Origin of the sequence: Gordonia aurantiaca, assembly GCF_039939235.1 — a bacterium.
Taxonomy (GTDB): Bacteria; Actinomycetota; Actinomycetes; order Mycobacteriales; family Mycobacteriaceae; genus Gordonia.
Genome location: NZ_JBDUUF010000017.1, coordinates 1 through 48,871 on the forward strand (window position 1 = coordinate 1; position 48,871 = coordinate 48,871).

The window sequence follows — 48,871 nt, forward strand, 5'->3', positions numbered from 1 at the left end:
AAGCGGCGTAACCGTTCGCTCCCTGAGGTGCGCGGAGCGATAGCGACGAGCCTCGAAGGGGTGGTGAGCTGACCTCGCGACCCTTCGTGGCTCCTCGGCTTGGGGCCTCGTCGCACCTCAGGGATCGGGTGGTGGTGACGGCTTCGGTGTCTGAGCGGAGGTGCGAGGAGCGATAGCGGCGTAACCGTTCGCTCGCTGAGGTGTGAGGGGCGGTGGCGGTGTAACCCGTTGGCTCCCTGAGGTGTGAGGAGCGATAGTGGTGAAACCCGTTGGCTCCCTGAGGTGTGAGGGGCGGTGGCGGTGTAACCCGTTGGCTCCCTGAGGTGCGAGGAGCGATAGCGGCGTAACCCGTTGGCTCCCTGAGGTGCGAGGAGCGATAGCGACGAGCCACGAAGGGCCGGCGACCAGAAACCACTGGCCAACCACCATCATTCGGTCGTACCGTGGCACAAACCACACCCCACCGAGAGGTACACCGCCATGACCACCGCGCCCACGCTGACGACGCCGCGTCTGCGATTGCGCGCGCCCGCCGAGGTCGACATCGACCCGATCGTCAACGCATGCCAGGACCCGGACATCCAGCGGTTCACCCTGGTCCCGGTGCCGTACCGGCGAACCGACGCCGAATTCTTCGTCCATCGGCTCGCGGTTCAGGACGACGCGCGGTGCTGGACGATCGAGACCCTCGGCGATGACGGGGACGCCGGCGCGTTCGTCGGGATCATCGGGCTCCACCGGCCCGCTGAGGGCGGTGGCGGTGGCAGCGTCGATGGCGGTGGCAGCGGCGATGGCGACGACGTTGCGGGAGTGGGCTATTGGTGTGTCCCGGAACATCGAGGGCGCGGGTACCTGGGTGAGGCGCTGCGCGCCGTCGTCGAGGATGCGTTCACGCCCGCCGCGGACGGCGGTGCCGGGCTCCGTCTGGTGTTCTGGTCGGCGCTCGTCGGCAACATCGCCTCGGCGCGTCTGGCGTGCTCGGCCGGATTCCGTTACACCGGAACGAAATTCGAGGACTTCCGGGATCGCGATCGGGGTGTCGCCAAGGTCCACACCGCCGAGCTGTGCGCCGATGACGATCGCACACCGCAGCACTGGCCGGTCCTCGACCGTGAATCAGGCCCGGCGAAACCGGATCTCGCCTGAGCAAACTCAGCTCGACGCCGCGCGGAGCCTCTCCAGGAGTTCCGGCGCGGCGTCGCGCAGGAACTCGTCCTGGGTCTCGCCGCCGATCTGCACGAGCGCGACGTCGGTGAAACCGGCTTCCCAGAACGGTTTCATGGCCTCGACGATCTGGTCGAGGTCGGGTCCGCACGGGATGTTGCCGGCGACGTCGTCGGGCGTGACGTACTGTGTCGCCGCGGCGAATCCGGCCGTCGTGCGCAGGTCGGCGTTGACGTCCCAGCCGCCGGCGAACCAGCGGAACTGCTCGTGAGCGCGGGTCACCGCGGCGTCGTGGTCGGGACCCCAGCTGATCGGGATCTGCCCGATGGCGCGGGTCTGCGTGCCGTCGATGGTGCCGGTCGCCGGGTGCGCGTTCCAGGTCTCGAGCAGGTCGGGATTCGGTTCGACCGCGATGAGGTGATCGGCGAGCGGTCCGAAGGTCTCGATCCCGGAGTCTCCGGCCACCGCGACCCCGATCGGGACCGGCCGGTCGGGGAGATCCCAGATCCGCGCGGCGTCGACCTGGAAGAACTCGCCGCGGAAGTCGACGAGCTCTCCCGTGTGGAGCCTGCGGATGATCTCGATCGCCTCGGCCAACATGTCCTGACGGTCCGCGACCGATGGCCAGCCCTGGCCGACGACATGCTCGTTGAGGTTCTCGCCGGACCCGAGGCCGAGGGTGAACCGGCCGTCGGCGAGGAGCTGCAGCGTCGCGGCCTTCTGCGCGACGACCGCCGGGTGGTAGCGGATGGTCGGGCAGGTGACGTACGTCATCAGCTCGACGCGCTCGGTCGCGTGGGCGACGGCGCCGAGCACCGACCACGCGTACGGCGCATGGCCCTGCGACGACAGCCAGGGGAAGTAGTGGTCGCTGGACACCTCGAAGTCGAAGCCGGCCTCCTCGGCGCCGATCGCGAACCGGACCAGATCCTTGGGTCCGGCCTGCTCAGTCATCAGGGTGTAGCCGAATCGGGTGGGCATGTGGACTCCTCCGGGCGGTGTGTGCCCTGTGGGTGTGCGGATCGCGTTCGGTGGGGGTGTAGCCACCCAGCGTCCCGGGTAAACCGCCACCCGACCGTCCGACCCCGACCGCCCGAGCCCGACAGCCCGACCCCGACCGCCCGACCCCGACAGGGAGACATCGCCCATGCCGAAGCCCGACCGCTCGGTCGACACCGTCCTCCTCGACGTCGACGGCACCCTCGTCGACTCCACCTACCTGCACGCTCTGGCCTGGATGAAGGCGTTCAGCGGCCGTGACCTGGCGCCTCAGTGGTGGCGGGTGCACCGTGCGATCGGGATGGGTGGTGACCGGCTGGTCGGCGAGATCTGCGGGCGCGACGTCGAGGACTCACTCGGAGACACCCTGCGTGACGACTGGGAGGCCCACTACCGCGAACTCGTCGGCGACCTGCGACCGCTCCCGGGGGCGCGGGAGTTCGTCCTCGGCCTCGTCGACGCCGGGTACCGCGTCGCGCTGGCGTCGTCGGGCAAGGCCGAATTCACCGACGCCGCACTGAAAGTCCTCGACCTCGACCGCGATGTGCTCGCGTCGGTCACGTCCTCCGACGACGCGGACGCGTCGAAGCCCGCGCCCGACATCCTTCAGGTCGCGCTGCGCGAGTCGGGCGGGACGCGGGCCGTCGTCGTCGGCGACACCGTGTGGGATGTCGCATCCGCACACCGCCTGCCGGCCGACTGCGTCGCGGTGCTCTCGGGCGGTTTCGCCGAGGCAGAGTTGCGCGACGCCGGGGCGGTGCTGGTCGCCGACCACGTCGGTGAACTGGCAGAACGTGGTTGGCGTCCGTAGGACGCGCGATGCTGCGCGTCGCGCCGGCGTGTGTGTCGACGTGTCCGCCGGGCGCGGGTCCCGACCACCGGTATTAGTCTGAATCATTGTGTCGCCAACGTCGCTGTCGGTGGTCTCCGACTCCGTGATCGCGCGTGCCCCTTCCAAGGTGAACCTCCACCTCGGTGTGGGGCCGCGCCGCGAGGACGGCTACCACGACCTCGTTACCGTCTTCCAGGCCCTGTCACTGCACGACGACGTCCGCGTCGCCCGGGCCAGCGATCTGAGTGTCGCGGTGCGCGGTGAGGGTGCGCCGTCGGTCCCGGCCGACTCGTCGAACCTGGCGGCGCGCGCGGCCCTGGCGCTCGCCGAGTGGGCGGATCGGCCGGCGAAGGTGGCCATCGACATCGCCAAGACCATCCCCGTCGCCGGTGGCATGGCCGGTGGCAGCGCCGACGCCGCTGGCGCCCTCGTCGCCCTGGCGCAGCTGTGGAAACTCGACATCTCCCGCGACGAGCTCGCGGCGATCGCCGCCGACCTCGGTAGTGACGTGCCCTTCGCGCTGCACGGCAACACGGCGCTCGGCACCGGACGCGGCGAACGGCTGATGCAGGTCCTGTCCCGCGGCGAGTACCACTGGGTGCTCGCCCTCGCGCGTGAGGGGCTGTCCACGCCGGCGGTGTACAAGGAGCTGGATCGGTTGCGCGAGAGCCGGTCCGATGATCTCGACACCGACGACCTGCTGCGCCGGCCCGATGCGCTCATGCAGGCGCTGGCGTCCGGGGATCCGCGCGCGGTGGCACCGCTGCTGCACAACGATCTCCAGCCCGCGGCGCTGAGTCTGCAACCGGCGCTGCGCCGTACGCTGCGCGCCGGGGTCGACGCGGGTGCGCTCAACGGCATCGTGTCCGGCTCCGGTCCGACGTGTGCGTTCCTGTGCGCCGACGAAGAGTCGGCGGTCAGCGTCGCCGCGGAGCTCTCCGGCGCGGGCGTCGCACGGTCGGTGCGCACCGCCAGCGGGCCGGCCCCGGGAACGCGGGTGCTGGGCGACGCCTGATCACCACAGCGTCCGGTCATTACAGTTGATCGGGTGTTTCGCAGAGCTCTGACGCTGCTGGTGGTCGTCGCCGTGACGCTGTTGGGCGTCGCGCTGCCGTCGGCGCTGTCGGTGACGCCGCCGGCGCGGGCTGCGGCTCCCGAGAACGGATTCGTGTTCACCACCGAGGACGTGCCCGCGGCGCAGTTGCCGTCGGCGGCTGCGGCGGGGACCCGGCTTACCTACGCGACACGCGATCAGCGGGGCCGTCCCGCGATGGCGAGTGGCGTCTACTGGGTACCCCGCGGAACGCCGCCGGCCGGCGGGTGGCCGGTGGTCTCCTGGGCACATGGGACGGTCGGCATCGCCGACGAGTGCGCGCCGACCAGGCACCGGCTCGGCGACGGCGTCGAGGCCCCGGTGCGTGCGGCGCTGGCGGCCGGATATGCGGTCACCGCCACCGACTACGCGGGACTGGGGTCGGCGGGGGAGACGGACTACCTCGGCGGCGCGGCCGCGGCGCACTCGGTGATCGACATGATCCGGGCGGCCAGGTCCGTCGACGATTCGCTCGGGTCCCGGTGGGTGTCCGTCGGTCACTCGCAGGGCGGTCATGCGGCGCTGCACGCCGCGCATCGGGCGCCGGGCTATGCGCCGGAGCTTCCGGTCGCCGGGGTGGTGGCGATCGCGCCGGCGTCGTCGCTGGAAGAACTGTTCCGGATCTTCGGTCCCCGCCTGCCCGGGCTGGGCGCCCTCAACGTGCTGAGCGCTCCGTTCCTCTACATGCTGTCCGGTCTCGACCACGCCCACCCCGACCTGCGGGTGGCCGACTTCCTCACCGACAGCGGCAAACGCTTCCTGGACCGCTCTCGCGCCCGCTGCAACGACGAGGTGACCGAGGCGCTCCGGTCGGTGTCGCCGGGATCGCTGGTCGCGGCGAAGTTCACCGCCGACCACCGGTTCCGCGACGCCCTGCGCGATTACGCCGAGGTCCCCACGTCGGGCTACCCCGCGAAGGTGACCATCGCGCACGGTGTGCTCGACCCGGTGCTGCCGTACCCGCTGAGTCGTGCACTGCGGTCGGCGATGCGTCGGACCGGTGTCGACGTCGACCTCAAGACCTACGCGCGGGCCAACCACAGCAGCGTCGTCGACGAGTCGCTGCCGGACGTGATGAACGCGGTGCGGGAGGCGTTCGGGCGGTAGCCGCTCACTCCAGCGTCTCGCCCAGCTCCATCCACCGCTCCTCGAGCTCGGCGAGTTCCGCCTCCATCTCGCGGATCTTCTCGGTCTCGGCGGCGAGGCCCTGGTAGTCGGACTGGTCGTGGTCGGCGAGCGCGTTGCGGGCGTCGTCGATCTTGCCGTGCAGCTTGTCGATCCGCCGCTCCAGCGACGCCAGCTCCTTCTTCGCGGCGCGGAGCTCGGCGCCGGACAGCGCGGGACCGCCGGACGCCGGTTCGGCAGAATCCGACGGGCCCGCACCCGAACCCGGAGCCGCCGCACCCGACTTCGACGATGACTGCTGCTTCTCCTGTGCCGCACGGAGTTTCAGGAACTCGTCGACGCCGCCGGGGAGGTGGCGCAGCGTGCCGTCGAGCACCGCGTACTGCTGGTCGGTGACGCGTTCGAGGAAATAGCGGTCGTGGGAGACCACGATCAGGGTGCCCGGCCACGAGTCGAGGAGGTCCTCGAGTGCGGCGAGCATGTCGGTGTCGAGGTCGTTCGTCGGCTCGTCGAGGATCAGCACGTTCGGCTGGTCGAGCAGGATCAGCAGCAGCTGCAGGCGCCGCTTCTGGCCTCCGGACAGGTCGCGGACCGGGGTGGACAGCTGCGCGGTGTCGAAGCCGAGCCGCTCGAGCAGTTGCGACGGGGTGAGTTCCTGTGCTTTGGAACCCGATCCGAACGAGTAGGTGGTCTTCAGGTTGGAGATGACCACGCGCACCGGGTCGTCGAGGTACTTCTCGAGGTCGTCGAGGCGCTGGGTCAGGGTGGCGACCTTCACGGTCTTCCCGCGCTTGACCGTTCCGCCGGTCGGCTCGACCGTGCCGGCGATGAGACCGAGAAGCGTGGACTTGCCGGCGCCGTTGACGCCGAGGATGCCGGTGCGCTCGCCGGGACCGAGCCGCCACTCGACGCCGGAGAGCACCTCGCGGTCGCCGTAGGAGACCGACACGTCGAGCAGGTCCACGACGTCCTTGCCGAGGCGTGAGATGGCCAGCGACTGCAGCGCGACCTTGTCGCGGACGGGCGGGACGTCGGCGATGAGGGCGTTGGCGGCCTCGACCCGGAACTTCGGCTTGGACGTGCGGGCGGGTGCGCCACGACGCAGCCATGCCAGCTCTTTGCGGGCGAGGTTCTGGCGGCGCGCCTCGCTGGCCGCGGCCTGCCGGTCGCGTTCGACGCGCTGCAGGATGTAGGCGGCGTATCCGCCCTCGAAGGGTTCCACGATCCGGTCGTGGACCTCCCAGGTCGTCGTGCACACCTCGTCGAGGAACCATCGGTCGTGGGTGACCACCAGCAGGCCGCCCTGGTTGGCGGGCCAGCGCCGCTTGAGGTGTTCGGCGAGCCAGGTGATGGCCTCGACGTCGAGGTGGTTCGTCGGCTCGTCGAGGGCGAGGACGTCGTGCTCGCCGGCCAACAGGCGCGCGAGCGACACGCGCCGGCGCTGACCGCCGGACAGCGAGGCGGTCGTGGCGTTCCAGTCCACGTCGCGGAGCAGCCCGCCGATCACATCCCGCACCTTCGGGTCGCCGGCCCACTCGTGTTCGGGACGGTCGCCGACGACGGCGTGCCCGACCGTCTCGTCGTCGTCGAAGCGGTCGGCCTGGTCCAGGACTCCGATGCGGACCCCGCCGCGCACGGTGACACGGCCCGAATCGGGCTGTTTGCGGCCGGCGAGCATCGCCAGCAGGCTCGACTTGCCGTCGCCGTTGCGGCCGACGATGCCGATGCGGTCGCCCTCGTTGACACCGAGGGACACCGAGTCGAACACCTTGGTCGTCGGGTATTCGAGTCCTAGGGTTTCCGCGCCGAGAAGATGAGCCACGCCGACCAGGTTAGTGACCGGTCGGGACCGGGCCGCCGGCAGATCGTCGTGGCCGACCTACCGGCGGATCACGCCGTTGACCATCATGGCGATCGCGAGGGAACCCGCCTGGTTGACGTGGTAGGGGAGTGCGACCTTCTTGGAGAGTGCGCTCTCGTACCAGGGGTTGACCACGTTGCACGCGTCATGGCCGGCCGACCCGCGGTTGGCGTCGACGAACGTGCCCTCGACCTTGCGCGTCGCGCGTGCCAGGGCCGCGTTGGCGCGGTGGAAGACGTTGCGCATGAACCGGGCGTCGGGGTCGCTGAGCGGCACCAGTGGCCAGCAACCGGTGTTGCCGATGAACCCGCCGAGTCCGACGACGATGATCTGCGCCTTGGGCGCCTTTTCGCGGATGGCGCGGAAGGCCGGGGTGACCCGGTCCTCCATGCGCTGGATGCGGCGTTGGACCTCGTTCTCGAGGCGTGCGCTGTGGCGGCAGCGGCGGTCGGTGAACGGCCGGCTGATCTTGCACTGGTTGAGAACGGCCATCCACTGCATGTCGTTGCCGCCGATGCTGACCGTGATGAGCTGCGCGTCCCGCGGGACGGCGTTCAGCTGGACGGGCTTGGTCCCGCCCGGGGTGTGCTGGGGCTGCCGGTAGAGGTGCACCGACTGCGCACCAGAGCACGAGGTGTCGATGAACTGGCGCGGCATCGTCATCATCGCCACATACCTGGGGTAGTTCAGCGTCGACCGTTTGCAGCCGTTGAAGTACGCGGGGTTGAGGCTGTAGAAGGCGCCGGAGGCCCGTGAGTCACCCATCGCGACATACGGCCCGCCGGTGTAGCGCACGGGCGCCGCCTGTGCCGACGACCCCGTCGCAGCCACCAGGACCGTCACGAACACACTGATCAGAACCGTCGCCAGAACGCGCAACCCGCGCCGATGTCCCCGCACCAATTGTTTCCCGCTCTTTCCCACGTTCACGACCGAGATCATTCGCTCAGCGAATGTTAAGGCAAGCAGCTCAGACGCGTCGGACCATGTCCTCCGATGACTGCTTCCCGACACGAATTCGCATTCCGGGCCGAAGCCGTTACGGGCGGAACCGGACCTACAGACCCAGATCCTTCGCGATGATCGTCTTCATGACCTCGCTGGTGCCGCCGTAGATGCGGGTCACGCGGGTGTCGGCGTAGAGGCGTGCGATCGGGTACTCCAGCACGTAGCCGTACCCGCCGTGCAGCTGCAGGCACTTGTCGATGACGCGGCCGGCGGTCTCGGTGGCGAACAGTTTCGCGCGTGCCGCGTCCGGGACGGTCAGCTCGCCTTCGTTGTGCAACTCGAGTGCGCGGTCGACGATGGCGCGGATCGCCTCGACCTCGGCCGAGCACTCCGCGAGCACGAACTTGGTGTTCTGGAACGACGCGACCGGCTTGCCGAAGACGTCGCGCTCCTTCGTGTAGTCGATCGCGTGCTCGACCGCCGCCGCGGCGGTGGCCGACGCCCCGATGGCGATGGTCAGACGCTCCTGCGCGAGGTTGTGGGTCAGGTAGGTGAAGCCGGCGCCCTCCTCGCCGAGCCGGTCCTCCACGGGGACCCTCACCGAGTCGAAGGACAACTCGGCGGTGTCGGAGGCCTTGAGCCCGATCTTCTCGAGCTTCCGGCCGACCGAGAACCCCTCGGAGGAGGTGTCGACGACCAGGATCGACAGGCCTGCACGTCGATTCGCCGGCTCGAACGGCGAGGTGCGCGCGACCACCAGGATCCGGTCGGCGAGTGCGCCGCCGGTGATGAAGGTCTTGGCGCCGTCGAGGACGTAGTGCGAGCCGTCCTCGGAGAGCTTCGCGGTGGTGGAGATGTTCGCGAGGTCGGACCCGGTGCCGGGCTCGGTCATCGCGATCGCGAACATCAGGTCGCCGGAACAGAAGCCGGGCAGCCAACGCTCCTTCTGCTCCTGCGTCGCGTACTCCATCAGATAGGGGAGGATCAGGTTGGCATGCACCGAGTAGCTGCCGAAGGTGACGCCTGCGGCGGAGGTCTCCTCGGCGATCACCATCGAATAGGTGAAGTCCTTGACCCCGCCGCCACCGAACTCCTCCGGCGCCTCGATGCCGAGGACGCCGAGCTCGCCGAGGCGGTTGTAGAACTCGCGCGGCGGATGCCCCTGCTTCTCCCAGTCGTGGTAGACGGGCACGACCTCCTTGGCGATGAAGTCGCGGATGGTCTTGCGGAAGGCCTCGTGGTCCTCGGTGAAGATGCGTCGCTGCATGGAGAGTCCTGAAGGTGTCGTCGTCGAAAGTGGGTGGAAGGGATCAGTTCTCGCGGTACTCGCGCAGCAGGCCCTTGGAGATGATCTGCTTCTGGATCTCGCTGGTGCCCTCGCCGATGAGCAGGAACGGGGCGTCGCGCATGAGGCGCTCGATCTCGAACTCCTTGGAATAGCCGTAGCCGCCGTGGATGCGAAAGGCGGCCTGTGTCACCTCGGCGCAGTACTCGCTGCACAGGTACTTGGCCATGCCGGCGGCGACGTCGTTGCGCTCACCGGAGTCCTTCAGGCGCGCGGCGTTGACCATCATCAGGTGCGCCGCCTCTACCTTGGTGGCCATCTCGGCGAGGGAGAACGCGATGGCCTGGTGCTCGGCGATCGGCTTGCCGAAGGTCGAGCGCTGCTGGGCGTAGCGGATCGCGAGTTCGAAAGCGCGCTGGGCGATCCCGCAGGCACGCGCCGACACGTTCACGCGCCCGACCTCGACGCCGTCCATCATGTGCGCGAAACCCCTGCCCGGGACTCCGCCGAGGATGTCTCCGGCCGGTGCGCGATAGCCGTCGAAGATGAGTTCGGTGGTGTCGATGCCCTTGTAGCCCATCTTGTCCAGCTTGCGGGGGATCGTGACGCCCGGCAGCACCTCGCCGAAACCGGCCGGCTTCTCGATCAGGAACGTGGTGAGGTTCTTGTGCGGCTTGTCCGCGCCCTCCTCGGTGCGGACGAGCACCGCGACGAGGGTCGACGATCCGCCGTTGGTCAGCCACATCTTCTGGCCGTTGATGACGTAGCCGTCGTCCCCCTCCCGCTTGGCGGTGGTCTTGATCGCCGCGACGTCGGAACCGAGCTCCGGCTCGGACATCGAGAACGCGCCCCGTACCTCACCGGTCGCCATCCGCGGCAGGAACCGCTGCCTCTGCTCCTCGGTTCCGTGCCGGCGCAGCATGTACGCGACGATGAAGTGGGTGTTGATGACACCCGAGACGCTCATCCATCCGCGGGCGAGTTCCTCCACGCACAGCGCGTAGGTGAGCAGCGACTCCCCGAGGCCGCCGTACTCCTCTGGGATCATCAGCCCGAACAGCCCCATCTCCCGCATGCCGTCGACGATCTCCTGCGGATATTCGTCGGCGTGCTCGAGCTCCTGTGCGTACGGGATGATCTGCTTGTCGACGAAGGCCCTCACGTTCTGCACGATCTCCGTCTGGATCTCGGTGAGGCCCAGGGTCTGCGCGAGGCGGGTCATGTGTGAGCTCTCTCCCTGGATGAACGGTGCGGGGCACCGGTCGGCGTGTGTGATGCGATCAGACCAAGAATGCCGGGGAGGGGTCGCCGGTAGAAGCGCGTTTGCGCTAAGGGTGCGATAGCGCGAGCCAATGATCCGTCCCGAAAGGCCGGCCACATCGCTCCGAACACCGGTGCCACCCCTGGAACACCGCGTCGGATCCGTTCCCCGCCTAACCCTCGGATAGCCCCCGCGAATACCGCCTGCTCGCGATGCGGCACTCCTGGGCACATAGGCAACGACAGTCGGTCGGTTCGGCCGACGACTGTTGCCCCGTCCGGCGACCGCCACTTGAATCGGGGCAGATGTGATCCAGGACACTTCAACGGCGCATATTCCCCCGCTCCCGATTCCATCCCGTGGAAGAGGTACCCCATGACGGTCTCGACCGATCCCGGATCGGGTCCCGGCGACAAGCCGGCCACCGCTCCCGCCCTCAGCCGCCACGTCGCCACCCGCGATGACGCCCCGGCCACCACCGACTTCGAACAGCCCGCCCTCCGCACCCGCCGGCGCGGCGGCGTCGGACCGCTCGGCGAATCCCGGCTCACCGCTTGGGGACTCACGTCGCTGCTGGTCACCCTCTACGTCATCAACTACGCCGACAAGGCCGTGCTCGGCATCATCGCCAAACCGCTGCGCGCCGAACTCGGCCTCAGTGCCGCGCAGATCGGGCTCGTCGGCAGCCTGTTCTTCCTCACCTTCACCATCGGCGGGTTCTTCGCCGGCCTCCTCAACCGCTGGATGACGCTGCGCTGGTCGCTCGTCCTCCTCGGCCTGTGCTGGGCGGTGGCGATGCTGCCGATGATCGCGGTGGCGGCCTTCGCGGTGTTGCTCGTCAGCCGCCTCGTCCTGGGCCTCGCCGAGGGGCCGTCGTCGGCGCTGCTGCACACCGCCGCCTACGCCTGGCATCCGCCTGCCCGACGCGCACTGCCGGGCGCGCTGCTGGCCGGGGCCGCGTCGGTCGCCAAGATCGCGATCGCACCGCTGCTCACGCTCGTCACCGTCCATTTCGGGTGGCGCTGGGCGCTGTTCAGCCTCGCCGCCGCGGGCCTGGTGTGGGCCGCCGCGTGGCTGGCCAGTTGGCGGCCGGGCCCCTACATCGCCGCCGGCGGGACGAAGGCGGCCAAGAGTTCGGGCACCCCGGGCGAAAACGGTTCCCCGGCCCAGACGCCCGCCGACGCCGAACCCGCGACCCCCTGGATGAAGATCCTGCTCTCGCCGACATTCGTCACCGGCGCGCTGCTGGTCATGAGCGTCTATGCACTCGTCAGCGTCGTGCTCACCTGGCTTCCGTCGTACTTCGAGGAAGGCCTCGGGTACAGCCAGCTGCAGTCCGGTTCGATGTTCGCCTTCCCCTCGATCGTCGGCCTCGCGCTGATGCTGCTGAGCTCGGTGACCAGCGACCGGATGATCTCCAAGGGAGCCTCGCCGCGGGTGCTGCGGATCGTCGTACCCGCGGTCGGCGTCCTGGTCTCGGGAGTCATGCTGTTCCTGCTCCCGGCGATCAGTGTCCCGATCGCGTGCGTGGTGATCCTGTCGGTCGGCTACGGCTTCGCGACCATGGTGTTCCCGCTGCTCAATGCCGCCGTCGCGGAGATCTGCCCACCTCGGCAGACCGCCGGAACCCTCGGCGTGTTCCTCGCGATCATGGCCTTCGGCGGGCTCGTCGCGCCCTACGCGACCGGTGTCATCGTCGACCACGCCGCGGCGCCCGCCGAGGGATATGCGATCGCGTTCCAGGTGCTGGGTCTCGTCGCCTCGGTGTGTGCCGTGCTCACGCTGATCTTCGCCAATCCGGTGCGCGACCGCGCACGTCTGCGCCCGCACGCGGTGCCGACGGCCTGAGCCGGAAGGCGTTCATAGGCAACACCTCATCGACCGTGAGCGGGAATCGACTTGTCCGCCAGATCCCCTCATGGTCGGCTCGAAGGGACGCCACCGCCGAACGCGGCGTCATCCACTGCCCGACATCCAAGGAGACCCCATGCGCGATGCAGTGATCGTCGACGCCGTCCGCGCCCCGATCGGACGCCGCCGCGGAGCCCTGTCCGGAATCCACCCGGCCGACCTGTCCGCTCACGTGCTCGAGGCCCTCGTCGAGCGGACCGGCATCGATCCCGCCATCGTCGACGACGTCGTGTGGGGATGTGTCAGCCAGTCGTCGGAGCAGGCCGGCAACATCGCGCGCACCGCGATCCTCGCCGCGGGCTGGCCGGAATCGGTGCCGGGAACCACCGTGACCCGCGCCTGTGGGTCGAGTCAGCAGGCGGTGAGCATGGCAGCCGCCGCGGTCATCTCGGGTCAGCAGGACTTCGTCATCGCCGGCGGTGTGGAGTCGATGAGCCGGGTCCCGATGGGCAGTGCGGCGCCGAACGGCGAGCACCAGCCGGCCACCGTCCTGGACCGGTACGGCATCGATCGCTTCAGTCAGGGGCTCGGTGCGGAGGAGATCGCCAAGAAGTGGGGCTTCGACCGCACCCGCCTCGACGAATACTCCCTGCGTTCCCATGAACTCGCGGCCGCCGCGACCGACCGCGGCGCGTTCGACGGGCAGCTCGCCCCGATCTCCGGCGTCCTCGAAGGCGACGAGGGCATCCGGCGCGGCGGCACCCTCGAGTCCCTCGCGAAGCTCAAGCCGGCGTTCGCCGAGGACGGCGTCATCCACGCCGGCAACTCCTCGCAGATCTCCGACGGTTCGGGCGCGCTGTTGATCACGTCCTCCGACCTCGCGAGATCTCATGGGCTGACGCCGATCGCGCGCATCCACACCGCCGTCGTCGCCGCCGACGACCCGGTGATCATGCTGACCGGACCGATTCCGTCGACCGCCAAGGCGCTCCGGCGCGCCGGTCTGTCGATCGACGACATCGGCGCGTTCGAGATCAACGAGGCGTTCGCCCCGGTGCCGCTGGCCTGGCAGGCCGAGACCGGCGCCGACCTCGACCGCCTCAACCCGCTCGGCGGCGCGATCGCCGTCGGCCACCCGCTCGGCGGCTCCGGCGCGATCCTGATGACCCGCCTCGTCCATCACATGCGCGACAACGGCATCCGCTACGGCCTGCAGTCGATGTGCGAGGCCGGCGGCATGGCCAACACCACGATCCTCGAACTCCTCTGACCCGCACCATCTCTCGACCACCACCGACAGGGACGACAGCACGATGGAACTCAAGGGACAATCCGTCGCGATCACGGGTGGTGCCTCCGGCCTCGGGCTGGCCACCGCCAGGCGTGTCGTCGACTCCGGCGGGCTCGTCACGCTGATCGACCTGCCGTCCTCGGACGGGGCCGCCGTCGCCGAGGAACTGGGTCCGGCGGCGACTTTCGCGGCCGCCGACATCACCGACGCCGAACAGTTCGCGGCCGCACTGGATGTCGCCGACGACCGCGGCGGTCTGCGCGGCCTCGTCCACTGCGCGGGCGCGGGACGGCGGATGCGTGTCCTGGACAAGGACGGCAAGGCCGGGTCGGTCGAGGACTTCGAGTTCGTCATCAACCTGAACCTCGTCGGCTCGTTCCTGGCACTGTCGCTCGGCGCCGAGCGGATGGCCCGCCAGGAACCCGTCGACGGGGAGCGGGGCGCGATCGTCATGACCGCCTCGGTCGCCGCATTCGAGGGCCAGATCGGACAGATCAACTACTCGGCCTCCAAGGCCGGCATCGTCGGCATGACCATCGTCGCCGCGCGTGACCTGGCCGGCAAGCTCATCCGCGTCAACACCATCGCCCCGGGCACCATGGACACACCGCTGCTGGCCCGCCTCCGTGAGGACGTCCGCGCCTCGCTCGCCGCCAGTATCCCCAACCCCCCGCGCCTGGGCCGGCCGGAGGAGTTCGGCCGGCTCGCGGCGAACATCCTGGAGAACACCTACCTCAACGGCGAGACCATCCGCCTCGACGGCGCGATCCGCATGGCGCCGCGATGACCTCGACGTCGACCGTCCTCGACTACCCGGACACCACCATGGCGGTGCTCCCCGCGAGCATGGCTGCGCTCTACGACGACCGGGCAGCGGTGGTCGACGGGAACACGACGCTGACCTTCGCCGAACTCGACCGGCGTTCGGCGGCGGTCGCGTCGGCCCTGCGGTCCGCCGGGGTCGCCGACCGCGACGTCGTGCTGCTCTATCTCGCCAACAGTGTCGAATTCGTTGTGGCGTACTACGGTTCGTTGCGCGCGGGTGCCACGGTCACCCTGGTGAACCCGCTGCAACCGGTACCCGGCCTGCGGCGTCAGGTCATCGAGACCGGTGCCGTGGTCGGCTTCACCCAGGCCGAACAGTCCACACGACTGCTGTCGGCGGCAGCCGGCACGTCGCTGGCCACCGTCATCGTGGTCGACGCTGTGTCGCCGGAGGCCACGACATCATCCGGAACCGCTGCGGCGGAGGACGTCCGGGTCGTCCCGCTCGACGGCTTCGTGACCGGCCACCACACGGCGCCGGGCGTGTCCACCTCGACAGACGACGTCGCGCACCTCGCATTCACCGGTGGGACCACCGGCGTCTCCAAGGGTGTGCGGGTGTTGCACCGCAACGTCCTAGGCAACGTCACCCAGATGATCGCGTGGCGTGCCGGACATGCGGTGGAGTTCGGCGACGACGGGCGGCTGCGACTCACCCCTCGGCCCGGCGGGAGCCGGGGAGTGGTGCCCGGCGACGCCGTGACGATCGTCGTGTCGCCGATGTTCCACGCGCACGCGCTGATCAACCTGTCGTTCCTGTTGCTGTGCGGCGCGACCACGGTCCTGGCCGGACGGTTCGAACCGGGAGGCATGCTCGCGCTGATCGAGGAGCATCGCGCGACGTACCTGACCGGGTCCCCGGCGATGTGGCACGCGCTCGCCGTCCACCCCGACATCGGTACCCGCGACCTCGGTTCGGTGCGGGTGGTGTCCTCGGGGGCCGCCCCGATCGACCTCGTCACGCTCGAACGGCTCGAGAAGGCGTTTCCCGCCGCCGCGGTCGTCGAGGGCTACGGACTCACCGAGGCGACGTGCCTGGTGTCATCCGCGCCGCTCACCGCCGACGGCGAATACCGGCTCGGCAGTGTCGGTCTGCCGACCTACGACACCGAGGTCCAGATCCGCGCACCGCACGATCCGGGGGTCGTCCTCGGGTCGGGGGAGCGTGGCGAACTGTGGGTGCGGGGGCCACAGGTCACCGACGGCTACCTGAATCAGCCCGAGCTGACCGACGCCCAGTTCGTCGACGGATGGCTCGACACCGGCGACATCGCCTACCGCGATGCCGACGGCTACCTGTACATCTGCGACCGCGCCAAGGACATGCTGATCTACAAGGGCTACAACGTGTATCCGCGTGAGCTCGAGGAGATCCTGGTGAGCCACCCCGACGTCGCGGCGGCGGCTGTCGTCGGACGGGACGCCGGCGCCGCCGGCCAGGAGCCGGTGGCGTTCTGCGTGGCCCGGGACGGCCACCATATCGACGAGCAGGCGGTGACGGTGTTCGTCGCCGCACAGGTGCTGCCCTACAAGAAGATCCGCGACGTCATCGTCGTCGACGAACTGCCCACGACGCCCGCGGGAAAGGTCCAGAAGGCCGCGCTGCGCGGACGCCTCTAGCGCTGGGTGTGGCGCGCGGCCTGCTTGTACAGGTTGCCGCCGATGATGAGGCGCTGGATCTCGCTGGTGCCCTCGTACAGGCGCAGGAGGCGGACGTCGCGATAGATCCGCTCGACCGGGACCTCGCGCATGTAGCCGCTGCCGCCGTGGATCTGGATCGCGAGATCGGCGACCTTGCCGACCATCTCGGTGCAGAACAGTTTCGCCGCCGACGGAGCGATCCTGCGGTCGGTGTTCTCGACCCAGGCGCGGGCGGCGTCGCGTACCATCGCGCGGCCGGCCATGACCCCGGTCTGCTGATCGGCGAGCATCGCCTGCACCAGCTGGAACTCGCCGATCGGGCGACCACCCTGGGTGGCGGTGGCCGCCCACGCGACCGACTCGTCGAGGGCGCGCTGCGCGGTGCCCACCGAGAGCGCCGCGATGTGCACCCGGCCCCGCGCGAGCGAGAGCATCGCGGCCTTGTAGCCGACGTCCTCGCTGCCGCCGACGAGGGCCGAGTCGGACACGCGCACACCGTCGAAGTGCACGTCGGCGGTCCAGGCGCCCTCCTGGCCCATCTTGCGGTCCTTGGCGCCCACGGACAGGCCGGGGGAGTCGGCCGGGACCAGGAACACCGCGATCCCGGTGCCGTTCTCGTCGGCCGGGCGGGTGCGGGCGAACATGACGAACAGGTCGGCCACCGGGGCGTTGGTGATGAACCGCTTCTCCCCGGTGATCACCCAGTCCGCGCCATCGCGGACGGCCTTCGTGCGCAGCCCGGCGGGATTGGATCCGGCGCCCGGCTCGGTCAGCGCGAATGACGCGACGACCTCGCCGGAGGCGATCTTCTCCAGCCACCGCGACTTCTGTTCGTCGGTGCCGAAGTTCACCAGCACCTGACCGGCGATGCCGTTGTTGGTGCCGAACATCGACCGCAGCGCGAGCGAGGTGTATCCGAGCTCCATCGCCAGCTCGACGTCCTGGGCCAGGTTCAGGCCGAGCCCGCCCCACTCCTGCGGGATCGCGTAGCCGAAGAGGCCCATGTCCTTGGCTGTTTGCCGGATGTCGGCGGGGATCGCATCGGTGTCGAGGATCTCCTGCTCGCGCGGAACCACGACCTCTCGGACGAATTCGCGCGTCGCCGACAGGATGTCGGCGAAGTCCTCGTCGCTCACCTGCGTGTCGGCGGTTGGCTGGGTCACTCCGGTCATGGTGTCCCACTCTCCCGGTCGAGACGGCAGGCGGTCCAATACGAAAGCGGCATCGCTCCGATAGCCGTTGCGTATGAATCGGGAGGTCCGCGGAGGGGACCGGGCGGGCTAGATTACTGGCATCACCCCGGGTGCGCCCTGTGGTGTCGTAACACCGGGCGGCGATCACCGTGAGCACCGACCCCGGCGAGCACCGACCGAGTGCGACCCCGCAAGCGTGAAAGCCATCGAAAGGACACGAACGATGTCATCCACCACCGCGCAGCCGTTGCTCTCCGGGCGCACCGCCGTCGTCACCGGCGGCGCCCAGGGCATCGGGTTCGAGATCGCCCGTGCCTTCGTCGAGGCCGGCGCCCGCGTGGTCCTCGGTGACCTCCACCTCGACGCCGCGCAGGCCGCGGCCGACGAGCTCGGCGGCCGGGACGTCGCCCGCGCCGTCAGGTGCGACGTCGTCGTCGCCGACGAGGTCGACGCGCTGCTCGCCGAGGCCGTGGACGGGTTCGGGTCGCTGGACGTGATGGTCAACAACGCGGGCATCACCCGCGACGCCACCATGCGGAAGATGACCGAGGAGGACTTCGACCTGGTCATCGCCGTCCATCTGAAGGGCACCTGGAACGGCACCCGCAAGGCCGCCGCGATCATGCGTGAGGCCAAGCGCGGGGCGATCGTCAACATCTCGTCGCTCTCGGGCAAGGTCGGCATGGTCGGGCAGACCAACTACTCGGCAGCCAAGGCCGGCATCGTCGGCATGACCAAGGCCGCCGCCAAGGAGATGGCGCACCACGGCGTGCGCGTCAACGCGATCCAGCCCGGTCTCATCCGCTCGGCCATGACCGAGGCGATGCCGCAGAAGGCATGGGATCAGAAGATGTCCGAGATCCCGATGCAGCGCGCGGGCGAACCCCACGAGGTCGCGAGCGTCGCGCTGTTCCTGGCGTCGGACATGTCGTCGTACATGACCGGCACGGTTCTCGAGGTCACCGGCGGCCGCTTCATGTGAGGGGCGCTTGCGCCCGATCTCTTCCCACCGATCCCTTCCCACCCGACCTGCACCTCCCGAAAGGCCCACTCATGCGAGACGTCGTCATCTGCGAGCCGGTCCGTACCCCGATCGGCCGCTACGGCGGGATGTTCAAGGACCTCACCGCGGTCGACCTCGGGGTCACCGCCCTCCGGGGCCTCATCGACCGCACCGGCGTCGATCCCGAGAAGATCGAGGATGTCATCCTCGGCCACTGCAACGGCAACAGCGAGGCCCCGGCCATCGGTCGCGTGGTCGCGCTCGACGCCGGACTGCCGATCACGGTGGGCGGCATGCACATCGACCGACGCTGCGGATCGGGACTGCAGGCAGTCATCCAGGCCGCCTACCAGGTGTCCTCCGGCGACAACGACCTCGTCGTCGCCGGCGGCACCGAGTCGATGAGCAACGCGTCGTTCTACTCCGTCGACATGCGGTGGGGCGCAGCGCGAACCGGCGTGACCATGCACGACAGCCTCGTCCGCGCCCGTTCGACCGCCGGCGGCAGGAACTACCCGGTGCCCGGCGGCATGATCGAGACCGCCGAGAATCTTCGCAAGGAGTACGAGATCCCGCGCGAGGAGCAGGACGAGCTCGCGCTCGAATCCCATCTGCGCGCGGTGCGTGCCCAGAAGGAGGGGATCCTCGCCGAGGAGATCGTGCCCGTCACGGTTCCGGGCCGCGGCGGTGACCGGGTCATCGACACCGACGAGCACCCGCGCCCGGACATCTCGCTCGAATCGCTGGCGAAGCTCAAGCCGATCATGGGCAAGACCGACCCGGAGGCCACCGTCACCGCAGGGAATGCCAGTGGCCAGAACGACGCCGCGTCGATGGCGCTGGTCACCACCACCGAGGTCGCCGAGAAGCTGGGGCTGCGGCCGCTGGTCCGGCTGGTCTCCTGGGGCCTCGCGGGCGTCCCGCCGCGCACCATGGGCATCGGCCCGGTGCCCGCCACCGAGAAGGCCCTGGCCAAGGCCGGGCTCACGCTCTCCGACATCGACCTCATCGAACTCAACGAGGCGTTCGCCGCGCAGGCGCTCGCGGTCACCCGCGAATGGGGATTCGGCCGGTTCGGCAAGGGCGGCGACTTCGACCGCACCAACGTGAACGGTTCCGGCATCTCGTTGGGTCACCCGGTCGGTGCGACCGGCGGCCGCATGCTGGCCTCGCTGGCCCGCGAACTCCACCGCCGTGAGGCGCGCTACGCCCTGGAGACGATGTGCATCGGAGGCGGTCAGGGTCTCGCCGCGGTGTTCGAGCGCATTTCCTGAGACCCCGGCCCGCGCACCGCTAGTCCACCTGCGACCGGATCACCTCCACGAACGCCTGGCCCACCCGAGACAGCGACGCGGGGTCGAAGGCGATCGCGAACGGCCGGGCGAACCGCGGCTCGGTTTCCCGGATGAGCACCCGGTCGGCGATCGCCTCGGCCATCCTCCGGTCCACCAGCGTGCCGCCGATCCCGGCCTGCACCATGGGAAGTCGTTCCTCGCGGTGCTCGGACAGCACGGCGAGCGGAGGGCGCCGCCCGCCGACGCGCATCGCCTCCTCGAGTTCGTCTCCGACTGAGTGGCCGCGCGGCACGAACACCATCGGCACCTCGGGCAGATCGCCGAGCGGGATCCGCCCGTCGGGCACGTCGGTGCCCTCCGGATAGACCAGCACGTACTCCTTCTCGCCGAGGACGATGACCTCCAGGCCGTCACCGGCGATGGGGAGGTGGGCGACCGCGAACTCGCAGTTGCCGTCCTCGATGGTCTGCGCGGCACGCGTCTCGTCGCGGAGTTCGCCCAGCCGCACCGACACCTGCGGATACCTCGCCCGGAACGTCGCGATGAGATCGACCACCGGGCCGACGGTGGTCGCGGGAGAGGCCACCAGTTCCAGGTGGCCGGTCAGTTCGTCGTCGTGCGCGGCGAGCACGTCGGTCACGGCGTCGACGTCACGCAGGATCTGGCGCGCCGGGCCGACCATCGTGCGGCCCGCGGCCGACAGCACCATGCCGCGGCCGATCCGGTGGAACAACTGCACCCCGAGCTCGCGTTCGAGCGCGCGCAGAGCCTGTGACACCGTCGGTTGGGCGACGCCGAGAGCCGTTGCGGCACCGCCGATTCCCTGGTTCTCGACGACGGCGAGGAAGTATTCGACCTGACGTAACTCCATGTTCTGCTACCAATCCCGCTGTTCCGGCGGTTCGGGGTTGAGTCCGGAGTGCGCCCTGGCCGCGGCGATGAACGCGAGGGCCGCCGGGGAGGGCGGACCCGAGCGCAGGACGAGCCCCCACGGTCGGCGCAGCGGCGGGTCGACGGTCAGGTGGCGGGCGTCGGGTAGTTGGTTCGCCGCGACTGTCCGCGGGAGAATCGTTGCGGCCGTTCCCTGTTCGACGAGGCTCCATACCGCGGCCGGCATCGCGCAGTCGACGACGACATTGCGGGCGCCCTCGTCGACGAGATCGGCGAACAGCGCGGCGGTGTTCTGGTCGCTGTGGTCGATCACCAATGGAATCGAGCGAATGGCGCTGCGCGACACCGGGTCGGGCAGGCCGGTGACGAGGGCTGCGTCCGCGGCCACCACGAGTTCCTGCTCGGTCATCTCGATCGCGGTGAACGTCGCGTGCTCGGCCGAGGAGTCCATGACCCCGATCTCGGCATCGCCGGAGCGCAGCGCGGAGAGCACGCCGGCCGGGCCGTCGGCGGCGACGATGCGCACGGCCAGACGGGGAAATCGCTCCCGGAAGATCCGGACGACGTCGACGAGCGGATCGATGCTGAACGCCGAGTAGGTGACCACGTCGACCCGTCCGGCCTTCAGCTCCCGCACCGCGTCGACCTTCTGCCTGGCGCGCTCGACGTCGGCGAGAATGCGCCGGGCGGCGTCGTCGAATCGTCGTCCTGCCTCGGTCAGTTCGAGACGGCGCCCGGTGCGATCGAACAGTGTGACCCCCAGCCGTTTCTCCAGGGTCCGGATGGCCTGTGAAAGTGACGGCTGGGAGATGTAGAGCGACTGGGCGGCCCTCGTGATCCCACCATGGTCGACGACTGCGACGAAGTAGGTCACGAGGTGCAGGTCCACGTCGGCCACTCTAGTGAGTCACCTGTGCCTCGATCAGCGGCCCTTCCACTGTGGCGCACGCTTCTCGGCGAAGGCGCGGGCGCCCTCCTGCGCGTCCTCGGACGTGAAGACGGGGCTCAGGTACTCCCACTGCTTCTTGATGAGGTCCTTGTCGGTGTAGCTGACGGCCATCGACGTGACCTGCTTGGTGGCCTTGACCGCGAGGGGACCGTTCGCGGCGATCTTCGCGGCCAGTTCGCGTGCGCCGTCGAGGGCCTCACCCGGTTTGGTGATGCGGTTGACAAGGCCGAACTGGTGTGCGCGCTCAGCGCTCAGCGGGTCGCCGGTGAGGGCGAGCTCCATCGCGAGCTGGTAGGGGAGGATCTTCGGCAGGCGCAGCAGGCCTCCCGCGGCGGCGGCCAGGCCGCGCTTGACCTCGGGGATGCCGAACTTCGAGTTCTCGGCGGCGACGACGAGATCGGCCGAGAGCGCGAGTTCGCAGCCACCGGCGAGGGCCCAACCCTCGACGGCGGCGATCAACGGCTTGCTCGGCGGGGCCTCGGTCAGGCCGCCGAATCCGCGGTCGGGCAGCGACACCTGCTCACCACGCGCGAACGCCTTGAGATCCATACCGGCGCAGAAGGTGCCACCGGCGCCGGTGAGGATGCCGATGGTGAGGTCGTCGCGGGACTCGAGCTCGTCGATCGCGGCGGCAATGCCCTCGGACACCTCGAGGTTCACGGCGTTCTTGGCCTCGGGCCGGTTGATGGTGATGACGGCGACGCCGTCGGCGAACTCGGTGAGCACTGCGCTCATGGATCACTCTCCTGTCATGGGTGTCGTGATGGGTGACTCGATCCGCCGATGGGAGCGGATCGTCGCCGGGGAGCTTCCGGGGGCTGATCCGCTGTCCGTCAGTCCGGCACGGACAGCTGCGATGTCGGGTGATGCTCGGATATCTCCGCGAGGGACCAGCGCGCGGGTTCCACCTCGGCGGGGTCGACGCCGGGTGCACGCAGCGGGCTCGTCTCCACGAGGATCCCGCGTTCGGCCAGCACCAGCAGATGGGCGTCGGTCTCGCGGAGTGCGAGGCGCTTCATCGTGAGGTTGAGGTCGGCGAACGGGCGCGACCAGGTCACCGCCTGCGTGATCTCCCACGCCGTCGACTCCGGCCGCGCGGCAACGGCTTCGGTGATCTCGGTGAGCCGCTCCTCGTGATGCGACAGCAGGCCGGTGACGCGCGCGCCGAGTCCGCGGAATCGGTACTCGTGCGAGGGAAGTGCCTCGTGGTCGCGCATCTTCTCGGTGTTGGCGAGCGAGATCAGATAGTCGGCGAGCGGCGAGTCGTTCTGCATCGGGTTGGTGCCCACGTTCGGGCTGATCCGGGGCAGCAGATGGTCGCCGGTGAAGATGATTCCCGCGTCGTCGTCGACGAAACACAGGTGACCTGGCGTGTGCCCGGGCGTCCAGACCGCCCGCAGCGTCCAGCCGTCGACGTCGAGCGGGGCGTCGGCGGTCAGTTCGTGGTCGATGGTGCGGCCGTCGGGCAGCCGGACGAAGTCGATGAACCCGAGCTCGGCGACATCGGGCGGGGCGCCGAGCGCCCGGAGTTCGGCGCGCGCCACGTCGAGCTGCCGCTCGACCTCATCGTCGGAGTGGTGGCGCAGGTGACGGGCGTCGTCACGGTGCATCCACAGCTCGGCGTCGGTGTGCTCGAGCAGCCGGGGGACCAGCCCGAAATGGTCGGGGTGCAGATGTGTGACGGCGACCGTCCGCACGTCGGTGATGTCGTGGTCGGTGCTGCGGATGCCGGCGACGAGGGCGTCCCAGGACTCGTCGGACGGCCATCCCACGTCGATGAGCGCGAGACCGCCGTCGGGGATCGCGAGCGCGTAGACGAGGACGTATCGCAGCGGGTTGGGACCCATCGGGACCGGGATCGACCACAGGCCCGGCCGGACCTCCTCGATGGGTGGGAGGACCTTCTCGGCCCAGGCCTGCTGCTGACGTCGACCGGTCACCTCGATCGCGGCCATCAGACCTCCTGCCGTCCTTCGCGGGCGAGCGCCCACCTGTGTTGCGCAACACCCCATCCGATCACGAGTGACCTGTCCCGCTCAAAGAGGGGGCGGCTCACGGGCCCTGAGGGACTACCTATGGATCGAAGGTTTTCCGGCCGGACCTGGACTTATGGGCCGTGGTGGTCGGACAGCCTGGTGAGCAGTTCGATGAGCTGGGCGCGTTCGGCGCGGGTCAACGGTTGCAGCAGCTCCTCCTGGCTGCGTTCCACACACGTGCGCAGTTCGACGAGCCGCCGTCGGCCGGAGGCGGTCAGCGAGATGACGTTGCGTCGCCGGTCCGACGGATCCGGGGAGCGTTCGACGTGGCCGGCGGCGGTGAGGTCGTTGATGGTGCCGACCATCTCGCTGACGTGGATGCCGCTGCGGCGGCTGAGTTCGGCCTGGCTGGCGGGGCCGAACCGATCCAGTGCGGCGAGGACGCGGTAGTGGTAGCCGCGCGCCCCGACGGAGCCGAATCGATCGCTCACGATGCGGTGCGCGTGCTCGGCGGCCCGGGTGAGCATCCAGCTCGGCAGCCGGGTCCACTCTCCCTCGGGTCTGTCCCGGGACTCGTCGGCCTGCTCCATGACGGGAATCGTAACGCCAATCGTTGATTGACCAAACGATCTGGGGTATCGTTTGGTCAATAAACGTTTAGTTTCCAAATGATAGTCCCGGCCGGAGGTTCCAATGATCGAGCCCTTTCGCATCGCGATCCCGCAGTCCGACGTCGACGACCTCGCCGAACGTCTGGCCCGCACCCGATGGCCCGACGAGGTCCGCGACGCGGGGTGGGACTACGGCTTCCCACTCGGCCGGCTGCGCGCGCTCGCCGAACACTGGCGTATCGGCTACGACTGGCGTGCCCACGAGGCGAAGCTGAACGAACTCGACCACCACGTCACCGAGATCGACGGCCAGCGAATACATTTCGTTCACGTCCGATCGTCCGAACCCGATGCGCTGCCGCTGATCCTCACGCACGGCTGGCCCGGTTCGTTCCTGGAGTTCCTCGAGGTCATCGAACCGTTGAGCGCCGACTTCCACCTGGTCATCCCGTCCATCCCCGGATACGGTTTCTCCGGGCCGACCCACGAACGCAATTGGGGCATACCGCGAATCGCCCGTGCATGGGCAGAGCTGATGCGCCGCCTCGGGTACGACCGCTACGGCGCGCAGGGCGGGGACTTCGGATCCGGGATCTCGCTCGCGCTGGGGGATGCGGCGCCCGACCACGTCATCGGCGTGCACGTCAACTACCTGCCCACCCGGCCCGATCCCGACGCCGATGTCGCGCTGTCCGACGAGGATCGCAGCCGTCTCGACAAGATCCGGGACCTGATGGCGAACCGGCCCGCGTACCAGGCGATTCAGGCGACCAGCCCGCAGACCATCGGGTATGCCCTCACCGACTCGCCGGTCGGCCAGCTGGCGTGGATCGCCGAACGATTCGCGCAATGGGTCGATCCGAGGTCGCCCGTCGACGACGAGAAGATCCTCACCGACGTGTCGCTGTACTGGTTCACCGCCACCGCGGCGTCGTCGGCACGACTCCATCACGACGCGCCGCGCGGATTCCAGCCGTGTCCCGTCCCGGTCGGCGTGGCGGTGCTCCCGTACGACATCACCCAGGCGGTGCGGCCGCTCGCCGGACGCCGCTACGACATCGTGCACTGGTCCGAGTTCGACCGCGGCGGGCACTTCGCCGCGATGGAGGTGCCGGACCTGCTCGCCGAGGACATCCGGGAGTTCTTCACCGGGCTCCGGCCTGCCGCTTGAGCACCACCCGCCGTTCGATCCCGATCCGTGCCAGGAACCCCTCGTCGTGGGACACGACCACCAGGGCGCCCCGCCAGCTCTCCAGTGCTCCGACCAGCTGCGTGACCGTGTCTAGATCGAGGTTGTTGGTCGGCTCGTCGAGGATCAGCAGCTTCGGGGTCGGGTCACCGAGGAGCGCATCGGCGAGTGCGACCCGCAGCTTCTCGCCCCCGGAGAGTTCGTCGAGCGTGCGTTCGGCGCGGTTGCCGCGGAACAGGAATCGCGCCAGGTGCGCCCGGACCTCCTGGGTGGCGATGTCGGGGTGACGTGCCGCGACGTGCCCGGCGATCGACGCCGACGGGTCGTCGAAGACGATCCGCTGCGGCACGTACGCGTATGGCACGACGATCCGTTCGCGGGCGATCAGATCGGCGATCAGAGTCGACTTTCCCGCACCGTTCGGGCCGGTGAGTGCGATCCGTTCGGGACCGTCGACGCGTAGCCGGTCGTCGACGACGATCTGTGCGCGCGGGGCGACCTCGACCTCCGGCACCACGATCCGCGTGGTGCGGTCGTCGCGGATCTCCTCACGAGCGGCGTCGAGGCGCGTGGCCGCCTCCTCGACGTCGGTCCGATGCATGTTCCGCAGCTTGCCCGCCGACACCTGGGCCTCGCTGCGGCGCTTGTGCGCGATGATCTTCGGCACCCTCTTCTCGCGTTCCGCCGTGGCCGCGGTGCGCGTCCGGCGATCGAGCTTGACCTGTGCCTCGACGAGTTCACGACGCTGTTTGCGGAGGTCACCGGCGGCGTTGGCGACCGCTGCCGCCGCGGCCTGCTGCTCGGCGTCGACGACCTCGCGGTAATGCGAGTACGGACCGCCGAACACCCGCACCTCGCCCCGGTACAGCTCGAGGGTCGCGTCGACGCGTTCGAGGAGTTCGAGGTCGTGACTGACTGCGACGACCGTCCCGTCGAAGTTGTCGACGGCGTCGAAGAGCCTTGCCCGGGAACGGGTGTCGAGATTGTTCGTCGGCTCGTCGAGCAAGAGCAGCGACGGGCGTCGCATGAGGGCGGCGACGATCGACAGCAGCGTCGCCTCGCCACCGGACATCGATCCGACGGCCCGGTCGAGGTCGGGCGGCAGACCCATCTGCGCCAGCAGCGCAAGGGCCCGTTCTTCGACGTCCCAGTCGTCGTCGACGATGTCGAAGTCGTCGGGGTCGACCGATCCGTTCTCGATGCGCCGCAGCGCCGCCCGGACGTCGGCGATGCCCAGCGCGGCGTCGACCGTCGCGAGGGGATCGGCTTGCGGGTCCTGCGTCACCAGACCCACCTCGGCGTCGGCCCCGCCGGACAGGGTGATGCTGCCCGACGCCGGTTCGAGACGGCCCGCGAGCAGTGCGAGCAACGTCGACTTACCCGCGCCGTTGGCGCCGATGAGCGAGTACGTCCGCGCGTCCAGCGCGAGGTCGAGGTGGTCGAAGACGGCGGTGCCGTCCGGCCAGGCGAACGCGACATCGGACAACACGACCGACGACGCGGTCGACAGGTTGGGGAAAGCGGAGGAGGAAGCAGACACACGGACTCCTGAAGTGGTCGGGATTCACCGGCGTGATCACGCCGGCCGGGGCCACTTCAGCTGTTCATCGTGTGAGATCACTCCTCGCATGTCGGAAAAGCCGTGGGAAACGACGACAGCTCCACGGTAGCGCGGCACATGCGGCCTGCCAATGGGTTTTTCTCGACGGTTCTCCTCAGGGCATTCTCCGACGGGTCCTCGGGACCGGGTCTTACCCGAACGTGCTCCCACCGCCGGTATTTTCCCCACCGCGTCGACTCGACCGATCACATCGCTACGGTTGAGGGCATGTCCTTCATTCGCACCTCGGTGAGCAACGGCGTCGGCGAGATCGTCCTGGATCGGCCGAAGGCCCTGAACGCGCTGGACCAGACCATGATCGACGACATGTACCGCACTCTCGGCGAGTGGGGCGACGACGACTCGATCGAGACGGTCCTCGTCACCTCGGCGAGTGACCGGGCGTTCTGCGCGGGCGGCGACATCAAATCGATCCGCGAGTTCGCGTTGAACGGGGACACCGCGTCGATCAGCAGGTACTTCAAGAGTGAGTACCGGCTCGACCAGTTGATCGCCGAATACCCCAAGCCCTATGTCGCACTGATCGACGGCGCCGCGATGGGCGGAGGGCTCGGCATCAGCGTGCACGGTGAGATCCGGGTCGTCACCGAGAAGGCGATGATCGCCATGCCCGAGACGGCGATCGGCTTCTTCCCGGACATCGGCTCCACCTACTTCCTGCCGCGCCTGCCCGAGGGCGTGGGCATGTGGCTCGGCCTCACCGGTGCGCGCATCCACGGCATCGACGCCGTGGCGATCGGTCTCGCAACGCATTTCGTCTCCTCCGCGGATCTGCCCGCGGTGGCCGACTCGATCCGCGCCGGCGACGACCTGGTCGACGCGCTCGCCAAGTCGGGCACGTCGGAGACCAGCAACGTGCCGTTGCGCAAGATCGGGGAGTACTTTGCCGACGACAACGTCGCCGCCATCATCGGCGGCCTGCGCGGCGCCGTCGGCGACGAATGGGCGCAGGAGATGGTCGGGTTGCTCGAGAAGGCGTCCCCGACGAGCCTCTGGGTCACCGCGGCGATGCTGGACGCCGGCGCGCGGTCCGGGCTCGACGAATGCTTCGACCGCGAACTCCATGCGGCGGAACAGATCACGACGACCCACGACTTCCGGGAGGGGGTCCGTGCGGTGCTCGTCGACAAGGATCGCAACCCGAGGTTCGAGCCGGCCACCGTCGACGACGTCGATCCCGCGCTGGTCGCGCGGATCGTGGAGGAGTCGGCCTGAGTTCTGCCGGCCGGCGAATCCCTACGGCCGCAACTCGAACCAGCCGGTGAGCAGCACGGTGCCGGTCCTCGCGCCCGGGTCGGGCTGCGGCGTCGTCGACGACTCGTCGACGTCGAACGGCACATCGTCGTCGGGTGCGAACGGATTCGCGTCGACGCGGGTCGCCGTCGGGCAGGTGAACGAACCGGCGGCGAGCTGGCCCGACATCGCGGTGACCGCGAGTTGGCATGCGGGCGAATGGTGGTAGACGCCGTTCACCGACACCCCGATCTGTGCGTTGATCGGCTTCGTCAACGGCCCGGCCGTGGGACGCGGTCCACCGCCGGCGGGCGGGACGATGCCGCCGGTCAGTTCGCTGATCACGAATTCGATCTGCGCGCCGTCGGTTCCGGTGCCCTTGAAGACGAACAGCAGTGAATCCGGCGGGACATCGGGCTGCGGTGGCCCCCACCGTCCGAACTCGTAGCAGCGCGCCTCGGTGCCGGGTTGCGGCGTCGCGGTCCCGCCCGGTGAACCGGGCGGCGGTGGGGCATCGGAGATCGCGATCCGGATGCCGCCCGATGAGAAGCGCAGGTTCTGACCACTACGGTCGACGTGCCCCTGAGGTGGCTTCCGGGTGCACTCCTCGGGGTCGATGGGCGCCGACGCCGGTGTGGACGTCGCGCTCGAAGACGCCGCATTCGACGGCGTGTCGCCGCCACCGCAGCCGGTGGCGAGGACGGCGACCGCCGACATCGACGCCAGCGCGCCGAGAGCACGGGTGCGCATGGTGAGACCCCTCATCGACGTCCATCGTCTCCGTCAGTCCGCCGCCGCGACCAGCGGTTCGAGGGTCAGGTCGGGGTGTTCCTTCTCGATGTACTGCAGGCGCCATTTGTCGCTGAACAGCGCGAGGATGGCGCCGTCGGTGCGGGTGAACACCTCGACGCCGCGCTGACGGTCGAGTTCGGGAGCGCTCTCGGCGTCGGTCCGGCGGGCGATGGTGTAACCGAGCGGTTCGATGATGGTGTCGACGTTGAACTCGGCCTTCATCCGCGCGGTGACGACCTCGAACTGCATCGGACCGACCGCCGCGAGCACCGGCGACATCTCACCGCGGGTGTCATTGCGCAGCACCTGCACGACGCCCTCGCTGTCGAGTTGGTCCATCGCCTTGCGGAACTGCTTGTACTTGTCCGCGGTGGTCGCGCGCAGCGCCGAGAAGTGTTCGGGCGCAAAGGACGGGATCGGCGGGAACTGGACCTTCGGGCCGTCGTAGAGCGTGTCGCCGGGCGCCAGGGCGGTCGCGTTGACCAGGCCGACGACGTCGCCCGGGTAGGCGGTGTCGACGGTCGAGCGGTCGCGACCGAACACGGCCTGGGCGTACTTGGTGGCGAACGGTTTCCCGGTCTGCGCGTGGGTGACGACCATGCCGCGCTCGAACTCGCCGGACACGATCCGCATGTACGCCAGGCGATCCCGGTGGCTGGCGTCCATGCCTGCCTGCACCTTGAAGACCACCGCGGAGAACGGTGCGGTGACCTCGCGCGGGTTGCCGTCGATGTCCAGCCGCGGGCCGGGCGGAGGCGCGAGTTCGACGAGTACCTCCAACAGCTGCCGCACACCGAAGTTCAGCATCGCCGACGCGAAGATCATCGGTGAGGTCTGGCCGGCGAGGAACATCTCCTGGTCGTGGTCCTGGCCCATCTCGGAGAGCAGCTCGCTCTCCTCGACGGCCGCCGTCCATGCGTCCCCCTCGCGCTCGGCCGCGGCGTCGGCGCTCACGATCTCCTCGGGGGCGATCTTGGCGCCACCCGCGGTACGGGTGAAGTGGACGTACTCGCCGGTGCGGCGATCGAGCAGGCCGCGGAAGTCGCCGGCGATGCCGACCGGGAAGAACAGGGGGGTGGGGGTGAGGCCGATGCGCTCGGTGATCTCGTCGATCAGCTCGAGCGGACTGCGGCCGGGGCGGTCCCACTTGTTGATGACGGTGATCACCGGGATGCCTCGGTGACGACACACCTGGAACAGCTTCAGCGTCTGCGGCTCGAGACCCTTCGCGGCGTCGATCAGCATCACCGCGGCGTCGACCGCGGTCAGCACGCGGTAGGTGTCCTCGGAGAAGTCGGCGTGACCGGGGGTGTCGACGAGGTTGATCACGCTCGGCACACCGGGCTCGCTGTGCTCGGCGGCATAGTTGAACTGCAGCGCGGTCGAGCTGACGGAGATGCCGCGGGCCTTCTCCATCTCCATCCAGTCGGAGACGGTGGACTTGCGTCCGGCCTTCCCGTGGATCGCGCCCGCCTCGCTGATCATGTGCGCATGCAACGCCAACGCCTCGGTCATCGTCGACTTACCGGCGTCCGGATGGGAGATGATCGCGAAGGTACGTCGGCGCTTGACCTCGGTTGCGACGTCAGAACTCACGAGATTCGAGGCTACTCGGCAGGTGGGAGGCCTCCAAACCGGCGCGGGTTCCGCAGTGGGTATCGCTCGGTGCCACCTACTGCGGAACGTGGGCGGTCAGGGGCGGAGGACAGCACCCGGCGACGTATCCGTCGGTCGCATGGTTGGCCGTCCATCCGGTCACCGTCGTGGTGGCCGGACGGTCGGTGAGTCCTTGCCACCACGCCGATGCCGCTCCGGACAGGACGGCCCGGGGCCCGGCCTCGAGCACGGCCGGCCGTGTCTCGGTTCGTGCGGTCACGGGGTGGTCTGAGAGCGTGTGGATCCCGCGTCGGCGGGATACCCGGCTGCCGCCGTGGGATCCGATGCTGCACCGCGGCGCGTGTCAGGCCGACCGGACGAGCGTCGGCGGCGGTGATCACCCCATCGTGGTCGAGGGCGATGCTGCGAGGCCTGGGCGGAGGTGCACAGAGGTTGGACGAGGGTCCTACTCGAACGGCACCGGCGGCAGCTTGACCACCTGCGACGCGTACGAGAGCCCGGCGCCGAAGCCGAGCAGCAGCGCGGTCTGGCCGGGCTGGGCCTTGCCGGTGGAGAGGAGGTCTTCCATGGCCAGCGGGATCGACGCGGCGGAGGTGTTGCCGGTGTACTCGATGTCGTTGGCGACGACGGCGTCGTCGCGCAGCTTCAGGCTCTTGGCCAGCAGCTCGTTGATGCGGGCGTTGGCCTGATGGGGGACGAAGACGTCGAGGTCCTCGGCGCCGATCTTCGCGGCCTCGAGGGCGCGGTGGGCCACCTTGCCCATCTCGAAGGCGGCCCAGCGGAACACCGCGGTGCCCTCCAGGCGCAGGTAGGGCCGCTGCCGGCGGTCGCCGTCGAGGAAGGTCACCCAGTCGATGTCCTGGCGGATGGCGTTGAACTGCGAGCCGTCCGAGCCCCAGATCACCGGGCCGAGCTGCTGCTCCTCGGTGGGTCCGACCACCACGGCGCCGGCGCCGTCGCCGAAGATGAAGCAGTTGGTGCGGTCGGTCATGTCGAGGGCCACCGAGAGTTGCTCGGCACCGATGACCAGCACGTGGGTGGCGCTGCCGCCGCGGATCATGTCCGACGCGAGGGCCATGCCGTAACCGAATCCGGCGCAACCGACGGTGACGTCGAAGGCGGGAACGCCGTTGCAGCCGAGCTCGGTGGCGACCTTCGTCGCGCCGGCCGGGGTCAGGAGCAGGTGCGTGTTGGTCGCCAGGATGACCGCGTCGATGTCCGAGCCGTGTAGGAGGGCGTTCGCGATCGCCTTGCGGCCCGCGTTGACGGCCATCTCCATGACGCTCTCGTCGCGGCGTGCGAAGCGGCGGGTCTTGATGCCGGTTCGGGTGTAGATCCACTCGTCGGAGGAATCGATGTGTCGGCAGATCTCCTCGTTGGTGACCACGCGCTCGGGGCGGTAGGCGCCGATGCCGAGCATGCCGATGTTCTTGATCCCTGTGGTGTCCGCGATGACTGCCATGGTCTTCCTTCCGATATGTGACCCGACATAAGACGGTACTCACCCGGGGTCTTACTCGGAAGTACCGCGTCCCCTCTTCGAATCGTTACGGCCGAACCCGAACCCGTGGGCGGAAGCGGACCGGGGGTGTCCTCATTGCGATGAAAACTGGCCCCCAGATCGGTCGATCCTTCATACGGGCGTCGGAAATCGGTCTCCGAACGCGACCGAAAGGACGACGACCGGCATACGACGATGTGCGTTCGACCAACGGCCGACCACGGAGAAACAGGGGTATCCGGATGATTCATGCACGCGGCTTGGTCCAGGTGTTCCACACCGGGAAGGGGAAGAAGAGGCGGGAGGTGCGGGCCGTCGACGGCGTCGACCTCGATGTCGCCGAGGGGGAGGTGGTCGGCTTCCTCGGGCCCAACGGCGCGGGCAAGACCACCACGTTGCGCATGCTGACCACACTGCTGCGGCCGACCGCGGGCACCGCGACCGTCAACGGCCACGACATCGTCGCCGACCCGGTGTCGGTGCGGCGCAGCATCGGGTACGTGTCCCAGGCGGGCGGCACGTTCAGTCAGGCGCAGGCCGGCGACGAGGTCGTCGACCACGGCATGCTCTACGGGTTGTCCCGCGCGGAGGCCACCCGACGCGGCAAACGGCTGTTCTCCGAACTACAGCTCGACGGTCTGTGGGAGCGGATGCCGAAGAACATGTCGGGCGGGCAGAAGCGGCGCCTCGACATCGTGATGGGTCTCGTCCACGAGCCGACACTGGTGTTCCTCGACGAGCCGACCACCGGCCTCGACCCGCAGGCGCGCGCCAACCTGTGGGAACACATCCGACGGCTGCGCACCGAGCACGGTGCGACGGTGTTCCTGACGACCCACTACCTCGACGAGGCCGACGAGTTGTCGGATCGGATCCTGATCATCGACAACGGCCGGATCGTCGCCGCCGACACGCCGGAGAACCTCAAGGCACAGGTGTCCGGTGACCTGGTGGCGCTCGAGATCGCCGACGCCGCGCATGTGTCACGGGCCGCGGAGAAGCTGGCCCGGGTCGCCGGCGGCAACGGCGGTGGGCGCATCGAGATCGACGGGCGCACCGTCAGCGGCCGGGTGCCGCGCGCCGGTCGAGCCGTGCCCGGGCTGCTGCGCGACCTCGACCTCGCGGGTATCTCGCTCGATTCGATCGAGGTCATCCGGCCCACCCTCGACGACGTCTTCCTCACGCTCACCGGCCGCTCCCTGCGCGACGCCCAGGCGGGGGCCGGTGCGGAGCCCGTCGACTCCGACATCGACTCCACAGCAACGGTTTTCGGCGCGCGCGCCGGTCAGGAGGTCACTCGATGAACAACTTCTTCCGCGACAGCACCATCGTGTTCCGGCGTCAGATCCGGATGAACCTCCGCAACCCGGCGTGGGTGCTGATCGGCGTCATGCAGCCGATCCTCTACCTGGTCCTGTTCGGCCCGCTGCTGAAGCCCCTTGTCGCCCGGTTTCCCGGCGCCGCCGACAACCCGTACACCTTCCTGGTGCCCGGTCTCCTGGTGCAACTCGGGCTGTTCGGTGCGTTGTTCGCCGGGTTCAGCCTCATCGGCGAATGGCGGGAGGGGGTCATCGAGGCCGAGCGGGTCACCCCGGCCGGCCGGACCGCGCTGCTCGCCGGCCGGCTCATGCGCGACATGCTGCAATTGCTGGTGCAGGCGCTGATCCTGGTCCTGCTCGGCTTCGCGATGGGCATGCGCGGGTCGATCGTCGGGGTGATCGCGGGCATCCTCATCACGATGCTCATCGGCGGCGCGTGCGCAGCGGCGTCGAATGCGTTGGCGCTCACCACCAAGAGTGAGGACGTGATGGCGCCGCTGATCAACATGGTGATGATGCCGGTGTTGCTGCTGTCGGGCATCCTGCTGCCGATGACGTTGGGCCCCGCCTGGCTCCAGGGATTGAGCGACTTCATGCCGTTCCGGTGGATCGTCGACGCAGTGCGCGACACCTTCGTCGGAGACCTGGCAACCCTTCAGGTGCTGTGGGGTGTGCTCGCCGCCTTGGTCCTCGCAGCGCTCGGAACGTGGTGGGGGACTTCGACATTCCGAAAGGAGAACGCGTGAGTCACCACGCGTGAACGGTGTTCTGCGCCGCCTCGAGTCCTTGTGAGACGAGCAATTCGACGGCGTCGCAACCGTTTCGGATCAACAGTTCGACCTCGGCACGGTCGGCCGCCGGAAACGGCTTCAACACGAAGTCGGCGGGATCCTGGCGACCCGGTGGCCGGCCGATGCCGAGGCGGACACGCAGATAATCCTTGGTGCCCATGACCTGGCTGATCGACCGCAGCCCGTTGTGGCCGCCCTCGCCGCCGCCCTTCTTCAGGCGCACGAGACCGAAGTCGATGTCGAGTTCGTCGTGCACGACGACGAGGTCGGCGGGGTCGACCGAATAGAACTTGGCCAACGGGCCGATCTGACGGCCCGACTCGTTCATGTAGACGCGGGTCTTGGCCAGGAGAACAGACAGGCCGCCGAGGCGGACCTCGGCGACCTCAGCGCCGGACTTCTTGTGAACCTTCCAGCGCTCGCCTGCCGAGGAGGCGAGGCCGTCGACGACCATCGCGCCGACGTTGTGCCTCGTCTTCTCGTACTTGGGCCCGGGATTACCGAGCCCGACAATCAGTTTCACCACTCGGATCGAGCAGTTCGGGTCCGGATCACTCCGCCTCCGAGGCCTCGGCAGCCTCACCCTCGGCTTCCTCGCCCTCGTCCTCGGCGGCGACGCGCTGTGCCTCGGTGACCGAGACGACCGGGAGCTCCGGATCGGAGACCAGGGTGACGCCCTCGGGGAGCTGCACGCCGGAGGCGTGGACGATGGTGCCGGCCTCGAGGTCCTCGACGCTGACGGTGATGTTCTCGGGGATCTCGAGCGCATCGGCCTCGACCTCGATGGTGGTGGCGTCCTGGACGACCAGGGTGCCCGCAGCGGCGTCGCCCTCGACGACGATCGGGACCTCGACGGTGACCTTCTCGCCACGCCGGACGATGAGGAGGTCGGCGTGCTGGATGAAGCTGCGGATCGGGTGGACGTCGACCTGCTTGGTCAGCGCGAGCTGGCTTGTGCCCTCGATGTCGAGGTCGATGAGCGCGTTCGCGCCGTGGGCACGCAGGATGGCGGCGAATTCGCGGGCCGGGAGGTACAGGTGCTGCGGCTCGCTGCCGTGGCCGTACAGCACGGCGGGAACCTTGCCGTCGCGGCGAGCGCGACGAGCGGCGCCCTTGCCCTTCTCGGCGCGTGCGGTAACGGACAGCTTCTCGGCGTTGGCCATGGTGATCTCCTCTGATCGGTGTTGCGGTCTTTGTCCGTCGCGACGAGCAACGGGCACGGAATCCGACCGCGAACACCCGCGGGCCCATGAGAAGGGCTGCCGAAGGAGCTGCGATGGTCGCGCCGATAACGGTGACAGGGTCACCCTCGCCGAGACAACGGGAGCCAGGATAGTCCACGACCTGCCCGGATGTCACATCACGCCCCGCGACGGGCCGGTTGCGGCCATACTCGGGCCATGACCTCACAGACCCCGATCGAGATCGTGACGGCCTTCTTGAACGCGTTCGCCCGCGGCGACACCACGACCGCGATGGAGAACGCCGACGACGACATCGTATGGATCAACGTGTCGTTGCCGGCCATCCGCGGCAAGAAGAAGGTCGCCGCCGTCCTGGGCGGGATGGACACCAAGCCCTGGGCGGGCTTCAACTACCGGATGGTCAACATCAGCTCCGACGACGCGGGCGTCGCGCTCACCGAACGCGTCGACGAGTTGCGTTTCGGCAAGCTGCACCTGCAGTTCTGGGTCTGCGGCCGATTCGAGATCCGGGAGGGCCGGATCGCGGTGTGGCGGGACTACTTCGACTGGTTCGACATGGCCAAGTCGCTCGGCCGTGGGGTGCTCGCCCTGGTGGTGCCGTCACTCCAGCGGCCGTTGCCGGCGCCCCAGGCCGTGCCGCGCAGCGACGTCACGCAGTAGACGACTCGCACCGTCAGTAGAAGACCGGCCCCGGGATGCCGCCGCCCGCGGCGACCGCGTCCCCGTTGATCGCGACGCTGCGCGGCGATGCCAGGAAGGTGACCACGTCGGCGACCTCGCTCGCGTCGACGATGCGGCGCAGCGAGTTCGTCGCCAGCTCGGCCTCGAGTTCGGCCACCGGCACACCGGTCTCGGCCGACTTCGTCGCGAGGCGGTCGACGAGCCGTTCGGTGCGGGTGCGGCCGGGATGCACGACGGTGACGTTGATGCCGTGCGGGCCGAGCTCGTCGGCGAGATTCTTCGTCAGCGCCGACACGCTGACGTTGCGGATGGTCTGCGCGATCGAATTGGCCTGTCGCGCACCGAGGCCACTGATGTTGATGATCCGGCCCCAGCCCTGGGAGATCATGTGCGGGGCGGCGGCCCGCGCGGTGCGCAGGTATCCGAGGACCTTGATCTCGACCTCGCGGCGGACCAGGTCGTCGTCGGTGGCGGCCCAGTCGGCGGGCTTGCCCGCGCTCCACGGAGTGGCCGCCGAGTTGACCAGGATGTCGACGCCGCCGAGCTCGTCGACGGCGCGGGCGACGAGGGCCTGCACCTGTTCGTCGTCGCCGGTGTCGGTGGGGACCGGGACGACCTTTCCGCCGGTGTCGGCCGCCACCGCCCGTGCGGCCGCCTCGAGAGGCCCGGCCGAACGGGCGGCGACGACCACGTCCACGCCCTCCGCGGACAGCCCGCGCGCCACCGCGAGCCCGATGCCCTTGCTGCCACCGGTCACGATGGCCCGTTTCCCTGTCAGTCGTAGATCCACGTCGTCACGGTAGCGCCGACCGCGAGGCGGGCCGTCGCGGAGGGAGTTCGACGTGAGGCGTCAGCGCTTCAGCGGGCTGTAGAAGACCAGGCCGTTGCCCTCGTTGTCGTAGACCACGGCGCGGCGCTCGTGAGCGTCGTCGTACGGGCCCTTGATGATGGCGCCGCCGTTGTCCTCGATGGCCTTGGCCGCGGCGTCGACGTCGGTGGTCTTGATGCCGAGGACGATCTTGCCCGGGATCGGGTGGTCGACCGCGGTGGCGAGTGCGATGGTGACCGCGCCGCCGTCCAATGCGGCGAAGTGCGCGCCGTCGCGGAACTTCAGCGAGAATCCCAGGGTCTCGGTGTAGAACTTGATCGACTCGTCCAGGTTCTCGGTGGACAGGATGATCATCTTGGGCTCGTACCCGCTCATGAAACCTCCATGACTCGAAGGGGTTGGGAGACGCCTCGACCGAGGCCGAGCGCCGCCGGGATGTTAACGCCGTTGCCCGGCGGTCAGGAAGCAGGCGCCCCGGTCGGGATCAGAGTGGTCTCAAAGAATCTCATCGAGCTTCTCGAAGGGCCGGGGGATGCGGGTTCCCTTGGCGGTCACCACGATCGGCCGTTCGACGAGGATGGGATGCGCGACCATCGCGTCCAGGATCTCGTCGTCGCTCGCCGAGTCGAGGCCCAGCTCCTTGTAGAGGGCCTCGCGCTTGCGGACCGCCTGCGACGGGGTGAGTCCGGCGTCGGTGAACAACTGCACCAACTGATCCCGCGTATACGGCTCGTCCAGGTACTTGACGACGGTCGTTTCGATCCCGGCGTCGCGGAGGGCCTGCAGCGCCTTGCGCGAGGTCGAGCACTTCGGGTTGTGATAGATCGTTGCGTCCACGAGGACAACCGTACCGAGCCGGTCCTTAGTGCCGGATCGGGAGCGGTTCACTACTCGGGGTCGAGCGCGAAGTCGTACTGGACGACCCTGCGTCCGTCGGCATCCGGCTTCGGGTCGAGTACGAGTTCGGGTTTGGTCGCCGACGCCACGTCGTTCTCGAGCCAGTCACCGCCTGCGAAGTACAGCTGGGTGACGATCGGATGGCGTTCGGGGGCCGATATCTTCAGGTGCAGATGGGCCGGCCGCCACGGATGCCACCCGGCGGCCTCGATGAACGCGCCGGTCGGTCCGTCGGTCGGGATCTGATACGGCGCGGGCTGGATCGTGGTGATCTCGTAGCGTCCCCTCGCCTGAACACCGGTTCCCACAGCCGCGATCGGCTCACAAGCGCGACGTGACCGACCCCACATCCATAGCTGGTAAAGACAGAGTGTGCCATAGTGCATGAGCATATGGTGTTCGACTCGGCGAGGACGTCCGGGTCGGCACCGCCCTGGACCAGATCGCGAACTGCGTTTCGGCCGTGCCCCAGCGCGGGTCGGCGAACACCGAGTCGGGAATGCGGGCCTCCAGCCGGTCCCGCAGTGTGGGCGACCCGCGCAGCCCCTCGGCTTCGCCGGCGGTCACGGATGATCCTTCGGATGCCCCCGCCAGCGAGGCTGCGGCCTCCTCGTTGGCGTAGCGTGGTCGCCGCCAGCCGCGCCGACTCACCGTCGGTCACGACCGTGCCCCGCAGGTCCAGTCCGGGAGGTGCGGGCCGAAACCCGAGTAGTAGCCCTCGCCGTCGGCCTGCCAGATCTCCAGGGTCGCCCCGCCCAGCCCGCTGCCGTCGAGGGCGGTGACCCGTCCGTGCAGCACCAGCGGTGTCCGCCCGCTGCACGCTGCGCCAAGGCAGCGTTCAGCGGGCGGGCAGCAGCGGGGGATAGGGAAGGTAGTAGGGTCCCTCGATACTTCCCTTGGTGCCCCGGAGCCCCCGGGGGGAGTTGACCTCCTCGATGCCGTGCTCGACGAAGACGTCGAGGAACAGCGGCCACTCACCGACCTTGCCGACGTCGATGAGCCACTGCTTGAGGACGCGGTACTCGTCGTAGGTGATCTCGTACTTGTCGATGATCGAGCCGAATGCGGCGAGGACGTCGGTGGCGATGGCGGACGGGCGATCCGGTGCAGTGTCGGCGGTGAACCGGGTGCTCGCGAACCTGCGGGTCGCGGCCGACCCGGCGCCGGCCGCGGTGGACCGTTCCACGGTGGTCGTCTCCTCACTGGTCTGGTGTCGGTGTTTCCCCGATGGTGACGTTTCCCGGCGGCGACGCTTCCCTGGTGGCGGCACCGGGCTGCACCGCCCCGAAACGATTGGGCGAGTGCACGTCACCGGTTGCCGAAGAAGCTGACGTCGTCGTTGCCGATGAGGTCGGGGACCGTCCAGCCGTCGAGGTCGTACTCGGCCAGGCACTGTTCGGCGAGGCCCTTCATCTCGGTGACGCCGCCTCGGTTCTGCGCGGCGAACAACAGTTCCGCCCTGACGTTCTCGTGGTTGCCCGAATAGTTGCGCTCGTACAGTTCGTGCCGGCCGCCGAATTCCGAGCCGATCGAGTCCCACAGCGCCTTCATGACCTTGACCCGGTCGACGGCGGTGATGCCGTTGGAGCCGCGGACGTACTTGTCGAGGTACGGCCGCACGTCCGGGCTCTTGAAGTCCGCGGCGCTGGAGGGGAGGTAGATCAGGCCGGAGGCCACGTCCTGCTCGATGATCTCCTTGATCCGTGGGTAGCCCTGGATCATGAACATCCGGTAGGTCAGTCCGTACTCGAGCCGGGGGATGACCGTGTCGCCGATCCACGACTCGGGGTTGTGGACCATCGCGTCGGTGAGGGTCCAGAAGAGGTTGCGCCAGCCGATGACCTCGCCGACCCGTGTCTGCACGCCGCGGAATCCCCCGGAGCCGGTCGCGTCGAGAGCCTTCAGCAGCAGGCCGGCGATGAAATCGAGCTTGACCGCGAGGCGAGTGCAACCCTGGAAGGTGAAGCGGGGCAGGAAGCCCGACTGCGGGAAGAAGGCGTTGATCCGGTCGACGTCGCCGTACATGAAGACGTTCTCCCAGGGGACGAGAACCTTGTCGAAGACGAAGATGGTGTCGTTCTCGTCCATCCGGCTCGACAGCGGGTAGTCGAACGGGGTGCCCATCACCGCGGCCTGCTGGGTGTAGGAGGCGCGGCAGATGAGTTTGACGCCCGGTGCATCCATCGGGACGGTGCAGATGAGGGCGAACTGCTTCTTCTTGATCGGCAGACCGTAGTGGGCGATGAAGTTGTAATTGGTGATCGCCGAACCGGTGGCGACGACCTTGGCGCCGGAGACGATGAGGCCGGCGTCGGTCTCCTTCTCCACCTTCATGAACACGTCGCCGACCTCGTCCGGTGGCAATTGACGGTCGACCGGCGGGTTGATGATGGCGTGATTCCAGTACAGGACCTTCTCCTGCGACTCCCGGTACCAGCGCTCGGCGTTGTCCTGGAACGGAGCGTAGAGCTCGGAGTTGGCGTGCAGGGTGCCCAGGAAGCTGGCCTTGTAGTCGGGGCTGCGGCCCATCCATCCGTAGGTCATGCGTGCCCAGGTGGCGATCGCGTCGCGGTCGGCGCGCAGGTCCTCCGAGGACGTGGGGGCGCGGAAGAACGGCATCGTCACGCCGCCGTTGCCGGTATCGGTCGGCACGGTGACCTTGTCCCGGGTCTCCGGGTCGTGCAGCGAGTCGTAGAGGCGTGCGGTCATCCGGATCGGGTTGCGGAAGGCCGGGTGGGTGGTCACATCGTCGACCCGCTCGCCGTGCAGCCAGATCTCACGGCCGTCGCGCAGCGACTCGATGTACTCCTCGCCGGTCATCGGCCGGGTGGCGAACGTCTGCGTGGCTTTCTCCGCGGCGTCGGCCGCGGGGTTGACGGTGACCAGAGGCGAGTCACTCGGGTCGACGGCGCGATCGTCGATGGTTGTCATGATGCTCCTCACTTGTGTTGTGTCACTTGCGTTGTGTCCGGAGTCGTGTATCCGGTGTCGGGGTGGCTGTCGAGGTGACTGTCGGCGTGACGGATCGGAAAAGGCGAACAGGTTGCCGAACGGCCTTCGGGCCAATGGGGCGTCCGGGGTCAGGAAGCGGCGGACAGGGGCACGCAGGCGGGGGTGAAGCGAGCGGTCGCGTCGAACCAGCCGGTGTGCGGATCGTCGAGGCTGCCGCAGTAGGCCGCGGCGCCGGAGATGTCGCCGAGTTGATGGAACTTGCTGCGGTAGAACAGGAGTGGCTGGGCCGACGGGTCGACGTAGGCGTCGATGATCTCGCCCAGGTAGATGACGTGGTCGCCGCCGTCGTGGGACGCCCAGGGCTTGCAGATGATCGTGGTGGCGGTGCCGGCCAGCGTCGGAACATCCCATTCGTGGTTCCACACCGGGCCGGGAGTCTGCGGCTTGCCGGCGAAGTGCATCGCGATGTCGATCTGGTCGTCGGCGAGGATGTTGACCGCAAACGGCGCGTCCCGGAGGTAGGAGCAGGCCTTGGATGTGCGGGTGAGCGTCACCTGACACAGTCGCGGCTCGAGCGAGATGGGGGTGAACGCGGTGACCGTCGCGCCGTGAGGGGTGCCGTCGTCGCTCGCGCAGGTGATCACGGTGACGCCGCTGGCGAACTGTCCGAAGATGTTGCGCAGGGGTCGACTGTCCATGGGGTTCAGCTCCTCGGGTTCAGCGGCATCCGGTCTCTTCGGCGGCGGGACCTGCCCGGGACATGGGCGGCGGTGAGGGCGCCGTGCGGCGCCGGTCCCTGGGATGCGTCTGGTGGTGCGAGCCAAGGTATGGAACACGTCACACATCGGTCGATCCGCTTCGCGAACCGGCCATCCGAAATGCGAAACCACTGCGCACTGGATCGCTCTGACCACGTAAAAGTGACTGCAATCACAGTTAGGGTTGAGCCCGTGAGGGCGCAACCACCCGTTGCAGGATCGAATGGAACCGTTGTGTCAGACGCTCGGTCGCTCCGGAACCCGCGTCGCATCGTGGGCTCGGGTACCGCGGACTGGGACGTGGTCAACGAGGCAGTCTCCGACGGCTACTTCCCGCATGAGCTGCGTCCGTTCTCGAAGGACGACGTCTCGCGGTATCGCCTGGAGTCGACGCCCCTCGGCTCGACCGTGCTCGCCCGGATCGGATTCGGCGCCGATGTGGTGATCAAGACCGACCATCCCGGCGCATGGGCGATCAACATCCCGCTGTCGGGCCGGCTGGCATCGGTCACGGAGGGGCGGGAGGTGGTCTCCGAGCCGGGCCAGGCGACCCTCAATCCACCCGACACCCCCACCACGATCACCAACTGGAGCAAGAGCTGCGAGATCGTCGGGTTCAAGATCGACCGGGATCGCCTGCAACGAGAGATCGACCGCATCGCCGGGCGGCCCGGACGGACCCTGGTGCCCCAGCTCGACCTGCGCACGGGCGCGGGCGCCGAATGGCTCAACCTCCTGCGCACCGCGCGTCAGCAGGTGGCACGCAGCGACAGTGTGCTTCTCCAGAACCCGCTGATGTCCGAGCAACTCGGCGGCATGCTGACCACGGCCCTGGTGCTGGCCGCGCTACCCGACGACGAGGACCCGATGGCCGGTGCGCGGCCCCGCATCGTCAAGCGGGTGATCGACGCCGTCCAGGCCGACCCGGCCCACCCCTGGACGCTCGGGGAACTCGCGGAGATCAGCACCGTCAGTGCGCGCCGCCTCCAGCAGGGCTTCCGGGAGTACGTCGGCATGAGTCCGATGGAATATGTGCTCGACGTCCGGCTCGAGTGCATTCACAAGGACCTGCTGACCTGTGGACCCACCGCGACCGTCACCGAGATCGCCACCCGTTGGGGGATCATGCACACCGGGCGGTTCGCCGCCGCCTACCGGCGCAAGTACGGGGTCGCCCCGTCGGAGACGCGTCGGCTGGGATGAAGAACACCGCGCCCGGGCACTCGTGCGAGCACCCGGGCGCGGTGTGAGAGAACGCGGTGAGCCTACGCGCTGCCGTCGAACAGGCTTGTGACCGAACCGTTTTCGAAGACCTCGCGGATCGTCTGCGCGAGCAGTGGGGCGATCGACAGGACGGTCAGGTTGTCGAAGCGCTTCTCCGGCGGGATCGGCAGCGTGTCGGTCGCGATGACCTCCTTGGCGCCGCAGTTCGCGAGGCGCTCGGCGGCCGGATCGGAGAACACGCCGTGGGTGGTGGCGATGATGACGTCGCCTGCGCCGGCCTCCTTGAGGACGCGGACCGCGCCGGCGATCGTGCCGCCGGTGTCGATCATGTCGTCGATCAGCACGCAGGTGCGACCCTCGACCTCGCCGACCACGCGGTTGGACTTGACCTGGTTCGGCACCAACGGGTCACGGGTCTTGTGGATGAACGCCAGGGGAGCGCCGTTGAGGGCGTCGGCCCACTTCTCGGCGACGCGAACGCGGCCGGAGTCCGGCGAGACGACGGTGACGTTGTCGGTGTCGTAGTGGGTGCTGACGTACTCGGCGAGCTGGCCGAGGGCGTGCATGTGATCGACCGGGCCGTCGAAGAAGCCCTGGATCTGGTCGGTGTGCAGGTCGACGGTGATGATGCGGTCGGCGCCCGCGGTCTTCAGCAGATCGGCGATCAGGCGAGCGGAGATTGGCTCGCGTCCGCGGTGCTTCTTGTCCTGGCGGGCGTACGGGTAGAACGGCAGGATCACGCTGATGCGCTTGGCCGAGCCGCGCTTGAGCGCGTCGATCATGATGAGCGCCTCCATGACCCACTGGTTCATGGGGAAGGGGCAACTCTGCAGCACGAAGGCGTCCGAGCCGCGGACGGACTCCTCGAAACGGACGAACAGCTCGCCGTTGGCGAAGTCGCGTGCCGTCTGGGGGGTCACCTTGATGCCCAGTTCGTCGGCGACGGCTTCAGCCAGTTCGGGGTGGGCACGACCAGAGAACAGCATCAGGTTCTTCTGGTTGTCGGTGGTCCAGGTCATGAAAACTCTTCTGTCCGTTTCGATGTCGATCTCTTGTTGGGGGTGATGCCCGGCCGCGGGGCGGGGCACCGTCTGCGGGTTCGCTAGGCGGACCCGGAGTCCTTGTCTTGTGCCTCCGTGGCACTGTCGTGTGCCTCGGGAACATCGTCGCGCGCCGCGCGCGCCGCCTGTGCCGACGCGGTGTCGGGTCGTTTGCGCACGACCCAGTCCTCGATGACACGTTGTGCTCCCGCCGAGACCGCAAGGGCTCCCGGCGGTACATTTTGCCGTACGACGGTTCCGGCGCCGGTGTATGCCCCGTCCCCGACGGTCACCGGGGCCACGAACATGTTGTCCGAGCCGGTGCGGCAGTGGCTGCCGATCACCGTGCGGTGCTTGTTCACCCCGTCGTAGTTCACGAAGACGCTCGACGCCCCGATGTTGGAGTGTTCGCCGATCGTCGCGTCGCCGACGTAGGTGAGATGCGGCACCTTGGACCCGTCTCCGATGGTCGCGTTCTTCGTCTCGACGAATGTGCCGATCTTGCCGCCGACGCCGAGGACGGTGCCCGGTCGCAGGTAGGCGAACGGGCCGACGGTTGCGTTGCCGCCGATGACGGCCTCGCTGCCGTGGGTGCGGATGACCTGGGCGCCCTCTCCGACGGTGACGTCGGTCAGCGTGGTGTCGGGACCGATGACCGCGTCGGTGGAGATGTGGGTGCGGCCCTTCAGCTGGGTGCCGGGCTCGATCGTCACGTCGGGTTCGATCGTCACGTCGACGTCGATCCAGGTGGTGGTGGGGTCGACGACGGTGACGCCGTCGAGCTGGTGGCGACGGACGATGCGCCGGTTGAGTTCGGCGGCGAGGTCCGCGAGCTGCGCGCGGTCGTTGCAGCCGGCGACCAGGACCGGGTCGTCGACGGTGAAGCCGCGGACGGTCTGTCCCGCCGCGCGGGCGATCTCGACGATGTCGGTGAGGTAGTACTCGCCCTGGACGTTGTCGGTCGACAGCTTCGACAGTCCGTCGCGCAGCACCTCCGCGTCGACCGCGTACACCCCGGCATTGACCTCGGTGATGGCGCGCTGCTCGTCGGTCGCGTCCTTGTGTTCGACGATGGCGGCGACCCCGCCGTCGTCGGTGCGGATGATGCGTCCGTAGCCGGTCGGGTCGTCGGCGATGAAGCTGGTCAGGGTCACCGCGGCGCCGCCGTCGGCGGTGTGGGCGGCGATGAGGGCGCGCAGGGTGTCGGCGTCGAGAAGGGGAACGTCGGCGGCGGTGACGACGACCGTTCCGCGGAACGTCTCGGGTAGCGCGGCGAGTCCGACGCGCGCGGCGTCGCCGGTTCCGCGGGGCTCGTCCTGCTCGGCGATGGCGATCTCACGGCCGAGACCCTCGGCGATCTCGTCGACCGCGGCGATGACCCGGTCGCGCTGGTGGCTCACCACGGCGACCAGATGGTCGGGGTGGAGTCCGGCGGCGCCGTGGAGGGCGTGTCCGACGAGGGATCGGCCGGCGATGGTGTGGAGGATCTTCGGGGTCTTGGACTTCATCCGGGTACCGGCGCCCGCGGCCAGGACGATCACGGCCACAGACGGCGACGTTACCGACATCGAATGTCCACCCTCTTCCTGATCGGTGTTCACGTCGGGTGCGATCCTACGCACTGGTAGATCGGGCCGAACACGCGCCGCGCCATTTGAGACGAATGCGCATCGGAGTTGCTCGGTTGAACCTCTGTTGTTCGGACGCCACAGCTGATAGAACACAAGGGATCTGCTTCCCCGAGCGATCGATCGGTGTCTCGCGCCGTTCGGCCGCCGGCCGGGGAGGTGGGCTGCACGTGTGCCGGGTGTCTCCCGGTGCCCATCGACCAACGGAGGTATGCCAATGAGCACGCAGAAGACCGCCATCGTCACGGGCGCGGCCCGGGGTATCGGTGCGGCGATCTCCAAGCGGCTGGCCGACGACGGACTGGCCGTGGCCGTCCTGGATCTCGACGCGGACGCCTGTGCCGACACCGTCAAGGCCATCACCGACAAGGGCGGCAAGGCCCTGGCCGTCGGCGCGAACGTCGCCGATGCCGACTCGGTGAACGCCGCGGTGGAGAAGGTGGCCTCCGAACTCGGTGCTCCGACCGTCGTCGTCAACAACGCCGGCATCACCCGCGACAACCTGCTGTTCAAGATGACCGTCGAAGACTGGGACGCGGTGATGGCCGTCCATCTGCGCGGCGCCTTCAACGTCACCAAGGCCGCCCAGAAGTACATGGTCGACGCCAACTGGGGTCGCATCGTCAACCTGTCGTCGACCTCCGCGCTCGGCAACCGCGGCCAGGTCAACTACTCGGCCGCCAAGGCCGGCATGCAGGGCTTCACCAAGACCCTGGCCATCGAACTCGGCAAGTTCGGCGTCACCGCGAACGCCATCGCCCCGGGCTTCATCGAGACCGAGATGACCGCCGCCACCGCCGAGCGGATCGGTGTGCCGTTCGAGGACTTCAAGAAGGCCGCCGCCAGCCAGATCCCGGTCAACCGCGTCGGCGTCCCGGAGGACATCGCACATACGGCGTCGTTCCTCATCAGCGAGGGCGCAGGCTTCGTGTCCGGCCAGGTCATCTACGTCGCCGGCGGTCCGAAGGACTGACGGCCCACCGATCTCGATGCGGCGGGGTGGCCTCGGTGGAGGTCGCCCCGCCGTCGTGTGTCGCGGTGCCGAGTGCCCGGGCGAGGAGTCCGTCGGCCTGTGGCACAATCGTCTGCGCGATCCCCCATGGTGTAATCGGCAACACTCCTGATTTTGGTTCAGGCATTCCAGGTTCGAGTCCTGGTGGGGGAGCCTCTGGCTCGTGACATGCGGGTATGGTGCGACGGGCTCCGATTTCGCGAGGCAAAATCCCGCCGAAATCCCGCGGATGCAACCTGACCGGGCATAATTGCGCGGGTCCTAGTGGGACTGATCGGGACTGATCGTGCCTAGGCCAGTACGGAATTCACCGCCTGCCGGGTCTTGTCGCTGTTGTACTGGCTACAGGTGCGTGTACGTACGCAGCGTATCCGTGGGTGACGAATCCCCAAGATTCGATTGAACGGTAGCCAGGGGATAGGCTCCCCTACCGGGGCCGTTCCCTGGTCCCGCAACGCTCTGTGGATGTCGGTGCGTGACCTGCGAACTTCTTCCATGGCGACCGCTTCACGCGGATCTGACCAGGCTGTCTTGGTGTACTTGAGGCTCCAAGTGGACGAGGCCACCCGCCAACATGCGACGAAAAAGGCCCGAAATTGCTTCAATGCAAGCAGTTTCGGGCCTTGGTCGGCCTGATCTATCTAGTCCGTTGCAGGCGGCATCCAATGGCCGTCCGGCCTCAGAAGCCCCGCCACCGCCGGTTCCGTACGTCTGTCACGATCCGGGTCCGACGACGATCACGACCTCGCCGCCCCCGGTGGTGACTGCGCCGACGGAGCCCAGCGACACCAACGTGCCCGAGGGGCCAGGTCCCAACATGGGAGCCCACGCTCCCACCGACATCCCCGAGGCCGGACAGACACCCATCGCGCCAATCCCTGGTCGAGGTGGCGGGTCGGTCCGTGATCAGGATGAACGTGCGCCGTCGAACCCCCGTTGATCAACCTGCGGTCCCCTCCGTGCCGGTGCCGACTGGCCCTACAGCTATCCGCGACGCGACTCCGGAGGCAGGCCGTAACGAGAACCGGCGGTCCACAGGGGTCGAGGAGCCGGAGGAGAATCTTGCTCATGCTCGTGTGCCGGGGATACTCACTGACGGACAGGCGGCGCGACCGAGATCATCTCCGCGCTCGGGGTTGCTTCGTGCACTTGAATCGTTCAGACATGACGCCCGGTTTCGTGAGTGCGAGACGTACGAAGGCGGGTACTTCGTCAACCGCCGAATCTGCGCACAAGTTGACGGCGAGGGCCTCTATGTAGACAGGATCATCTCGAGAGAAGGAACCCGCGGAGGCAGCACACGCATTCGCTATCACGTTCAAGGCCCCGATGGCAGCAACAGCACCGACTTCGAGCAGGACGTGCGTGCCGGATCATTCGAACACGAGATTCCCATCGATCCGTACATGGAGCCCGGGGAGTACAAGCTGTGGTATCAGACGCTCGATGTCAACGGCGATCGGTCCGGATGGGACTCGGTGGACTGGGAAGTGAAAAGGGCGTGAGTCAAAGCGAGCGTTAGATCGGTGTTCGTCCGCTGGTCGGGCGTGGGTCTGCTTCTTGGCCTTGTCACGATCGGGATTTGGTATGCAACCCGTTCCCCCGATGTTGTGCTGGTCGCTCGCGGCGAATCTGGGGATTCACTCGGTTTGAACCTCGTCATCGAGCCACTGCTGCTGGCGATCCCCGTCGTGTTTGCTCTCGGTTACGGCCTTGTGGCGGCTCTTCTGGCTGCCCGCAAACCCCGAGCCTGGGATCTCTTGGGCTTTACCCGTTGTGTTGGTCATTCCGGTCGTGAGTTGCCTCTTGGCTCTACCGCAACACTATGAACTCGTCCCCGCTGGCGAGCCGGGGCGCTATCCGCAGTTCCCTGCAGCGGTGGTTGCGACAGCGACTGTCGTTGTCGCGCTTGTGGTGTCGGTGATTTCGTGGTTGCGTGACCGAAACAAGAAGCTGTCGCACGCGCAGAACGACCAGCTGTACTGACCCGGGGCCTTGGGTACGGGTTACCGTCACCGCTCCCTGGCACCCGGGCCGGCACCGTTGACGTCGCCATCCCGAAGCCGCGTTCGGGCAGCTGCTTTCCCGAGTGGCTCCTCGAATGTCGCAAGCGGGCCGAGTCAGCACTGATCACCGTCGTGGCCGACTGCTACCTGGCCGGTGTGTCGACCCGCCGGATGGACAAACTGGTCAAGACACTCGGCACCGATGCGAGAACCCGGGCAGGTTCAAGTGGTCGGTGCAACAGCCTGACTGTTTGAGCCTGGTGTGGTGTGGGTGTTCGTGAAGGGTTCTTGGAGGCGATCGATTCGGGTGCGATGGCGGCGGAGGCTTCACGCTTGGTGGGTGTGGGGCTTGGACCGGCGGTCAAGTCCCAGGTAGTGGTGTAACTCGTTTCTGATCCTTCGTCGGGCTTTCAGGCAGGCAGTTCGATCAGCGGGTCGGTAGTGGCCTCCGGTGTTGTGGTGGTGTCGGTGGTCAGGGTCAG

At 68.5% G+C, this 48,871-nt stretch carries 44 protein-coding genes, 1 tRNA gene and 3 pseudogenes; 21 read left to right on the forward strand and 27 right to left on the reverse strand.

The window, feature by feature from the left end; translation table 11 throughout:
- The first annotated feature begins 480 nt into the window (after positions 1-480).
- On the forward strand, positions 481-1,146 hold the full coding sequence (locus ABFT43_RS21485) for a GNAT family N-acetyltransferase (RefSeq protein WP_347962296.1): 666 nt from the start codon (positions 481-483) through the stop codon (positions 1,144-1,146).
- A 6-nt stretch (positions 1,147-1,152) separates the two neighbouring features.
- Here ABFT43_RS21485 and ABFT43_RS21490 read toward each other — a convergent pair whose 3' ends face one another.
- Positions 1,153-2,145, reverse strand: coding sequence for an LLM class F420-dependent oxidoreductase (locus ABFT43_RS21490; RefSeq protein ID WP_347962297.1), 993 nt, complete (start codon positions 2,143-2,145; stop codon positions 1,153-1,155).
- A 166-nt stretch (positions 2,146-2,311) separates the two neighbouring features.
- Here ABFT43_RS21490 and ABFT43_RS21495 point away from each other — a divergent pair, with 166 nt between their 5' ends.
- From ABFT43_RS21495 to ABFT43_RS21505, 3 genes are all read left to right on the forward strand, one after another.
- Positions 2,312-2,974, forward strand: coding sequence for an HAD family hydrolase (locus ABFT43_RS21495; protein WP_347962298.1), 663 nt, complete (start codon positions 2,312-2,314; stop codon positions 2,972-2,974).
- Between the two features lie 88 nt (positions 2,975-3,062).
- Positions 3,063-4,010: a 4-(cytidine 5'-diphospho)-2-C-methyl-D-erythritol kinase gene (locus ABFT43_RS21500; protein WP_347962299.1), complete on the forward strand. Its 948-nt coding sequence runs from the start codon at positions 3,063-3,065 to the stop codon at positions 4,008-4,010.
- Positions 4,011-4,043: 33 nt separating this feature from the next.
- Positions 4,044-5,195 (forward strand): alpha/beta fold hydrolase, encoded by a 1,152-nt coding sequence (locus ABFT43_RS21505; protein WP_347962300.1) that lies wholly within the window; start codon positions 4,044-4,046, stop codon positions 5,193-5,195.
- Between the two features lie 4 nt (positions 5,196-5,199).
- Here ABFT43_RS21505 and ABFT43_RS21510 read toward each other — a convergent pair whose 3' ends face one another.
- From ABFT43_RS21510 to ABFT43_RS21525, 4 genes are all read right to left on the reverse strand, one after another.
- Complete coding sequence (locus ABFT43_RS21510; protein ID WP_347962301.1) at positions 5,200-7,035, reverse strand: ABC-F family ATP-binding cassette domain-containing protein; 1,836 nt, start codon at positions 7,033-7,035, stop codon at positions 5,200-5,202.
- Positions 7,036-7,092: 57 nt separating this feature from the next.
- Positions 7,093-7,998, reverse strand: coding sequence for an SGNH/GDSL hydrolase family protein (locus ABFT43_RS21515; RefSeq protein ID WP_457590211.1), 906 nt, complete (start codon positions 7,996-7,998; stop codon positions 7,093-7,095).
- 133 nt (positions 7,999-8,131) lie between these two features.
- On the reverse strand, positions 8,132-9,289 hold the full coding sequence (locus tag ABFT43_RS21520) for an acyl-CoA dehydrogenase family protein (protein WP_347962302.1): 1,158 nt from the start codon (positions 9,287-9,289) through the stop codon (positions 8,132-8,134).
- 43 nt (positions 9,290-9,332) lie between these two features.
- Positions 9,333-10,529, reverse strand: a complete 1,197-nt coding sequence (locus ABFT43_RS21525) for an acyl-CoA dehydrogenase family protein (RefSeq protein ID WP_347962303.1) — start codon at positions 10,527-10,529, stop codon at positions 9,333-9,335.
- Positions 10,530-10,943: 414 nt separating this feature from the next.
- Here ABFT43_RS21525 and ABFT43_RS21530 point away from each other — a divergent pair, with 414 nt between their 5' ends.
- From ABFT43_RS21530 to ABFT43_RS21545, 4 genes are all read left to right on the forward strand, one after another.
- Entirely contained in the window at positions 10,944-12,416 is a 1,473-nt protein-coding gene (locus ABFT43_RS21530) for an MFS transporter (RefSeq protein ID WP_347962304.1), read from the forward strand.
- Positions 12,417-12,555: 139 nt separating this feature from the next.
- The gene (locus tag ABFT43_RS21535; RefSeq protein WP_347962305.1) at positions 12,556-13,689 is read left to right on the forward strand and encodes a thiolase family protein; all 1,134 of its coding nucleotides are present in this window, start codon (positions 12,556-12,558) and stop codon (positions 13,687-13,689) included.
- A 43-nt stretch (positions 13,690-13,732) separates the two neighbouring features.
- Complete coding sequence (locus ABFT43_RS21540; RefSeq protein ID WP_347962306.1) at positions 13,733-14,497, forward strand: SDR family NAD(P)-dependent oxidoreductase; 765 nt, start codon at positions 13,733-13,735, stop codon at positions 14,495-14,497.
- Complete coding sequence (locus ABFT43_RS21545; protein ID WP_347962307.1) at positions 14,494-16,155, forward strand: class I adenylate-forming enzyme family protein; 1,662 nt, start codon at positions 14,494-14,496, stop codon at positions 16,153-16,155. The genes ABFT43_RS21540 and ABFT43_RS21545 overlap by 4 nt, the downstream gene beginning before the upstream one ends.
- On the opposite strand, the gene ABFT43_RS21550 is transcribed toward ABFT43_RS21545, so the two are convergent.
- On the reverse strand, positions 16,152-17,348 hold the full coding sequence (locus ABFT43_RS21550) for an acyl-CoA dehydrogenase family protein (protein ID WP_347962308.1): 1,197 nt from the start codon (positions 17,346-17,348) through the stop codon (positions 16,152-16,154). The two genes, ABFT43_RS21545 and ABFT43_RS21550, sit on opposite strands and share 4 nt — an antisense overlap.
- Before the next feature lie 244 nt (positions 17,349-17,592).
- Between ABFT43_RS21550 and fabG (ABFT43_RS21555) the strand changes: the two genes are divergently transcribed.
- Both fabG (ABFT43_RS21555) and ABFT43_RS21560 read left to right on the forward strand, forming a co-directional pair.
- Entirely contained in the window at positions 17,593-18,351 is a 759-nt protein-coding gene (gene fabG / locus ABFT43_RS21555) for a 3-oxoacyl-ACP reductase FabG (protein ID WP_347962309.1), read from the forward strand.
- A 71-nt stretch (positions 18,352-18,422) separates the two neighbouring features.
- Entirely contained in the window at positions 18,423-19,646 is a 1,224-nt protein-coding gene (locus ABFT43_RS21560; RefSeq protein WP_347962310.1) for an acetyl-CoA C-acetyltransferase, read from the forward strand.
- 19 nt (positions 19,647-19,665) lie between these two features.
- On the opposite strand, the gene ABFT43_RS21565 is transcribed toward ABFT43_RS21560, so the two are convergent.
- From ABFT43_RS21565 to ABFT43_RS21585, 5 genes are all read right to left on the reverse strand, one after another.
- Positions 19,666-20,538 carry a LysR family transcriptional regulator gene (locus tag ABFT43_RS21565; protein WP_347962311.1) on the reverse strand — a complete coding sequence of 291 codons (873 nt, stop codon included), beginning with the start codon at positions 20,536-20,538 and terminating at the stop codon, positions 19,666-19,668.
- 6 nt (positions 20,539-20,544) lie between these two features.
- Positions 20,545-21,447, reverse strand: coding sequence for a LysR family transcriptional regulator (locus ABFT43_RS21570; RefSeq protein ID WP_347962312.1), 903 nt, complete (start codon positions 21,445-21,447; stop codon positions 20,545-20,547).
- Between the two features lie 33 nt (positions 21,448-21,480).
- Entirely contained in the window at positions 21,481-22,242 is a 762-nt protein-coding gene (locus ABFT43_RS21575) for a crotonase/enoyl-CoA hydratase family protein (protein ID WP_347962313.1), read from the reverse strand.
- A gap of 98 nt (positions 22,243-22,340) precedes the next feature.
- Complete coding sequence (locus tag ABFT43_RS21580; RefSeq protein WP_347962314.1) at positions 22,341-23,462, reverse strand: MBL fold metallo-hydrolase; 1,122 nt, start codon at positions 23,460-23,462, stop codon at positions 22,341-22,343.
- Between the two features lie 152 nt (positions 23,463-23,614).
- Positions 23,615-24,073 carry a MarR family winged helix-turn-helix transcriptional regulator gene (locus tag ABFT43_RS21585; RefSeq protein WP_347962315.1) on the reverse strand — a complete coding sequence of 153 codons (459 nt, stop codon included), beginning with the start codon at positions 24,071-24,073 and terminating at the stop codon, positions 23,615-23,617.
- Between the two features lie 103 nt (positions 24,074-24,176).
- Between ABFT43_RS21585 and ABFT43_RS21590 the strand changes: the two genes are divergently transcribed.
- Entirely contained in the window at positions 24,177-25,265 is a 1,089-nt protein-coding gene (locus tag ABFT43_RS21590; protein WP_347962316.1) for an epoxide hydrolase family protein, read from the forward strand.
- Here ABFT43_RS21590 and ABFT43_RS21595 read toward each other — a convergent pair.
- Positions 25,240-26,823 (reverse strand): ATP-binding cassette domain-containing protein, encoded by a 1,584-nt coding sequence (locus tag ABFT43_RS21595; RefSeq protein WP_347962317.1) that lies wholly within the window; start codon positions 26,821-26,823, stop codon positions 25,240-25,242. The genes ABFT43_RS21590 and ABFT43_RS21595 overlap by 26 nt on opposite strands.
- Positions 26,824-27,111: 288 nt before the next feature.
- Here ABFT43_RS21595 and ABFT43_RS21600 point away from each other — a divergent pair, with 288 nt between their 5' ends.
- Entirely contained in the window at positions 27,112-28,119 is a 1,008-nt protein-coding gene (locus ABFT43_RS21600; RefSeq protein WP_347962318.1) for an enoyl-CoA hydratase/isomerase family protein, read from the forward strand.
- Positions 28,120-28,140: 21 nt separating this feature from the next.
- On the opposite strand, the gene ABFT43_RS21605 is transcribed toward ABFT43_RS21600, so the two are convergent.
- From ABFT43_RS21605 to ABFT43_RS21620, 4 genes are all read right to left on the reverse strand, one after another.
- The gene (locus ABFT43_RS21605; RefSeq protein WP_347962339.1) at positions 28,141-28,887 is read right to left on the reverse strand and encodes a hypothetical protein; all 747 of its coding nucleotides are present in this window, start codon (positions 28,885-28,887) and stop codon (positions 28,141-28,143) included.
- Between the two features lie 33 nt (positions 28,888-28,920).
- Positions 28,921-30,525 (reverse strand): peptide chain release factor 3, encoded by a 1,605-nt coding sequence (locus ABFT43_RS21610; RefSeq protein WP_347962319.1) that lies wholly within the window; start codon positions 30,523-30,525, stop codon positions 28,921-28,923.
- A 76-nt stretch (positions 30,526-30,601) separates the two neighbouring features.
- Positions 30,602-30,805, reverse strand: coding sequence for a hypothetical protein (locus ABFT43_RS21615; RefSeq protein WP_347962320.1), 204 nt, complete (start codon positions 30,803-30,805; stop codon positions 30,602-30,604).
- Between the two features lie 186 nt (positions 30,806-30,991).
- Entirely contained in the window at positions 30,992-32,008 is a 1,017-nt protein-coding gene (locus ABFT43_RS21620) for a beta-ketoacyl-ACP synthase III (RefSeq protein WP_347962321.1), read from the reverse strand.
- A gap of 281 nt (positions 32,009-32,289) precedes the next feature.
- Between ABFT43_RS21620 and ABFT43_RS21625 the strand changes: the two genes are divergently transcribed.
- Complete coding sequence (locus ABFT43_RS21625) at positions 32,290-33,351, forward strand: ATP-binding cassette domain-containing protein (protein WP_347962322.1); 1,062 nt, start codon at positions 32,290-32,292, stop codon at positions 33,349-33,351.
- Positions 33,348-34,112, forward strand: coding sequence for an ABC transporter permease (locus ABFT43_RS21630; protein WP_347962323.1), 765 nt, complete (start codon positions 33,348-33,350; stop codon positions 34,110-34,112). Before ABFT43_RS21625 ends, ABFT43_RS21630 begins: the two co-directional genes overlap by 4 nt.
- Before the next feature lies 1 nt (position 34,113).
- On the opposite strand, the gene pth is transcribed toward ABFT43_RS21630, so the two are convergent.
- On the reverse strand, positions 34,114-34,680 hold the full coding sequence (gene pth / locus ABFT43_RS21635; protein ID WP_347962324.1) for an aminoacyl-tRNA hydrolase: 567 nt from the start codon (positions 34,678-34,680) through the stop codon (positions 34,114-34,116).
- 28 nt (positions 34,681-34,708) lie between these two features.
- On the reverse strand, positions 34,709-35,320 hold the full coding sequence (locus ABFT43_RS21640; RefSeq protein WP_347962325.1) for a 50S ribosomal protein L25/general stress protein Ctc: 612 nt from the start codon (positions 35,318-35,320) through the stop codon (positions 34,709-34,711).
- Positions 35,321-35,557: 237 nt separating this feature from the next.
- Between ABFT43_RS21640 and ABFT43_RS21645 the strand changes: the two genes are divergently transcribed.
- Positions 35,558-36,022 carry a limonene-1,2-epoxide hydrolase family protein gene (locus ABFT43_RS21645; protein ID WP_347962326.1) on the forward strand — a complete coding sequence of 155 codons (465 nt, stop codon included), beginning with the start codon at positions 35,558-35,560 and terminating at the stop codon, positions 36,020-36,022.
- 13 nt (positions 36,023-36,035) lie between these two features.
- Here the strand turns inward: ABFT43_RS21645 and ABFT43_RS21650 are convergent, their stop codons facing one another.
- The 7 genes and pseudogenes from ABFT43_RS21650 to ABFT43_RS21680 all read right to left on the reverse strand — a co-directional run bounded on the left by ABFT43_RS21650 (position 36,036) and on the right by ABFT43_RS21680 (position 41,419).
- Positions 36,036-36,833 (reverse strand): SDR family NAD(P)-dependent oxidoreductase, encoded by a 798-nt coding sequence (locus ABFT43_RS21650; protein WP_347962327.1) that lies wholly within the window; start codon positions 36,831-36,833, stop codon positions 36,036-36,038.
- 60 nt (positions 36,834-36,893) lie between these two features.
- Entirely contained in the window at positions 36,894-37,247 is a 354-nt protein-coding gene (locus ABFT43_RS21655; protein WP_347962328.1) for a VOC family protein, read from the reverse strand.
- Between the two features lie 120 nt (positions 37,248-37,367).
- The gene (gene arsC / locus ABFT43_RS21660) at positions 37,368-37,709 is read right to left on the reverse strand and encodes an arsenate reductase (glutaredoxin) (RefSeq protein ID WP_347962329.1); all 342 of its coding nucleotides are present in this window, start codon (positions 37,707-37,709) and stop codon (positions 37,368-37,370) included.
- A 50-nt stretch (positions 37,710-37,759) separates the two neighbouring features.
- A pseudogene (locus tag ABFT43_RS21665) lies at positions 37,760-38,053 on the reverse strand (dioxygenase family protein); the annotation flags it as partial.
- A gap of 335 nt (positions 38,054-38,388) precedes the next feature.
- A pseudogene (locus ABFT43_RS21670) lies at positions 38,389-38,955 on the reverse strand (dioxygenase family protein); the annotation flags it as partial.
- Between the two features lie 122 nt (positions 38,956-39,077).
- Complete coding sequence (locus ABFT43_RS21675; RefSeq protein ID WP_347962330.1) at positions 39,078-40,700, reverse strand: 4-hydroxyphenylacetate 3-hydroxylase family protein; 1,623 nt, start codon at positions 40,698-40,700, stop codon at positions 39,078-39,080.
- A 149-nt stretch (positions 40,701-40,849) separates the two neighbouring features.
- Complete coding sequence (locus ABFT43_RS21680) at positions 40,850-41,419, reverse strand: flavin reductase family protein (RefSeq protein WP_347962331.1); 570 nt, start codon at positions 41,417-41,419, stop codon at positions 40,850-40,852.
- A gap of 333 nt (positions 41,420-41,752) precedes the next feature.
- Between ABFT43_RS21680 and ABFT43_RS21685 the strand changes: the two genes are divergently transcribed.
- Positions 41,753-42,682, forward strand: a complete 930-nt coding sequence (locus ABFT43_RS21685) for an AraC family transcriptional regulator (protein WP_347962332.1) — start codon at positions 41,753-41,755, stop codon at positions 42,680-42,682.
- A gap of 62 nt (positions 42,683-42,744) precedes the next feature.
- On the opposite strand, the gene ABFT43_RS21690 is transcribed toward ABFT43_RS21685, so the two are convergent.
- A complete protein-coding gene (locus tag ABFT43_RS21690; RefSeq protein WP_347962333.1) occupies positions 42,745-43,722 on the reverse strand; it encodes a ribose-phosphate diphosphokinase in 978 nt (325 codons plus the stop codon).
- Positions 43,723-43,805: 83 nt separating this feature from the next.
- Entirely contained in the window at positions 43,806-45,311 is a 1,506-nt protein-coding gene (gene glmU, locus ABFT43_RS21695) for a bifunctional UDP-N-acetylglucosamine diphosphorylase/glucosamine-1-phosphate N-acetyltransferase GlmU (RefSeq protein ID WP_347962334.1), read from the reverse strand.
- Positions 45,312-45,588: 277 nt separating this feature from the next.
- On the opposite strand from glmU, the gene fabG (ABFT43_RS21700) reads away from it, so the two are divergent.
- From fabG (ABFT43_RS21700) to ABFT43_RS21720, 5 genes and pseudogenes are all read left to right on the forward strand, one after another.
- On the forward strand, positions 45,589-46,344 hold the full coding sequence (gene fabG / locus ABFT43_RS21700) for a 3-oxoacyl-ACP reductase FabG (protein ID WP_347962335.1): 756 nt from the start codon (positions 45,589-45,591) through the stop codon (positions 46,342-46,344).
- Positions 46,345-46,464: 120 nt separating this feature from the next.
- Positions 46,465-46,536, forward strand: a tRNA-Gln gene (locus tag ABFT43_RS21705).
- Positions 46,537-47,285: 749 nt separating this feature from the next.
- On the forward strand, positions 47,286-47,888 hold the full coding sequence (locus ABFT43_RS21710; RefSeq protein ID WP_347962336.1) for a hypothetical protein: 603 nt from the start codon (positions 47,286-47,288) through the stop codon (positions 47,886-47,888).
- A 21-nt stretch (positions 47,889-47,909) separates the two neighbouring features.
- Positions 47,910-48,212, forward strand: a complete 303-nt coding sequence (locus tag ABFT43_RS21715; RefSeq protein WP_347962337.1) for a hypothetical protein — start codon at positions 47,910-47,912, stop codon at positions 48,210-48,212.
- Positions 48,213-48,387: 175 nt separating this feature from the next.
- Positions 48,388-48,635: pseudogene (locus tag ABFT43_RS21720) on the forward strand (transposase); the annotation flags it as partial.
- Between the last annotated feature and the right edge of the window lie 236 nt (positions 48,636-48,871).

What these genes read in the sequence shown, in the direction of transcription:
- ABFT43_RS21485 (WP_347962296.1), top strand. Translation starts at nt 481, where the DNA reads ATGACCACCGCGCCCACGCTGACGACGCCGCGTCTGCGATTGCGCGCG.
- ABFT43_RS21490 (WP_347962297.1), bottom strand. Translation starts at nt 2,145, where the DNA reads ATGCCCACCCGATTCGGCTACACCCTGATGACTGAGCAGGCCGGACCC.
- ABFT43_RS21495 (WP_347962298.1), top strand. Translation starts at nt 2,312, where the DNA reads ATGCCGAAGCCCGACCGCTCGGTCGACACCGTCCTCCTCGACGTCGAC.
- ABFT43_RS21520 (WP_347962302.1), bottom strand. Translation starts at nt 9,289, where the DNA reads ATGCAGCGACGCATCTTCACCGAGGACCACGAGGCCTTCCGCAAGACC.
- ABFT43_RS21525 (WP_347962303.1), bottom strand. Translation starts at nt 10,529, where the DNA reads ATGACCCGCCTCGCGCAGACCCTGGGCCTCACCGAGATCCAGACGGAG.
- ABFT43_RS21530 (WP_347962304.1), top strand. Translation starts at nt 10,944, where the DNA reads ATGACGGTCTCGACCGATCCCGGATCGGGTCCCGGCGACAAGCCGGCC.
- ABFT43_RS21535 (WP_347962305.1), top strand. Translation starts at nt 12,556, where the DNA reads ATGCGCGATGCAGTGATCGTCGACGCCGTCCGCGCCCCGATCGGACGC.
- ABFT43_RS21540 (WP_347962306.1), top strand. Translation starts at nt 13,733, where the DNA reads ATGGAACTCAAGGGACAATCCGTCGCGATCACGGGTGGTGCCTCCGGC.
- ABFT43_RS21545 (WP_347962307.1), top strand. Translation starts at nt 14,494, where the DNA reads ATGACCTCGACGTCGACCGTCCTCGACTACCCGGACACCACCATGGCG.
- ABFT43_RS21550 (WP_347962308.1), bottom strand. Translation starts at nt 17,348, where the DNA reads ATGACCGGAGTGACCCAGCCAACCGCCGACACGCAGGTGAGCGACGAG.
- fabG (WP_347962309.1), top strand. Translation starts at nt 17,593, where the DNA reads ATGTCATCCACCACCGCGCAGCCGTTGCTCTCCGGGCGCACCGCCGTC.
- ABFT43_RS21560 (WP_347962310.1), top strand. Translation starts at nt 18,423, where the DNA reads ATGCGAGACGTCGTCATCTGCGAGCCGGTCCGTACCCCGATCGGCCGC.
- ABFT43_RS21565 (WP_347962311.1), bottom strand. Translation starts at nt 20,538, where the DNA reads ATGGAGTTACGTCAGGTCGAATACTTCCTCGCCGTCGTCGAGAACCAG.
- ABFT43_RS21575 (WP_347962313.1), bottom strand. Translation starts at nt 22,242, where the DNA reads ATGAGCGCAGTGCTCACCGAGTTCGCCGACGGCGTCGCCGTCATCACC.
- ABFT43_RS21580 (WP_347962314.1), bottom strand. Translation starts at nt 23,462, where the DNA reads ATGGCCGCGATCGAGGTGACCGGTCGACGTCAGCAGCAGGCCTGGGCC.
- ABFT43_RS21585 (WP_347962315.1), bottom strand. Translation starts at nt 24,073, where the DNA reads ATGGAGCAGGCCGACGAGTCCCGGGACAGACCCGAGGGAGAGTGGACC.
- ABFT43_RS21590 (WP_347962316.1), top strand. Translation starts at nt 24,177, where the DNA reads ATGATCGAGCCCTTTCGCATCGCGATCCCGCAGTCCGACGTCGACGAC.
- ABFT43_RS21600 (WP_347962318.1), top strand. Translation starts at nt 27,112, where the DNA reads ATGTCCTTCATTCGCACCTCGGTGAGCAACGGCGTCGGCGAGATCGTC.
- ABFT43_RS21605 (WP_347962339.1), bottom strand. Translation starts at nt 28,887, where the DNA reads ATGCGCACCCGTGCTCTCGGCGCGCTGGCGTCGATGTCGGCGGTCGCC.
- ABFT43_RS21620 (WP_347962321.1), bottom strand. Translation starts at nt 32,008, where the DNA reads ATGGCAGTCATCGCGGACACCACAGGGATCAAGAACATCGGCATGCTC.
- ABFT43_RS21625 (WP_347962322.1), top strand. Translation starts at nt 32,290, where the DNA reads ATGATTCATGCACGCGGCTTGGTCCAGGTGTTCCACACCGGGAAGGGG.
- ABFT43_RS21630 (WP_347962323.1), top strand. Translation starts at nt 33,348, where the DNA reads ATGAACAACTTCTTCCGCGACAGCACCATCGTGTTCCGGCGTCAGATC.
- ABFT43_RS21640 (WP_347962325.1), bottom strand. Translation starts at nt 35,320, where the DNA reads ATGGCCAACGCCGAGAAGCTGTCCGTTACCGCACGCGCCGAGAAGGGC.
- ABFT43_RS21645 (WP_347962326.1), top strand. Translation starts at nt 35,558, where the DNA reads ATGACCTCACAGACCCCGATCGAGATCGTGACGGCCTTCTTGAACGCG.
- ABFT43_RS21655 (WP_347962328.1), bottom strand. Translation starts at nt 37,247, where the DNA reads ATGAGCGGGTACGAGCCCAAGATGATCATCCTGTCCACCGAGAACCTG.
- ABFT43_RS21675 (WP_347962330.1), bottom strand. Translation starts at nt 40,700, where the DNA reads ATGACAACCATCGACGATCGCGCCGTCGACCCGAGTGACTCGCCTCTG.
- ABFT43_RS21680 (WP_347962331.1), bottom strand. Translation starts at nt 41,419, where the DNA reads ATGGACAGTCGACCCCTGCGCAACATCTTCGGACAGTTCGCCAGCGGC.
- ABFT43_RS21690 (WP_347962333.1), bottom strand. Translation starts at nt 43,722, where the DNA reads ATGACCTGGACCACCGACAACCAGAAGAACCTGATGCTGTTCTCTGGT.
- glmU (WP_347962334.1), bottom strand. Translation starts at nt 45,311, where the DNA reads ATGTCGGTAACGTCGCCGTCTGTGGCCGTGATCGTCCTGGCCGCGGGC.
- fabG (WP_347962335.1), top strand. Translation starts at nt 45,589, where the DNA reads ATGAGCACGCAGAAGACCGCCATCGTCACGGGCGCGGCCCGGGGTATC.